Genomic DNA, 56,099 nt, shown 5'->3' on the forward strand with positions numbered 1-56,099 from the left:
ACGGCATCGGCATCAAGGAACTGTGGGAAATCGATCCGGCGAAGCACCAGCCCGGCCTGGTCATCCACACCACCGGTTGGCCGCTCGACAATAAAACCTATGGCGGCTCTTTCCTCTACCACATGGAAAACAACCAGGTAATGATCGGCTACGTGGTGGGCCTGAACTATGAAAACCCCTACCTGTCGCCGTACGAGGAATTCCAGCGCTACAAAACCCACCCGGAAATCCGCCAGTTCCTCGAGGGCGGCAAGCGCGTGTCGTACGGCGCCCGGGCGATTACCGCCGGCGGCCTGCAATCGCTGCCCAAGTTCGTGTTTGCCGGCGGCGCGCTGATCGGCTGCGATGCCGGCTTCCTCAACATGAGCCGCATCAAGGGCAGCCACGCCGCCATCAAGACCGGCATGCTGGCAGCCGAGGCAGCGGTGGCAGCGCTCGGCGCCGGCCGCCAGCACGACGAGCTGACCAGTTTCCCGGCTGCGTTCGAGCAATCGTGGCTGCACGAGGAATTGCACGTGGCGCGCAACGTCAAGCCATGGCTGAACAAGGGCCTGGTGATCGGCGCGCTGATGACGGGTATCGACCAGATCGTTTTCCGCGGCAAGGCCCCATGGACCTTGCACCACTCGCACGCCGACCACGAGTGCCTGAAACCGGCTGCGCAGTGCACCCCGATCGTGTATCCGAAGCCCGATGGCAAGCTCACGTTCGACCGCCTGTCGTCGGTGTTCATCTCCAATACCAACCATGCCGAAGACCAGCCGGTTCACCTGACGCTGAAGAACCCGAGCGTGCCGGTCGATGTCAACCTGGCCCAGTACGCGGGTCCGGAAGCGCGTTACTGCCCGGCCGGCGTGTACGAGTTCGTCAAGACGGACGCCGGCGCCGACCGCCTGCAGATCAACGCCCAGAACTGCGTGCACTGCAAGACCTGCGATATCAAGGACCCGACCCAGAACATCGTCTGGGTCACGCCCGAAGGCGGTGGCGGCCCGAACTATCCGAACATGTAAGCGCTGCGCATCGCCGTGATCAAAACGATCACGGCGATAATCTTTTGGTCAACACGCCAGTAACCGTAAGAAAAAAAGTTTAAAAAATTTCTGCAAAGCATTTAATGGATAGTGAGGGTTCGTCGCCTTGTACTTGGGAGAGCAGGAAGAAACCGATGCTCTAAACAGCCATCACTAAACCCAGGAGTAACAAAATGCTGAGCCTTCACACCAACAACGCTGCGCTGTCCGCCCAAAACGCCATCGCTAAAACCCAGAGCAACCTGTCGACCGCGATGACCCGCCTGAGCACCGGTCTTCGCATTAACGCAGCATCGGACGATGCAGCCGGCCTGCAAATCGCAACCCGTCTGAAGGCGCAAACCAGCGGCATGGCCATGGCCATGAAAAACACCCAGAACGCCACCTCGATGCTGCAAACCGCGTCGGGTTCGTTCACCGAAGTCACCAACATGCTGATCCGCATGAAAGACCTGGCCACCCAGGCTGCCGACTCGTCGTCGAGCACCGAAGACAAGACCGCCATGCAGTCGGAATACGATGCACTGGGCCTGGAACTCGGTAACGTGATGAACAACACCACCTTCGGCGGCACCAAGCTGCTGACCGGCGGCACCCTGGCATCGGCCATGACGTTCCAGATCGGCGCATCGCAGTCGGAAACCATGGCAGTGGACGTCAGCACCTCGCTGTCCACCCTGGCGACCTCGATCGGCGCTGCATCGGCCAACTTCACCGCCGCCGCCACCGGCACCGAACTGACCGGTTCGGCCAACGCCACCATCGGCCTGCTGACCACCGCAATCAACGATGTCGGCACAGTGAACTCGGCCCTGGGCGCGACCATCAACCGCCTGGACCACGTCAACAGCAACCTGTCGAACATTTCGACCAACACCGAATCGGCTACCGGCCGTATCATGGACACCGACTTCGCGACCGAATCGGCCAACATGACCTCGAACCAGATGCTGCTGCAAGCCGGTACCGCAATGCTGAAGCAAAGCAACAGCATGTCGTCGCTGGTTATGTCCCTGCTGCAATAATATTGCACTGATGCCGCGCCCGTCGGTGCGGCGCCCAGAGGAGCCAACCGACCTGTCGGTTGGCTTTTTTTTTCACGTTTTTGTTCATGGGCAGTCCAGATGGTCGATCGTATCGGCGCCGCCGCGCGCCCTGTCAGCATTCCCGAGCGGCCGCAGCAGCCAGGCCCGGTGCAGGTGTTGCGCGGTCCGCTCGACCCGGTCAGCCGCTACCCGGTCGGACCGCTGCCGTCCGCGCCGGCCGCCACCGGCGCGCTGGCCGATCCGCCGGACACCGTGCCCGCCAGCGCCGCGCTGCAGGCGCTGGCGGACGCGGCGCTTGAAGGGGCCGATGTCGGCGCCTCGTCCGCCATGCGGCCGAACCAGGTATTCCTGTCGCGCCAGCTGAACTGGCATCCCCCCGATGCCGCGCTGATGGCCGCGTCCTGGCAAGTCATGGTGCGAACCTATGGCCAGCAGCGCGCCGCCTGGCTCGAGCAGGCAAAAGGCCAGCATGTGCCGTCGAGCCTGTTCATGGCCGACCATAACCCGTCTGCCGTGCGCGAGGGCCGTCCCGGGCTGCCGCTGGTCACGGACGTGGAACCGTGGCGCTTTGCCGTGCTCGCCCGTGGCGCCGAACGGCTGGTGCTGAAAGTGGTGGCGCGCGAATCCGACGACGAGCCGCCGCGCCGGCGGCGCCCGAAAGTGGCCTTGCGGCTGGAGTTGATGCTGCCGGCGCTGGGCCGGGTGGTGATCCAGCTCGAACCGGGCAGCAGCAGCGGCGTGCTGATGGAAGTGGGCGCAGCCCACACCTCGGCCATGCAATTCATGCGCGAAGCGCTGCCGCAACTGGCGTCCCTGGTCAACCGCTACGGCCTGACCGTGATCCGCTGCCGCCTGCGCCGCACCATCCCGGCCGAAGGCCGCGAACTCGACCCCACCCCCGTCCACACTGCCCTGCTGACCGCGCCGCACTTCAAGGCCATGGCCGATATCGCCGTCCTGCTCTCCAGTGCGCCAGTATCGGCTGCGGGGGCAGATCCTTCATTCGGCCAGTTTTGAACTTGTTTGCGCTTGGCTGACGTTTCAACGCATCTCGCAGAACTGGGGTACCCGCCTTCGCGGGTACGACGGGTATGAAGACCTTAACTTGACATGGAAGGCCGGTTCAGCCGACGGTGCCGATGATGCTCACTTCGCGGTTTTCGGGGATTTCGTTGTAGGACAGCACGTGCAGGCCGGGCGCGAACAGGCGCGCGTAGCGGGCCAGCAGCGGCCGGATCTGCGGCAGCACCAGCAGCAGCGGCGGCGTGGCCTGCTGTTTCATCTGTTCGCGCGCGACCGGCATGTTCACTTGCAGCTGGGCCAGCAGATTGGGGTCGATCGGATAGTTGTCGAGCACCACTTTACCGCCCTGGCGCGCCTGGTTCAGCGAGCCGAGCAGCATGTTCTCGAGGTCGCCGCCGAGGTTAAAGGCCTGCATCTCGGTGCGCTGGCCGAACAGCGCGGTGACGATCTGGCGCCGCAGCGCGCAGCGCACTTCGGCGGCCAGCAGGATCGGATCCTTGGTGGTCTCCGCGCTGTCCACCAGCGTGGTGGCGATCGGCACGATGTCTTTCAGCGACACATTTTCCGCCAGCAGCACGCGGAACACGCGCAGCAGCTGCGTGTGGGTCAGCGACTTGTCGAGCGTGGCCGCCAGCTTGGGCGACAGCGCAGTCAGCCGTTCCATCATGTGCGGCACGTCTTCGTGGCGGAACAGCTCGGGCAGGTATTCGCGGATCAGCTTGGACAAGTGGGTGGCGATCGCGCTCGACGTCTCCACCACCTGGTAACCGAGGCCGAGCGCATTGGCCTTCTCGCTGGTTTCGATCCAGGTCACCGGCATGCCGTAGGCCGGCTCGATGCCGGGGATGCCGTCGATATTGCCGTACACATTCGGCGACGGGATCGCCATCAGGCGGTCGGCAAACACCTCGGCCTGCGCCACCACGCTGCCCGACAGCATCACCGAATACTGCGACGGCTTCATGCCGAGATCGTCGCGCACGGAGATCGGCGGCAGCAGCAGGCCCATCGCTTCGGACACGCTCTGGCGCACGCCGCGCACGCGCTTGACCAGCGGCTCGCCCTGCGACTTGTCGATCAGGCTGACCAGCTTGTAGCCGAGCGCCACCTGCAGCGGCTGCGTGGCCGGCAGGCTTTGCCAGTCGAGCTCGGGGACATCTTCGCGCAGCGCCTTTTCGATGGCGACGATGTGCGAGGTATCGGGCGCCTTGACCCGCTGCCCCAGCTTCCAGCCCACGTAGCCGAGCACCAGCGCGAACGGCGCGAACATCTGCCACGGCATGCCCGGCACCAGCGCCAGGATCAGCATCATGCCAGCCGCGCTGAACATCACCTGCGGCGAGGTCAGCACCTGGTTGCCCACCTGCTGCTCGAAGTCGCCCGTGTCCGAGATCCGGGTCACCAGGATGGCCGCGGCGGCCGACAGCAGCAGCGCCGGGATCTGCGCGACCAGGCCGTCACCGATGGTCAGCAGCGCGTATTGCCTGAAGGCGTCGCCGAACGACATGTCCTGCATGATCGAACCGATGGCCACGCCGCCCACCATGTTGATGATCAGGATCAGGATGCTGGCGACAGCGTCGCCGCGCACGAATTTCGAGGCGCCGTCCATGGCGCCGTAGAAGTCGGCCTCGGCCGCCACGTCCTTGCGCCGGACCTGGGCCTGCTCCTGGTTGATCAGGCCGGCGTTGAGGTCGGCGTCGATCGCCATCTGCTTGCCCGGCAAGGCGTCCAGCGTGAAGCGGGCCGACACTTCCGAAATCCGTTCCGCACCCTTGGTCACCACCATGAAGTTGATGATCATCAGGATCACGAACACCACGATACCGACCACGTAGTTGCCGCCGATGACGACGTGGCCGAACGCTTCGATCACCTGACCGGCCGCGTCGGTGCCCTGGTGGCCGTGCAGCAGGACCACCCGGGTCGAGGCCACGTTCAGCGTCAGGCGCAGCATGGTGGTGGCCAGGATCACGGTCGGGAACACCGAGAAATCGAGCGGCCGCCGGGCCGAGACCGACACCATGATGACGATCAGCGCCAGCACGATGTTGAACGTGAACATCACGTCCAGCAGGAATGGCGGCAACGGCAGGATGATCATCGCCAGGATCGCCAGCAGGAAGGCCGGGGTGGCGAACTTGTGACGGCGCGCCTCGGCGATCAGCGCTTTGAAGAAATTCATGACTGCTTAACCTCGCTCATGGATGTGGGGACTGCAACTTCGGTGGGTGGGGCCGGCCGGGCGTTGCGCCGCCCGCTGTGGAACGCGCGCAATTGCAGCACGTAATTCAGCACCTGCGAGACCGCCTGGTACAGCTGCACCGGGATCTGCTGGTTGACCTGGCTGGTGTTATAGATGGCGCGCGCCAGCGGCGCCAGCTCCATCACTTCGATCGCGTGCTCCTGCGCCAGCCGGCGGATGTACAGCGCCATCTCGTCAACGCCCTTGGCCACCACGAACGGCGCTTCGGCGCGGTCCTGGTCGTACTTGAGCGCCACCGCGTAATGCTCGGGATTGACGATGACGACGTCGGCGGTCGGCACCGTCTTGCGGGCGCTGCCGCGCGCCAGCGCGCGCTGCAGCTGGCGGATGCGGCCCTTGACCTCGGGCCGGCCTTCGCTGGTCTTGTGCTCTTCTTTCTGGTCCTGCTTGCTCATGCGCTGGTTCTTGGCGAAGAAATACGCCTGCGCCGGCACGTCGATCAGCGCGAACAGCACGAAGATCACCACCATCGACATCAGCCCTTCCATCATCAGCCCGGCGCCGGCGACGATGGCCTGGCCCATCGGCATGTGCTGCAGCTCCATGTAGGCGCCGACGGTCGAGCGCGCCATGTGGATCAGGGTGGCGATCAGCACGCCGGCCTTGGCGATCGAGATCAAGAGCTCGGTGCCGTGCTTGGCGCTGAACACGCGGCCCAGGTTGGCCATCGGATTCATGCGCGAAAACTTGGGCGCCCAGTTCTTGGTCGAGACCACCCAGCCGCCCGGGATCATGGCCCCCATCATGATGCACAACGGCACGATAAACAGGGGCAGCACCATCTTGATGAACAACCACATCGACGTGCTGAACACGGTGGACATGGTGTTGTCGATCGCGCCCGCGCTGTCGAACGGCGCAAAGCTGGTATGAAAGATCGCATCGATATCGGCCATGTAGCCGGGCAGCAGATAGACGAACAGCTTGAGGCTGACCAGGATGCCGATCGCCGTGGCGAGGTCGCGCGAGCGGACCACCTGCCCTTCGTCGCGCGACTTCTTGAGCTTCTGGGCGGAAGCCTTTTCGGTCTTGTCGCCGCTGCTGCCCTGGTCAGCCATGGGCGGCCGCCTGCATCTGCTGTCGTATCATTTCCAGCACCTGGTTGGTCATGCGCACATAATGCTCGGGGATGAATTTCACGAGTTCGCCCAGCATCAGCAAGCCAAAAATGGTAATCACGGCAAACCCCAGCGAAAACAGGTTCAGGCTGGGCGCCACCCGGTTCAGGAAGCCGAATCCCAGCTGCACCACGATGGTGGCAAACACCACCGGCAAGGCCAGCAGCATGGCCGCCGAAAAAATCCAGGCCACGTTGTAGGCCACGGCGTTGAGCAGCAGCGGCGAATAGCCGCCACCGAGCGGCCATGCCTGGAAACTCTGGCCGATAATGCCGACGATCACCAAATGTCCGTCGATGGCGAAGAACACGATGATGGCCAGCGTCGACAGCAGCGCCGACACCACGTCCGACGACTGGCCGTTGAGCGGATCGTTCATCACCGCCATCGACAGGCCCATCTGCGACGTCACCATGTAGCCGAGCACGCCCACCACCGACATCGCGAAGTGGAACGCCAGCCCCAGCACGAAACCGATCACCGCCTGTTCGATCGTGGCCACCACGCCGTGCAGCGAAAACGGGTCGATCGCGGTCAACCCGCTCGCATACGGCCCCTGCAGGCCGCCGGTCAGCGGCAGCATCACGATCGACAGCACCAGCGCGATCAGGATGCGCACCGTCACCGGCATCACCGCCTCGCCCAGCACCGGCGCGCCGATGAACATGGCAAGGATGCGGCAAAACGGCCACCAGATGGCGGTCAACATCGGCAGCAGGTTGGCCAGGACCGGTTCCATGCGCGGGCTGTCAACCGACCAGGGTGGCGGCGCGGGTAAAGATCGATACGCAGTAATCCATCAGGTAGCCCGACATCCAGCGCCCCATCAGGATCACGGCCAGCAGCGTCACCAGCAGCTTCGGCAGGAAACTCAGCGTCTGTTCGTTGATCTGGGTGGCAGCCTGGAACAGCGCCACCAGCAAGCCCACGATCAGGCCCGGCACTACCAGCATGACCACCAGCAGCATCACCATGTGCAGCGATTCGGCCACCAGGTCGACAGCGATTTCAGGCGTCAGCATGCTCGGCCTCCCCGTCAATACGCCTGGATGCTGGTGACCAGCGTGTTGACGGTCAGCGTCCAGCCATCGACCAGCACGAACAGCAGCAGCTTGAACGGCAGCGAAATGACCAGCGGCGACAGCATCATCATGCCCATCGCCATCAGCACCGACGCGACCACCAGGTCGATCACCAGGAACGGGATGAACAGCATACAGCCGATCTGGAACGCGGTCTTCAGTTCCGACAGCACGAACGCCGCCAGCTTGACGGTGAATGCGTGCTTGGTCGGGTCGGTCACGTTGTCTTCGCCGGCCAGGTGGGCGATCTGCTTGAGCGCGGCCTTGCTGGTTTGCGCCAGCATGAAGCGCGATACCGGCTGCTGGGCGATCTGCAAGGCGGTCTCGAGGCCGATCTTGTCCTGGTCGTACGGCACGAAGGCCTGGTTCCAGATCTGGTCGCCGATCGGGCGCATCACCAGCAGGGTCAGGATCAGGGCCACGCCGGTGATCACCCGGTTGGGCAAGCCCTGCTGCAGGCCCAGCGCCTGGCGCAGCAGCGACAGCACGATCACGAAGCGGGTAAAGCTGGTCATCATCATGACCATTACCGGGAGCAGGCCCAGCAAGGTCATGACGATCAGGATCTGCATCTTGACCGTCAATTCGGTCTTGGCGCCCGGCACCACGTTGCCCAGCAGGTCCACCGCGTGGGCAGCGCCCGGCAGCGCCGCCAGCGCGACCGCCACGGCGGCGCCGGCCAGCAGTGCGCCGGCCTTGAACTTGACTACCGTCATGGAGTCATCAGGTCCAGGTTCAGGCCGTCGAGGTCGAGCACCTTAAGGCCGTAGTTCTCGCCGGCCACCACCACCTCGGCGCGGCCGATGGCGGTGCCGTTGACCTTGATGACCAGCGGTTCGCCGGCCAGCACGTCGAGCTCGACCACGCTGTCCGGGCCGATCGCCATCAGTTCCTGCAGCGAGATGCGCGCCGAGCCCACCTCGAGCGTCAGCGTGACCGGGATCTTGCGCATCATGGCCGGCAGGTCGCGGCGCGGCGCCACGGCCACCGGCGTGTCGGTCAGCTCGCCGCCCACCTGCTCGATGATCATTTCGTCGGACAGGTCTTCCAGCAAGGCGTCGTTGGGGTTGGCTACGTTCGTGTTCATCGTTTATTCGACATCTTCAAAAGAGGTTAGGCAGAGCTTGCCCTTGTGTTCGGTCACGGCAGCCGTAAACAGGCGCGAGTCTTCGAGCAGCACATCGGCCCGGTGCAAACTGATCGGGATGATGTCGCCCACTTGCAGATCGTACAGGCTGCCCAGCATCACTTCCTTGCTGGCCAGGCGGCCGGTCAGTCCCAGCTGCAGCCGCTGGGCCAGCGGTCCCTCGGGCTTGCGCTGCTTGGCGCCGTCGCGGTCGCGCAGCAGGCCGCGCAGCACGGCGGCCATCAGCTGCTTGTCGAGCGCGAACCAGAAGCGCCCGCCCGTGCCTGCGGCTGCGGCCGCATCCGCGTTCGCGCCGGCCAGCGTGACCACGATCACCCAGGCGCCCCTGGCCGGCTGGGCGCCGGTGCTGGGCTTGAAACTGTAATCTTCGACGGCGGCGCCGGCAGCGTCATCGGCCGACGCCCTGGCGCCCGACGGCAGGTTGGCTTCTGGCAGATTGGCCTCGATGCGGCCGGCCAGCGTGCCCGCCAACTGTTGCCCCAATACCACAGCGAGTCGTTCCTCGGTGGCGGTCACGCGGACGCTGGCCTCGTCCACCGCCGGCGCGGCATCGCTCTTGGCGCCGCTTCCATATCGATAGTTGAGTACGCTTAGCAACACCTTGCGCTCGAGCGAAAACGCGATCTGCCCTGCCGGCGCGGCAAAGCTGAGCCAGCGGGACGTCGGCGTGGTGCCATCGATGCGGCTGAACTGCACGTCTGCGACCTGGAAGCCGCCCCAGTAGCGCCGGTGCGTATTGAGCCGCATCGACTGCATCAGGTCGTCGCGCAACTGGGCCGCAAAGTTCGGCAGCAAATGCACGGGACGCCCCAGCAGCGAGGGGTCCAGGACTTGGTGTTGCGCGGTGTGTTTCGTCATTGTCGTATCGGGCTGGGCCGGAAAATCACTGCACCATTTACTCAATGGAACAGCATAACTGAAAGTCGGATGGTTCCGGTAGCGACAGCATACCCGATAATTCACATTATTTCCATTGAACAATATTCGATTTGAATTGTGTCACCGGGAGTGTCGCGCGATGTTTACGCAAGGCAAATAAACCTTTACAGGAGTATTGCCAGCCGGTAAGCTGGCCCCGGTATTCGTCAGAGTTCGCTGCAACGCAACAAACCTTTCCATCATGCGCTTAGTAAATGATTTATAACGATATTTGCTCAGAGAAAACATGGCAGGCAAGTGCTGCACGCTGCGCTACGTCGCCCCGACCCGCGACGGTCAAACGTGAAATTTTTCCGATTTTTCCCACTTCGTCAGCCGGCGCCTGAGCGCCGCGAGACCGGTCCGGGTCGTCCCAGACCCGCCCCGGGCGCCGCGCAATTCTGACAACACTGTGACATGCAATCCGGATGTGTAGTACGAAAGAAACACCGAGGCGCCAGGCGCTCGCTGCGCTTGCCGCCCGCCGGCGATCTGGCTATGTTAGAGACATCAACACCGTAGTACTGACTATGGTAACTGGAGGTAGCAATGAGTAATGGTATCGGCATCGCAAGTCTGATCCAGGCCGACCTGGCCACCCTGACCAACGCCGCGCAGGCGCTGTCGAACACGGCGATCTCGGCCGCCAGCCAGTTCGATGCGTCGGCACCGCAGCACGGTTTTTCGTTCGCCCAGGCCATGCAGGACTCGGTCGGCAAGGTCAACGACGGCGATGTCGCGGCCAGCCAGAAAATGGCCGACGTCGAGTCCGGCAAAAGCGATGACCTGGTCGGCGCCATGCTGGCCAGCCAGGAAGCGAGCCTTTCCTTCTCCATGCTGATGCAAGTACGCAACAAAGTGATGGGCGGCCTCGACGAGCTCATCAAGTTGCCGCTGTAATCGTCCGCTGTCACCGTCCGCGAAAGTTCCCCCGTGATCAACACCTTCAAGACCGCCTTCGACCGCTGGCGCACCGGCCCGGCAGGCATGTCCGTGCCCCCCAACCTGCTCAAGAACCTGTATCCGCTGCTGCTGCTGGCCATCGGCGTGACGGCGCTGGTACTGATGCTGCTGTGGAAAGACCAGTCCGGTTACAAGCCGGTCTTCGGCGCCCGCGAAAAAGTCTCGGCTTCCGACATGATGAGCGTGCTGGAAGCCGAACGCATTCCGTACCGCGTCCACCCCGAGAGCGGCCAGGTGCTGGTGCCGTCCGACATGCTGGGCAAGGTGCGCATGCTGCTGGCCGCCAAGGGCGTGACCGCGCAGCTGCCGGCCGGCCTGGAACTGATGGACAAGAACGATCCGCTGGGCGTGTCGCAGTTCGTGCAGGACGTGCGCTTTCGCCGCGGCCTCGAGGGCGAGCTGGCGCAATCGATCATGACGCTGGACGCGATCGCCCATGCGCGCGTGCACCTGTCGATTGCCAAGTCGAGCTCGTTCGTGTCGTCCGACGGCGACAAGTCGTCGGCATCGGTGGTGGTGGCGCTCAAGCCGGGCCGCACGCTGTCGCCGGAAGCGATTGCCGCCGTCATCAACATGGTGTCGGGCAGCGTCGCCAGCCTGGCGCCGGGCCGCGTCAGCCTGGTGGACCAGGCCGGCAACCTGCTGTCGTCGCACGTCGATCTGTCGGAAGGCTTCGACGGCGGCGCCGGCGGCACGGAGGCGGCCAAGCGCTACCAGGACGAGGTCAAGCAGAACATCAAGGGCCTGCTGGGCCCGGTCATCGGCGATGACAACTTCCGCCTGTCGGTGGCTGCCACCGTCAACAATGACAAGGTCGAGGAAACGGTCGAGAAATACGGCGCCGATCCGAAAGTAACCAGCGAAGCGATGCGCGAAGAGCAGGATCGCAACCGCATGGTGATGGGCGTGCCGGGCACGCTGTCGAACCGTCCGCCGCCGGCCAACCCGAACCCGGCCGATGCCGCCAAGCCGGCCACCGATCCGGCCAACGGCAACGACGGCACGGCGCGCAAGAATGCCACCACGCGCCAGTACGCTTACGACCGCAGCATCATCCAGACCAAGCGCAGCCGTGGCAGCCTGGAAAAACTGAGCGTGGCCGTGGTGCTGGCGCAGGCGGCCGCACCGACGCCGGCCTCCGGCTGGACCGCTGCCGAGATCGCCAACATCGACAAGCTGCTGCGCAACGGCCTCGGCATCAACGCCGAACGCGGCGACCAGCTGGTGGTGTCCGCCATGACCTTCCCGCCCAAGGCGGCCGTGGTGCCGTGGTGGCAGGAGCGCGACAACGTGGTCGATATCAGCTCCTACCTGATCTACGGCGCCGGCTTCCTGCTCGGCTACCTGCTGATCCTGCGCCCGCTGATGCGCCTGGTCACGATGCGCTTCGCTCCCGACGCCAAGGACCTGGCGCAGCGCCAGCAGACGGCCAGCGAGCGGCGCGCGGCCGAAGCGGCCGCCGTGGCGGCCGCGCGCGAGGCGAAGGATGCTGCCGGCAACTCCGCTGCTGCATTGCCGGGTTCGCCAGCAGCCGCACCGGCACTGGGCGCCGACGGCTTGCCGGTGCTGCCGGGTGCGTCCGGCCCGGCCACCATGGTGCCGCTGCTGGAAAACTACGACCTGCCGCCTCCGGGCTCGGCAGTGGATGTGATGGTCGATCACCTCAAGGTGCTGGCCGAGAAGGAACCGGAACGCGTGGCGGAAGTCGTCAAACAATGGATGCAGAAAAATGGCCGAACTCAATAATTACCAGGATAACGACGACGGCGAATTCGGTGCCTCGGCCAAGCTGACGCCGGTCGAGCAGGCGGCCATCGTGCTGCTGAGCATAGGCGAAGAACCGGCCGCCGCCGTGCTGCGCTGCCTGTCGCGCGAAGAACTGATCGAAGTCACCCAGGTGATGTCGCGCATGAGCGGCATCAAGGTGGAATCGGTCAAGACCGCGATGCAGACCTTTTTCGACGACTACCGCCAGCAGTCGGGCGTGCATGGCGCCTCGCGCAGCTACCTCAAGCGCTCGCTCGACCTGGCGCTCGGCTCCGATCTCGCAAACACCGTCCTCAACAACATCTACGGCGACGAGCTGCGTCCGAAAATGGCGCGCCTGCAATGGGCCTCGCCCAAGTGGCTGGCCGAGTACATTTCCAACGAACACGTGCAGATGCAGGCCGTGTTCCTGGCCTTCCTGCCGCCGGCCCTGGCCGGCCAGATCATCGACGCGCTGCCGCAGGAGGGCCGCGACCTGGTGCTGCTGAACCTGGCGCGCCTCGACGAGATCGACCGCGACCTGCTGCAGGAACTGGACGAGCTGGTGGTTCGCTGCCTGAGCTCGTTCGATTCGCAGAGCACCAGCGTCGAAGGCATCCGCCAGACCGCCGAGATCCTCAACCGCCTGCCGGGCAACCGCGCGCAGATGGTCGAGCTGCTGCGCGCGCACGACCCGGACGTGGTGTCGAAGATCGAGCTGTCGATGTACGACTTCCTGATCCTGTCCAACCAGTCCGAGAACGCCCTCACCCGCATCATCGAGGAAGTGCCGCTCGAGCAGTGGGCGATTGCGCTCAAGGGCGCGGAAGTGTCGATCCGCGATGCCATCCTCAAGACCATGCCGAAACGCCAGGCGCAGGCGTTCGAAGACATGATGCGGCGCGCCGGCCCGATGCCGATGTCGCGCATCGAGCAGACGCGCCAGGAAATCATGAACACCGTCAAGGCGCTGGCTGACAGCGGCGAAGTGGAAATCCAGCTGTTTGCAGAACAGGTGGTGGAATGAAGCAGTTCCGTACCTACCGCTTCCCGCCGCTGGCCCAGTTCACCAGCATGGCGCAGCAGCGCGCCAACGCCGGCGGCCATGGCGGCACGGACGGCGCCGCCCAGTGGGCCGCCTCGGTCAGCGAAGGGTTCGAACAGGGCCAGCGCGACGGTTACGAGATCGGCCTGGCGCGCGGCCAGGAAGACGGCTACGAGGCCGGCCGCAACGCCGGCCAGCAGCAGGGCCGCGAAGAAGGCCGCCACGAAACCCTGGTGGCCTACGACCAGATGGCGCGCCCGGTGGACGCCATGCTGAAAAGCCTCAAAAAGCTGCGCGCCGACTACCGCGCCGCCCAGCGCAAGGAAGTGGTGGACCTGGTGGCCAAGGTGGCGCGCCAGGTGATCCGCGCCGAACTGGCGCTGCAGCCGGTGCAGCTGATGTCGCTGGTCGAGGAAACCCTGGCCTCGATGCCGCCCACGCGCGAAGAGATCGACGTGTTCCTCAATCCCGAAGAACTGAAACGCATCAGCGAGCTCGATCCCAAGCGCGCCAAGAAATGGAACCTGATTGCCGACGCCCGCCTGGAAGTGGGCGAATGCCGGATCAAGGCCGGCGACAACGAAGTCGATGCCGGCTGCCACCAGCGCCTGACCGCCGTGATGGAACAGGTCGACAGCCAGTTGCTGGCGGCCGACGGCGGCAATGACGACGAGGAGAGCGAACCGTGATCGCCGACGCCTTGCGCAATCTCGAGCTGGGCAGCGTTCCCATGGCCACCCCCACGGGTCGCCTGGTGGGCGCGTCCGGCTTGCTGCTCGAGGCGGTCGGCTGTCCCCTGCACACGGGCCAGCGGTGCCAGATCGAAACCGTCAGCGGCGACTGGCTCGACGCCCAGGTGGTCGGGTTCCGCGACAAGGTGTCGTACCTGATGCCGTTCAAGAAGGCGATCGGCCTGACCACCGGCGCGCGCGTGCTGCCGTCGCCGGACAAGGTCAACCTGCAGATCGGCGCCGGCTGGCTCGGCCGCATGGTCAATGGCCTCGGCGAGCCGCTCGACGGCCTGGGCAAGCTGAGCGGCGATTTTCCGCTCGAAGCGCAGCCGCCGCGCATCAATCCGCTGAAAAAGAAGCCGGTGTCCGAGCCGCTCGATGTCGGCGTGCGCGCGATCAATGCCATGCTGACGCTGGGCCGTGGCCAGCGGGTCGGCCTGATGGCCGGTTCCGGCGTCGGCAAATCGGTGCTGCTGGGCCTGATGACGCGGCAGACCGTGGCCGACGTGGTGGTGGTGGGCCTGATCGGCGAACGCTCGCGCGAGGTGCGCGAGTTTGTCGAACTGTCGCTGGGCAAGGACGGCCTGCAGAAGTCGGTGCTGGTGATCGCGCCGGCCGACGAGAGCCCGCTGATGCGCATCATGGCGACCGAGCTGTGCCATTCGATCGCCGCCCACTACCGCGACCAGGGCAAGAACGTGCTGCTGCTGGTCGATTCGCTGACCCGCTACGCGATGGCGCTGCGCGAGGTGGCGCTGGCGCTGGGCGAACCGCCGGCCACCAAGGGCTATCCGCCGTCGGTGTTCTCGGCCCTGCCCCAGCTGGTGGAGTCGGCCGGCAACGGCGAGAACCCGGTCGGCAGCATGAGCGCCATCTACACCGTGCTGGCCGAGGGCGACGACCAGCAGGACCCGGTGGTGGACACGGCGCGCGCGATCCTGGACGGCCACATCGTGCTGACGCGCGAACTGGCCGAGCGCGGCCATTACCCGGCGATCGACATCGGCCAGTCGATCAGCCGCTGCATGGCCCAGGTGATCACGCCGGCCCACATGCAGGCGGCGCGCGCGCTCAAGTCCAGCATGTCGCGCCACGAGCGCGTGCGCGACCTGATACCGCTGGGCGCCTACGTGCCGGGCGCCGACCCGGTCACCGACAAGGCCGTGATGCTGCACCCGCGCGTCGAACAGTTCCTGTGCCAGGGCACCAAGGAAGAAGCGCCGTACGCGCCGTGCATCGACCAGCTCGAACTGCTGATGAAGTGAAACCTGCTGAGAAGGGAACCATCTTATGAGCCAGCACAACCTCCGCAACCTGACCACCCTGGTGGCGCTGCGCAACACCGAGGTCGAGCGCCTGCAGACCGAGATGGCCGAAAAGGCCAGCGTGCGCGACCGCTATCAGAAAAACCTCGAACGCCTGACCGGGCTGTACGTGAACACCGGCGCCAGCGGCAACCTGCACCCTGCCCTGGCCGGCAATTGCGGCGACTACAAGCAGGCTGTCATGGCGATGGCGGACAACCACCGGGTGGACCTGCACCTGCACGAGGCCGACATGGCAGTGTCGCAACAGGCGCTCAACGCGGCCTGGGCGCGGCGCGAGGTGCTGGGCAAGGTGCTCGACAAGCAGCACCGGGCGGTACAAAAGCAGCAACATGCGAAAGAACGCAAGCAGCATGACGAACTGGCAACGCAATCGTGGTGGCGCGGACAAAAGTAAGCGGTCGATGACGCTGGCGTCCGGCGCCGGCAAATGTGACACGGGTGCGACGTCCGCGCAACACTCGAAAAATAGTTAAAAAACTTTTCATAGGGAAACGCCTTAGGTCGCCTTGTAACAGGGTACACTCACTTATAGTTTCCAGGAGCAACAAAATGGCCACCATCACCAGCCCGACTTACGACCCGCAAACCACCGCCACCAACCTGGCCAACGCGTCCATCAAGGCGCCGCAAGCGATGCTGGACGCGCAGCTGGCCAAGGACAAGGCGAACACGGCGGCGATGAACACGCTCGGCAACGCCCTGTCGGCATTCCAGAACGCGATCACCGCGCTGACCGGCACCAGCAAGACCATCAGCTCGCTCGGCGCCAGCTTCAGCAATACCGCCATCGCCACCGGCACGGCCGGACCGAAGGCGACTGCCAGCAGCTATTCCTTCTACGTCGAGCAGGTGGCCACGGCCGGCCAGGTGTCGTACGGCATCCGCAATGGCCTGTCGCCCAATAATGGCAAACTGAACATCACGCTCGGCGACAACTCGGTGATCCAGGTCGATCTGTCCACCGCCAACACCGACAACAACGGTGAACTGACGCCCAAGGAAATCGCCGCCGCCATCAATGGCTCGTCCAACAATGCCGGCAAGCTGACCGCGTCCACCATCACGGTCAACGGCGCCACCCGCCTGGTGCTGACCTCCACCGCCACCGGCAAGGAAGCCGGGGTGGACAGCATCGCCCTCTCGGGCGCCACCGACGCCGACCTCAGCGCCGACCTGTCGAACCAGACCGTGCTGACGGCAGCCAACAATGCCGTGGTCTGGTCCGGTCCGAAAACCACGGGTACGCGGATCGAGCAGGCCAGCAATACCTTCAACGTCATCGACGATGTCAGCTTCACCGTCAACCAGGCGCAGGGCGCCAGCGACGCACCGGTCACGCTCAAGGTGGGTGCCGACAGCGCCACCACCACGGCCAACGTGCAGTCCTTCGTTACCGCGTACAACACCCTGTTTAACGCCGTCAAGGCGCTGACCATCGCCGGCAATGCGGCCAACGGCGTCACGCCCGGCGTGCTGAGCAGCGACACCGCCGTCAAGGCCCTGCGCGACCAGCTGAGCACGGCACTGCGCGCGGCCACCGGCGGCCAGTCGCTGGTCGGCTACGGCATCACCGGCAACCGCGACGGCACGCTGTCGCTCGATACGAGCCGCCTGACCAAGGCGGTCGCCGCCAACCCGGGCGGGCTGGACAAGCTGTTCGGCAGCGCCTCGACGCTGGGCCTGAACGACAGCGGCGTGCTGGGCACGATGAACAAGGTGATCGACAACTGGACCGACCTGTCGAAAGGCGTGATCGCCGCCCGCAAGACCGCCAGCACCAAGCTGCAGGGTCAGCTGGCCGACCGCCAGGCAGCGCTGCAGAGCCAGTTCGACAGCGCCTACCGCCGCTACCTGACGCAATTCACGAGCCTGCAGCAGCTGCAGTCGTCGATGACCAACACCTCCAACCTGTTTACGGAGTTGTTCTCGAGTAGCAAGAACTAAACGGTAGCAGAATTAACCGGCATCGCAGGCACCATCAGCGCAACCATCCCGGGCGGCCAACACCGCCTTCCATCCAGTACGGTGAACACCATGTTGAACCACGAAGCTTACAGCAGTTACCACGCCACCAACCTCGACGCGCAGGTCGCCCGCGCCTCGCCGGTCGAACTGGTGCTGGTATTGACCGACGGCCTGCTCGAAGAGCTGGCGCGCGCACGCGGCCACATCGTCGGCAAGCGCTACGAGCTCAAGGCAATCAGCCTGAACAAGTGCACCGACATCATCAACGGCCTGTCGAGCTCGCTCGACTACGACCACGGCGGCGAGGTCGTCAAGAACCTCGGCCGCCTGTACGAATACTGCGCCAGCCGCCTGTATACGGCAGGCATCAACCTCGATCCGCTGGTGATCGATGAAGTCGTCGCCCTGCTGACTACCATCAAGAAAGGCTGGCTCGGCGTCCAGGCCAAGGCCCATGGTGGATAGACAACGCACGCTGCTGTCGCTGACACAGAAAATGCATGCCGCCGTCAGCGCGGAAGACTGGCCGATGCTGGCCTCGCTCGACACGCTGCTGGCATCGACCCTGCCGCAGATGGCCGCCCAAGGGCCGTGGGACGCCGCCGAAAAGGCCGCGCTCTCCGCCCTGTACCAGATACACCAGGAAGCCGCCCGCCGCTGCGGCCTTGCAACAGCCGAACTCGGCCGCAAGCTCAGCGCACTGCAGGCACATAAAGAAGGCTTGCTCGCTTACGCACTCGACAGCGAGCTGGCAGAAAGTGGATATACCGTATGAACATGATCATCAACAGCCCGGTCCGCACAGGCGGCAGCGGCGGCGCCGGCGGCATTGCAGCCGGTGCCGGCAGTATTAGTGCGGCCACCAGCACCGACCTGCCGGTCGGCAGTGCCGGCAGCCGCGCCGGCACGCCCAACGCCGCAGGCACGGCAGCCACGGCAACGACTGCGACCACAGCGACAGCGGCTGCCGCAGCGAACAGCGCCGCCCCCTCGTTTTCGCGCATGATGGGCGCGGCAGGCCGGGCCGACGCCACCGATGGCGAGCGCGCCGATACCGACGACGGCCACCAGGCCGATGCCACCGCTGCCGGCGCCACGCCGGCAGATCCGGCCACCGTGCTGCCGATCCTGACCGGCAGCCAGGCCATGGCCGCCCTGGCGCCGTTGTTCGCGCCTTCGACCGCCGCCGCTGCTGCGCCGGATGCAGCCAGCGCTGCCGATGGCGCTGACGACACGGCAGGCAGCACCACGTCCGGCGCTGCCGCGGTGGACACCGTTGCCGGCCGTAGCGCCGGCGCCGCCCTGTCCGCCTCGGCAACCACCTTCAATCTGCAGGCGGCCACGATTGCCGTCACGGCGCCAGCGGCCGGTACTGCTGCGCTGCAGGGCGCCGGCCAGCTGGCGCAGCGGGCCGCAGCGACGGCGAGCGGCCTGGCCACCGCCGTTGCTGCCGGCTCCGCCCCAGCTGCACCGGCCATGGCATTCAATCCGGCGCTGGCCGCCAACGCCGCCGCCCTGCCGCAACAACAGGCGCTCGCCGCCAGCGCTGCTGCCACAGCTGCCACCGCTGCCGGCGATGCGGGCGCCACCCCGCTGCCGGCGGCAGCGGACGCCACAGCGCGCGCCATCGCTGCCGGCGCCGACCGTGCCGCTGCAGCAGCGCCCGTCGTGACCGCAGCCACCGCCAACGGCGCCAGCGGTTCCGCGCCCGGCCGGGAAGACGGCCAGGGCAGCGGCAAGTTCGCTGCCACGCTGGCCGCTGCCGGTGCGCAGCCGACTGCGGCCACCGCGCTGGCCGCGCCAGGCAACGCCGGCACCGCCGGCGCCGGCACGCTCAGCCTGACCGGTGCGCCGGAACAGTGGCAGCAGCCGCTGCGCGAAGCGCTCGGCGATCGCCTGCAACTGAATTTGCAGCGCAATAACAACCAGGCCCTAATCCGCCTCGATCCGCCGAACATGGGCAGCATCGAGATTTCGATCCGCCAGAGCGCCGGGGCACTGCAAGTCAACCTGGCGGCCAGCAACAGCGAAGTGCTGCGCCAGCTCAACGCCATCGGCGACACCGTGCGCCAGGACCTGTCGGGCCGCCAGTTCAGCGACGTCGCGGTCACGGTCACCGGCGTGCGCCAGTCGGCCCAGCCCCAGGCGCAGTCGTTTGCCCAGGCGCAGGCCGACGGCGGTCGCCAGCAGCAACAGGAACAGGAGCGCCGCGAGCAGGAAAGCGCGCGCAGCCCGAACCGCGCGCTGTACCAGGACCACGCCGGCCCGACTTTCGCCATGAACGACCAGGAGTAATGTGTAGATGAACAAGAAAATAATCGTCGCGATCGCGCTGGTGGTAGTGGTCGGTGCGGCCGTGGCCGGCGGTGCATTCTGGTACCTGTCCAAGGGCGCCGAGCACGCGCAGGAAGCCGATGACAAGGCGGGCAAGAAGCCGGCCAAGAAGGAAGAGAAGAAGAAGGAAGGCCCGCCGAAGTACCTGACGGTGGACAAGGTCATCATCATGCTCAAGCGCCAGCCCGGCGACACCAGCACCCACTACATGTCGGCCGACCTGGTGATCACCACCGATGAAAAGTCGGCCGGCCAGGCCAAGGAGCATTTGCCGATGTTGCGCAGCGTTGCCGTGCGCACCCTGTCGAACCTGCCGATGGCCACTGCCCAGACCATGACCATCGACCAGTTCGCCGCCGAGCTGAACAAGGCCTTCGACGCAGCATACGAACACGATGGCATCGAGAAGCCGTTTTCCGAAGTCATGATCGGCAAACTCATCATTGAGTAAGCCGCGGCAAGCATGGTCAACAGTGGAGCGGGCATGGCCTATGTAGAGCAGTTCGGCAATGCGTATGCGGAGGGTTACGGCGATGGCGATGGCGCGGTCGCCGTGCACAGTCCGGCCGACGAGCAGAAATACCTGGTGGCGTATGCGCCGCTGGTCAAGCGCATCGTGCGCCAGCTCAACTCGCAGGTGGCGGGCGCGATCGACCGCGACGACATGGAGCAGATCGGGCTGATGGGCCTGCTCGAAGCGCTGCGCCGCTACGGCACGCCGGACGAGACTTTCGGCAGCTACGCCAGCCTGCGCATCCGCGGCGCCATCCTCGACGAACTGCGGCGCCAGGACTGGCGCCCGCGCGCGGTGCGCCAGCAAAGCCACAAGCTGCGCGATGGCGTGCGCGCGCTGACGCGCAAGCTGGGCCGCGAACCGAGCGACCAGGAAATCATGACCGGGCTCGGCTTGACGACCGACCAGCTGCAGGCCTACCAGCTCGACGAAAACGCCGAGCTGATCGCCAGTTTCGACGAAGTGCTGCAGGAGTCGGTCGGCCAGGACAGCACGCCGGGCCCGGAAGAGCAGCTGATGGTGCGGCGCAGCCTGGAACAGGCGCTGCGCAGTCTCGACGAGCGCGAGCAGCGGGTCGTGCAGATGTATTACGAATTCGAACTGAGCTACAAGGAAATCGCCGCCGTGCTGGACCTCACCGACGCCCGCGTTTGCCAGCTCAACAAGGCGGCCCTGAACAAAATGAAGGCCGTGCTGCAAGCCGCGTGACGGCTGTGTCACGGCGACGTATCAAGAAAATGACGCGGAAAGGCGACTCATCATGCAGCAACTAGTAGGCATACTCATCGTTTTAGCCAGCGTCTTCGGCGGCTTTGCCCTGATGGGCGGCACCTTCCACCAGATCTGGCACCCGCTGGAGCTGGTGGTGATCGGCGGCGCCGGCCTCGGCGCGCTGGTGCTCGGCAACCCGACCCACGTTCTCAAGGAACTGGGCACGCAGATCAAGAAGATCATGACGCGCAAGAAGTACGACTCGGAATTCCAGCGCCAGTTGCTGCTGCTGATGTACGAGCTGCTGCAGCTGGCCGCCGGCGGCCTGAAAGCGCTCGACGCCCACGTCGAAGCGCCCAAAGACAGCCCGCTGTTCCAGCGCTACCCGCGCGTGCTCGACGAGCCGAAACTGCTGGCCTTTATCGTCGATAACTTCCGCCTGATGGCCATGGGCAAGATCAACGCGCACGAACTCGAAGGCGTGCTGGACCAGGAACTGGAGGCGCTGCACACCGAGCTCGAACAGCCGGCCAAATCGCTGGGCAAGATCGGCGAGGCGATGCCCGGTTTCGGCATTCTGGCCGCCGTGCTCGGCATCGTGATCACCATGAGCACGGTCAGCCAGGGCGCGACCTCGGGCGAGATCGCCGAGCACGTGGGCGCCGCCATGGTCGGCACCTTCATCGGCATCTTCCTGTGCTACGGCCTGATCGACCCGCTGTGCAACATGATGAAGCAGCTGGTCAACCAGGAAGCGTCGAACAAGGAAACCGTCAAGGTGGTGCTGGTCACCCACGTGGCCGGCAAGCCGCCGCTGCTGGCGATCGACTCGGGCCGCCGCCTGGTGCCGCTGAATATCAAGCCGAGCTTTGCCCAGCTCGAGCGCTGGATCAACGATCTGGAAGGCCGCGACAGCGAGCCGGCCGATGACAGCCGCCGGGGAGGTCGTGGTGCTAAAGCCGCATGACAAGGGCCATGACCAGACCATCGTCAAGCGCGGTGGCGGCAAGCACAAGCACGACGATCACGGCGGCGCCTGGAAAGTCGCGTTCGCGGACTTCTGCCTGGCGCTGATGTGCCTGTTCCTGGTGCTGTGGCTGATCGCGGCCCGCAACACCGAGGCGCTGGAACAGGTGATGACCGAGTCCGACGGCGCCAAGACCGACCAGGGCAAGGGCGTGATGCCCGAGCAGGTCGGCGGCCCGCGCGGCAGCCTGATCGACCGCTTCCCGATGCCGCACACGGGCAGCACCGACACGCCCGGTGAAAAGCTGGCCCAGGGCGAACCGTCGGCAGCCGCCACCGACGCCAAGGTCAAGTACGACAGCCCGGACGACCTGCAGGCGCTGTCGAAAGCGCTGACCAAGATGAGCGCCGACTTCGGCCTGACCTCGAACCTGGAAGCGCTGGTGACGCCGTACGGCTTGCGCGTGATGCTGCACGATACCGACCGCCAGGGCATGTTCGTGCGCGGCAGCGCCGTGCCGACCGACAAGTTCCGCGCGCTGCTGCGCAAGATGGGTCCGCTGTTTGCGAAGATGGAAAACCAGATGCTGATCGTCGGCCACACCGATTCGCTGCAGTACGCGGACACCAGCTATGCAGCGTTCTCGAACTGGACGCTGTCGGCCAACCGCGCCATGTCGGCCCGCGCCCAGCTGCTGGCCGGCAGCATGAACCCGCAATCGGTGCTGCAGGTGGTGGGCATGGCCGACCGCGCGCCGCTCGACGTCAAGCGCGCCGACGCCGGCGTCAACCGCCGCATCGAACTGCTGATCCTGACCACCACCCAGGCCAAGACCATCGCTGCCATGTTCGGCATGCCGGACCACACGGTGCCGCTGACCGAGCAGATCCATACCGCCCTGCCCGATCCCGGCCTGCTGCAAAAACTGCGCGACACGCTCGGACGCAACAACTGACGCTAGAATAAAGCCATGCAAACCAAGCCAACCAGAGGCACCCGTATGAGAATCACAACCTCGTCCCCGGACGGCATGGCCGTCCAGCGTACTGCCGAGACGGCGCCGGTGGATGGCGCCGAAGCGCCGGCAGCGCCTTCGGCCAGCGCCACGGCAGCGCCGCTGCAGTCGGCCGTGATGCAGCCGGCGCTGCAGGCAATGCGCGACATGCCCGAGATCGACCAGGAAAAAGTGGACATGCTGCGCGATGCGCTGGCGAAAGGCGAACTGCCGTTCGATCCGGCCAAGCTGGCCGGGCTGATCCAGCGTTTCCACGGGGTAGAAAAGTGACACAGCAGCCCGCTTCGCGCCAGGACGCCATGCGCGCGCTGCTGGCCGGTGTCGCCGACGACAGGCAGGCGTACGCGGCGCTGACGGCCTTGCTGGAAGAACAGTTCGACGCCGCGCTGCGCCACCAGGGGCCGCGCCTGGCCGCGATCGCGGAGCACATCACGGCGCTGGTCGCGCAGGCCGACGCCCGCCGCCTGCAGCGCGTTGCACTAGCGCAACAGCTAAATGGCCCGCAAGCGACCATGTCGCAGGCATTTGCCTTGCTCAAACCATCGGCACGCGAGAAAATGGAGGCGGACTGGCGCGCGCTCGAAGCGCAGGTGATCGAATGCAAACGTTTATCGAAACGTAATGCCGATCTGCTGGTCGAACAGCATGGCATCATGCAGCGCGTGCTGCATGGCGAAGACCACATTTATGAGCCTATCTAATTCCACAACTTTTACGCCGGCGACTGCAGCAACCTCGGCAACCGCGGCCACCAGCGCCAATATCGGCGCCACCCGGCCCACGGCCGGCTTCGGCAGCGCGGTCTCGACCGGCGCATTCTCGCGCACGTTTCAGCAGGTACAAAACGAGGTGAGCGGCTACATCAGTCGCGGCGACGGCGGCTTTGGCAGTGCTGCCACCGGATCGGCGGCGCCCGCCTCGGCCCAGGCGCTGCAGCTGGCGGCGCTCAAGGCGCGCCAGGTCGGCGGCGCCATCGACGACGTCGGTCCCGACAGCGAAGCCCGGCAACAGTTTATCTCCTCCATCATGCCGTCAGCCAGCGTCGCGGCCGGCAAGCTCGGCGTTGCACCGGAGCTGGTGGCCGCCCACGCGGCGCTCGAATCCGGCTGGGGCCGGCTACCGCTGCGCAACGGTGGCGTGGACACCAACAACCTGTTCGGCATCAAGGCCGGCGGCGGCTGGCAGGGCGACGTCGCCAGCGCCACCACCACCGAATTCGAACACGGCGCCATGCTCAAGAAGACCGAGCGCTTCCGCAGCTACCCGGACGCCGACAGCGCCTTCCGCGACTATGCCGACCTGCTGTCGAGCAATCCGCGCTACCAGGGCGCGCTCAACACCGGCAGCGACGCCCGCGCGTTCGCCAACGGCCTGGCGCGCGGCGGCTACGCCACCGATCCCGGCTACGCCGACAAGCTGGCGCGCCTGGCGACCCAGCTGCAGCGCGCCCGCGCTGCAGAATAAGCGCTGCCGGCGGCGCCGCGATGAAGGTTTCCCTGGTTCGGTGCGTTTATTGTCTGGCTGGCGCCATGTCGGCCGGCTGTACTTCGCCCGGCCCCGTGACGCGGGTGCGGATGATGTTGCCGCTGGCATTGCGCACGCGCACCTGGCTGCCCTTGGCGCCGGCGTCCATCGCCTCGCCCGCCATGCTGACCGTGACCTGGTCGCGGGTGGCGACAATGGTGACCAGGTCGCCACGTTTGACCAGCACCGGCGCCGTCAGCGCGCCCGTGCGCAGCACCTCGCCCACGCGCACGGTGCGGCGGGCGCTCATGCCCACCACGTCCTGCGGGTTGGAGACGCTGTCGGCGACGGCCGAGATGTCGTGGCGCTCGAGCAACAGGTCTTCGTCGGCGATGATCTTGCCGGCGCCGATCTCGTTGGCGGCGATCACGATGCGGGCCGACACCTTGGCGCGCACCACGAACTCGTAGCGCCAGCCGCCGCCGCGCGCGCCATCCCCGGCGCAGATCGCGGTAAACCGCATGCGCGACGGCTGGCGGGTATCGGCCGCCTCCACCGTGACTTCACGGCTGCAAGCGGCGAGCGGACGGCTGCCGCGGACGACGTCAATGTCAAATTCGGGTTCGGCCAGGCCACGACTGTCGGCCCAGCGCAACACATATTCGCGGGCCGCATCGGCCACCAGCAGAGGGACTTTGTCTGCCGGGACCGGTGCCGCGTGCGCGAAAGTGTTAAAAAACATGCTTCCCGTTAGCAACATTCGGCTCAAACCAGTTACAATGGTTTTGTTGAACATGGGCAATACCTCTACTATGATGCAAGCGAAAGTCGCTCTGGCGGAAGACCGATATTCTACATGCCGAGCAAGATTGTCATAAGGAATACGGTGCCGGGCCCGGCAAAAAACTGGCGCACCGGTGCACCCATATTTCACATTTGACCACACAGCTTATCAAGGCCACAGCATTTCCCGTCGTTAGCAGTCGTTACCATCCGATACCGCAAGGAGCACATATGGGCATCAGTTTCAACCAAGTGACCGGCGTCCACGCCGATGCGCTGCAGCTGCGCGCCGAGCGCACGCGCATCCTGGCCGCCAACCTGGCCAACGAAAACACCCCGGGCTTCCAGGCGCGCGACATGGACTTCGGCGCGGCCCTGGCCGATCTGCAGGCCCAGGGCGCCGGCGAGCCGGGCAGCGAACTCGGCAGTGACGACGAGGCGGCCAACCTGTACCGGGTGCCATTCCACCCGACCCGCGACGGCAATACCGTCGAACTTGGCGTCGAACAGGCCGCCTTCTCGCAAAATGCCGCCGATTTCCAGACCAGCCTGACCTTCGTCAACATGAAGCTGCGTGGCCTGGCCAAGGCCATCGCCGGTCAGTAAGTTTCACTTTTACAGGAAACGACATGTCGTTCAAAGATATTTCCCAGATTGCCGGCTCGGCCATGGCAGCGCAAAGCGTGCGCTTGAATACCATCGCCTCCAACCTGGCCAACGCCGATGCCGTCGCCGGTACCGAAGGCGACACCTACCGCGCCCGCAAGCCGGTGTTCTCCACCGTAATGGGCCAGAATGGCGACGGCATGACCACCGGCGGCATGGTGCAGGTGCTCGACGTGGTGGAATCGGCCGAACCGCTGCGCAAGGTGTACGAGCCCGGTCACCCGATGGCCAACGGCGACGGCATGGTGTTCTACCCTAACGTCAACGAAGTGGCCGAGATGGCCGACATGATGTCGGCGTCGCGCGCCTTCGAAACCAATGTCGAAGTGCTCGGCCGCGTGCGCACGATGCAGCAATCCCTCCTTAAACTTGGTGAAAGTTAAGTCATGGCAGTCAGTCTCCTCAACAGCGGCGCGGCCACGTCCGGCACCGCAGCCAGCAACGGCGTCACTCCCAATTCGGCCAGCCAGGCGTCGGACATGTTCACCAAACTGCTGGTGGCGCAGATCCAGAACCAGGATCCGCTGTCGCCATCCGACCCGGCCCAGTTCGTTCAACAGCTGACCCAGCTGTCCCAGACCGAAGCGCTGCAGAAGCTCTCGAGCCTGACCAGCGCCAACTCCAGCGTGCTGCAGAGCATGCAGGTGCTGTCGCTGGGCGCGCAGGTCGGATCGGACGTGATGGCGCAGGCGCGCCAGGTGCGCATCGACGGCAGCGCCCCGATCCAGGGCCAGATCACGCTCGAAGCCAGCAGCGCCGCCACCGACCTGGTGCTGACCGGCGACGATGGCAGCACCTACACCATGAAGCTCGGCACGGTAGCGCCGGGCAATGTCCCGTTCACCATCGATCCCGGCAAGCTGGGTCTGCCAGCCGGTACTTACACCATGGCAGTCACCACCAGCAGCAAGGAAGTGCCGGCGATCGACATCCAGGGCCGCCTGAACAGCGTGCGCCTGTCGCCGACCGGCGGCGTGGTGCTCAATGTCGCCAACCTGGGCGAAGTCGATCCCGCTGCCATCACCGCGTTCAACGGCAAGTCTGCTACCGCCATTCAATAACTTCTTACCAAGGATCTCCATCATGAGTTTTGATATCGCATTGTCTGGCATCCAGGCCATCAACGAATCCCTGAACAGCACCAGCCAGAACATCGCCAACGCGGGCACCTACGGTTACAAGGCGCAGCGCGCCAACTTTTCGTCGCTGGTGGCCGGCAGCTCCCAGACCGGCGTGATGATCGGTTCGACCACCCAGAACATCAGCAAGCCGGGCAGCGTGCTCAACACGGGCCGCACGCTCGACGCCGCGATCAACGGCAGCGGTTTCTTCATCACCCGCGACGCCAGCTCGGGCCAGACCGAGTACACCCGGGTCGGCATTTTCGACGCCTCGAAAGACGGCTTCCTGATCGACGCCCAGGGCCGCCGCGTGCAGGGCTACCCGGTCAACACCGCCACCGGCACCCAGGGCGCACTCGGCGACGTGCCGATCCCGACCGGCGCGATCCCGTCGGTGGCCTCGACCAAGATGAATTACGTCGGCAATATGTCGGCCGACTGGGCCGTGCCGCAAGGCACGTTCAATACCCCGCCCATCACGCCGGCCGCGCCGCCCGACCCGTCGACGTTCAATATGTCGAAGGCCACCGTGGCCTACGACACGCTGGGCGGCAAGCACACGCTGACCCAGTACTTCGTGCGCGACACCAGCAACCCCAACCTGGTCAACGTGAACTACGTGCTCGACGGCGCGCTGGTTTCCGGCCAGACCACGCAGCTGGCCTTCAACACCAGCACCGGCGCGCTGGCCAGCGTCAACGGCGTGGCAGCCGACACCGTGTCCGACATCGCCCTCAACGTGACCACCAGCAGCGGTGGCAAGCTGGGCAGTGTGTCGATCGACTACGCCGGCACCACCGGCTACGCCGGCGAGGCCACCACCTCGACCAACAGCGCCAACGGCTACGCCTCGGGCACCTTCACCAGCGTGTCGCTGGGCAGCGACGGTTCGCTGATCGCCACCTACACCAACGGCCAGAAACAGACGGTCGGCCGCGTGGCGCTGGCCACCTTCGCCAACGAAGGCGCGCTGACCACGGTCTCGGGCACCAGCTGGGTCGAATCGGTCGATTCGGGCAGTGCGCTGGTCAATGCGCCGGGCGTCGGCATCGGCGGCACCATCAACAGCTCGTCGCTGGAACAGTCGAACGTGGACATCACGTCGGAACTGGTGGGCCTGATGACGTCGCAGCGCAACTACCAGGCCAACTCGAAGGTCATCCAGACCGAGAGCACCATGCTGCAGTCGCTGATGCAGGCGATCTGAGGTAGCGCATGGATGCACTGATCTTCACCGCCATGAGCGGCGCCGAGCGGGCCCTGCGGGGCCAGCAGGTGCGCGCCAACAACCTGGCCAACGTCGACACCGTGGGCTTCCGGGCCGACATGGAAATGACCACGGCGCAAAAGGTGCAGGGGTATGGCTACGACGACCGCCACATGTCGCAGCTGCAGGCCAACTCGGTATCGACCCGCCAGGGCACGCTCAAGGCCACCGGCCGCGATCTCGACGTCGCCATTTCCGGCGCCGGCTTCCTGACCGTCGAAGGACCGACCGGCGAAGCGTACACGCGCGCCGGCGCCATGGAACTGGACCAGACCGGCACGCTGCGCATCAACGGCAACGTGGTGCTGGGCGAAGGCGGTCCGATCACCGTGCCTGAATACAGCAAGATCGATATCGGCACCGACGGCACCATCTCGATCCGCAATCCGGGCACGACCACCATGCAGACCATCGACAAGCTGCGCCTGGTGAAGGCGGAGGGCTCGGAGCTGACCAAGAACGAAGCGGGCCTGCTGGTGGCGCGCGACGGCGTGCCGCTGGCCACCGATCCGACCGTGGTGCTGCGCTCGGGCCACCTGGAAGGCAGCAACGTCTCGGCCGTGGAGGAAATGGTTGCCACCATGACGCTGAACCGCACCTTCGAAGTGCAGATGAAATTATTCAAGGCCACCGACACCATGGCCGAAACCGGCAATCGCCTGATCAGCGGCTAGGCTGATCCGAACATCATTTAGGGAGTAACCATGAATCCAGCAATGTGGATCAGCAAGACCGGCGTGCAGGCGCAGGACCAGAAACTGCAGGCCATCGCCAACAACCTGGCCAACGCCAACACGGTCGGCTTCAAGCGCGACCGCGTGGTCTTCGAAGACCTGTTTTACACGGTCGGCCAGCAGCCGGGCGCGCAGGTGGCCGACAACAACACGCTGGCGCCGTCGGGCGTGCAGCTCGGTAACGGCGTGCACATGGTCGGCACCCAGAAGGTGTTTACCGACGGCAGCCTGCAGACCACCGGCCGCGAACTCGACGTCGCCGTGATGGGCAACGGCTTCCTGTCGGTGCGCCAGCCCAGCGGCGAAACGGCGTACACCCGCGCCGGCCAGCTGCAGATCGACGCCAACGGCGTGCTGGTCAACGCCCACGGCCTGCCCTTGATTCCGCAGATTACCGTGCCGGCCAATGCCACCGCGCTGACCATCGGCGAAGACGGCACCGTGTCGGCCAAGATCGCCGGCACCGCCACCCCGAGCCAGCTGGGCCAGCTGACCCTCACCAGCTTCATCAACCCGACCGGCCTGATGGCGCTCGGTGAAAACCTGTACGCCGAAACCGCCTCGAGCGGCACGCCGACCGAAGGCGCGCCCGGCACGGCCCAGTGGGGCAAGATCAAGCAGGGCACGCTGGAAGGCTCGAACGTGCAGGTGGTCGAGGAAATGGTGGACATGATCGCTGCCCAGCGCACCTACGAGATGAACACCAAGGTGCTGTCGGCCGCCGACAACATGCTGCAATACCTGGCCCAGGCTGCACGCTGATGAAAGCCGCCCTGCCCGTTTTGGTGATGGCCGCCCTCGCCGGCTGCGCCAGCCTGGAACCGCCGGCGGTGCGCCCGGGTCCGATGGACGAGCCGCCGCCGCTGGCGCGCTCGACCCAGCCGCGCGTGACCGGCGGCGGCGTCTACAGCCCGGACATGGGCATGTCGCTGACGTCCGACAGCCGCGCCTTCCGCGTCGGCGACGTGGTCACCGTGATGCTGCAGGAAACCACCCAGGCCAGCAAGCGCGCCGGCACCAGCTATTCGAAGAACTCGTCGAACAATGTCGCCGCGCCCAGCCTGCTGGGCAAGGTGTTCCCGAAAGCGAGCATCGGCGTGGGCGCCGACAACTCGTTCAAGGGCGACGCCACCAGCACCCAGCAGAACACCCTGTCCGGCGCGATCACCGTGGTGGTGCAGGAGGTGCTGCCGAACGGGCTGCTGCGCGTCTCCGGTGAAAAAGCGCTGACGCTGAACCAGGGCGAAGAATTCGTGCGCCTGCGCGGCTATCTGCGCGCCGCCGACATCGACGCCGACAACCAGGTCTCGTCGCTGCGCATCGCCAACGCCCGCATCGCCTATTCGGCGCAGGGCACGCTGGCCGACACCCAGTCGGCGGGCTGGCTCTCAAGGTTCTTCAACGGCCCCTACATGCCTTTCTGAGGACGTGTCAAACCGCCGATGGCGTCGTTCCAGCTCCTTGCCGTGCACGCGCACTGTCTTCGTCGCTGCGCCTCGCCATAGCGGTTTGAAACGCCCTTAACCAATCAGGTAAACATCATGAACAAGCTGTCCCGTCTCATCGCCCTGCCGCTGGCCCTGTGCCTGACCTTTGCCACCCTGCCCGCCCAGGCGGCGCAGGTATTGCGCAACCTGGTGGCGGTCGAAGGTATCCGCGACAACCCGCTGGTCGGCTACGGCCTGGTGGTGGGCCTGAACGGCAGCGGCGACTCGACCCAGGTCAAGTTTTCCAGCCAGTCGGTGATCAATATGCTCAAGCAGTTCGGCGTCAAGGTGCCGGACGGCACCGACGCCAAGTCGAAGAACGTCGCCACCGTGATGGTCTCGGCCGTGCTGCCGCCCGGCTACCGCAAGGGTCAGGCCATCGACGTGGTGGTCAGCTCGCTGGGCGACGCGAAAAGCCTGCGCGGCGGCGCCCTGCTGCTCACGCCCCTGCGCGCGGCCGACAACGAAGTGTATGCGCTGGCGCAGGGCAACGTGGTGGTCGGCGGCTTCTCGGCCCAGGGCAAGAGCGGCTCGTCGGTGACCGTCAACACCCCGACCTCGGGCCGGATCCCGAACGGCGCCAACATCGAGCGCGCCATCGCGACCGATTTCGCCAGCACCCCGACCGTGCGCCTGTCGCTGCGCCACCCGCACTTCCAGACCGCGATCAACATCGTCGATTCGATCAACAAGCGGTTCGGCGACATCGCCACCGCCAGCGACGCCACCTCGGTCGAGGTGCAGGCGCCAGCCAATCCGACCCAGCGCATCGCCTTCATGGCCAAGCTCGAAGCGCTGGCGATCGACGTCGGCCAGGACGCGCCGAAAGTGGTGTTCAACTCGCGCACCGGCACGGTGGTGATCGCCGAGGGCCTGCGCGTGCGCGCCGCTGCCGTCACCCACGGTTCGCTGAAAGTGGTGATCTCCGAAAACACCAAGGTCAGCCAGCCCAATGCGCTGGCCGGCGGCACCACGGTGGCCTCGCCGCAGTCGCAGGTCAGCGTGGACCAGGGCTCGGGCCAGATGTTCAACTGGCCGGCCGGCGCCAAGCTGCAGTCGATCATCGACGTCGTCAACAGCCTGGGCGCCTCGCCCGACGATATCATGGCGATCCTGCAGGCACTGGACCAGGCCGGCGCCATCGAAGGCGAACTGGTTGTGATCTGACCGCGCGAGATAACACTATGAGCCTGCCCCCAGCATTCGATCCCAAGCGCCTGATTCCTGGCACGCCCGGCAAGCTGCCGGACATCCCGGTCGCGCCCGTTGCCACGCCAGCGCCGGCCGGCGCCACGGCCGGTCCTGCCGATGCCGTCGATGCCAGCTACCGTACCAAGGCCACCCAGGCCGCGGTCAAGTTCGAGAGTTTCTTCATCGGCCACATGTTGCACCAGATGCGTTCGGGCGTACGCGTGCTGGCCGACGAGGACAGCGCCATGAACAACAAGGTCAACCAGGACATGCTGGACCTGGCCGACAACCTGGTGGCCGACCAGATGGCCGGGCGCCGCGCATTCGGCGTGGCCGACGCCATCCTGCGCCAGCTGCTGCCGCCATCGTCAACACCGGCTGCATCGCCAGCAGCCCCCGAAAACGCTTCGGCCGACCGCCAGGTTATTTCCGAAGTGCAAAAAAACGGTGCGGGCGCTTAATAGCGCGCGCCAAGCCGTCGCCTTATACTAGCATCGGACCGGTAGCGCTCGCCCCTTGCAAGCTGCGGTCCTTCGCGTTCACCAGGAAAGACCCTTGCAACCATGAGCATAACGAACAACGCCTTGTCGGGCGCGCTGGCAGCCCAGGCCGCCATCGCCACGATCAGCCAGAATATCTCCAATTCGCAAACCAAGGGCTATACGCGCCAGGGCGTGCTGTTGCAGTCGAATCTGGCCGATCTGAGCCGCACGTCGCCGGGCAATGGCGTGAGCGTGGGCGCGCTGCTGCGTTTTTCCGATTCCTACAAGTCGCAGCAGATGTGGCGCGCCAATTCGGAACTGGGCCAGCACACCCAGACCCAGCCCTACCTGACCCAGCTCGAAAAGGTCATGAACGACCCGACCTCGAGCATCAGCTACGGCTTCGATAATTTTTACAAGGCGCTCAACGCGTCTGCCGTCGATCCGACCTCGACCCCGCTGCGCCAGCAGGTGATCAGCTCGGGCGAGGCGCTGTCCAAGCAGATCAACAGCATCTACAACCTGACCGCCAACCAGACCCTGTCGATCCAGCAGCAGAGCGCCACCATCCTGCCGTCGCTCAACGAGTCGCTGGCCGGCATCGCGGCGCTGAACGCCAAGATCCGCCAGGTGGGCGCCAGCGGCAACAATACCTCGTCGCTGGTGGACCAGCGCGAGCAGCTGATCGACGGCGTCGCCGCCCAGGTCGGGGTCGAAGTCGTGTACAACGCCGACGGCAGCGCCGGCGTGTCGCTCAAGAGCGGCCAGCCGCTGGTAGCGTCCGACATTGCCGCCACGCTCAGCTACAGCGCCGTCGGCGGCGTGCAGACGCTGAACCTCAGTTTCACCGGCACCAAGTTCGTGCTCGACGACAGCAAGATCGGCGGCGAGCTGGGTGGCCTGGCCAGTTTCCGCACCAACACCCTGGCGCCGCTGCAAAAGTCGATCGCCGACATCGCCGGCCAGTTCAGCACCATGTTCAACGCCCAGCTGCGCAGCGGCGACAAGGCCAGCGGCGCGGCCGGCACCGACATGTTCGTGTTCGATCCGACCAGCGCCACCGGCTTGCTGAAAATCGCCGATGGCTTTACCACGGCCGACCTGGCGTTTGCCGCGCGCGGCGAGCCGGCCGGCGACAACACCAATCTGCAGGCGCTGGTGGCGACCCGTACCAAGCCGGTCACGGTCACCTCGCTCGGCTCGGTGCTGCTTGGCGATGCCGATACCCAGCTGGTGGGCAAGCTGGCCATCGACAGCCAGCAGAACCAGGCCCAGCTCAAGACCGCCACCACCATCCGCCAGCAGGCCGAGGATGACTGGAAATCGACCAGCGCCGTCAACACCGACGAAGAAGGCATCAGCCTGCTGGAATTCCAGAACATGTACCAGGCCAATATGAAGGTGATCTCCGTCGCGAACAATCTGTTCGACGCCACCTTGCAAATGTTTAACTAATTAGGGGAAGCGCATGCGTATCGCCAGCAGCCAGTATCAAGCCACCATGTTGCGCGGCCTCGGTGAAAACCAGGGCGCGATCAACAAGCTCAACGAGCAGATGGCAAGCGGCAACCGCATCCTGTTGCCGTCCGACGACCCGGTCGGCAATGTGCAGATCTCGCGCCTGACGCGCGAGCAGGCGCTGGTCACCCAGTACCGCGACAACATCGCCTCGGTGCAGATCCGCATGTCCACCAACGAATCCTACCTGTCGAGCATGACGCGCGACATCACCGACGCCAGCGACCTGCTGGTGTGGGCGGCCGACGGCAGCAATGCGCCGTCGGACCTGAACGCGATGGTGGTCAGCCTGACCTCGCTGCGCGACAGCCTGGTCAACACGGCCAACCAGCGCGACGCCGAAGGCCGCTATGTGTTTTCCGGTACCGAGGTGGACAAGGCGCCGATCGCGCTGGTGGGCGGCAGCTATGTGTACCAGGGCAACGAGAAAAACCAGTCGACCGTGGTGGGTAACGGCGTCACCCAGACCACCAATGTCAACCTGAAGGGCCTGGAAGACCTGCTCAACAACCTGAGCACGGCAATCACCGCCCTGTCCGATCCGTCGGTACAGCCCAACTCGGCTGCGCTGCGCACCATCGTCGGCAACGCCATGGACGCCACCAAGACCGGCTTGAACATGGTATCGGGCAAGATCGCGCAACTGGGCGGCGGCCAGAACATCCTGAAAACCCTCGACGACAACCACGCCAATGTCAGCCTGTCGAACAGCACCGCCATCCTCGACCTGAGCCAGCTCGATTACGCGGGCGCCGCCACCGAGCTGGCCGGTTACAATCTGGCCGTGGAAGCGTCGTACAAGGCCTATTCCAAGGTCAGCGGCATGTCCCTGTTCAGCCTGATTTAAGAGTCCATCATGCAAATCCCGTCACCATCGTCTCCTTCCGTCATTGTCAGCGGCAATGGTGGCAACGCCAGCGCGGTCGATGGCACCGCGCTCGGCCAGCAGGGCGAAAACGCCGTCACGGCCACGCCCGTTACCCCAGCCGCCACCACGGCCGCGCCGCTGCGGCGCGGCCTGAACAACTGGGACCAGCCGCTGCAGCGCGATATCTCGGGCGCCCAGCAGGCGCTGGACTTCCTGGAACAGAGCGCCGGCCAGCTGCGCAGCCTGAAGGCCGACCTCAGCGCGCGCCTGGCCAACCGCCAGCGCGCCGAAGGCAGCCTGGAGGCGAACGTGCGCCAGTTTGCCAACACCTGGCGCAGCCGCACGGCAGCCTCGGGCGGCACGCTCGACGCCCAGCTCAACTTCAGCAACGACAACACCCGCACCCGCTTCACTGTGCGCGGCATGAACGTGGCCAACCTGCGCCAGGGCGGGCGCGAAGTGCTGGCGCTGTCGCTGGGCGGCCAGAACCTGCGCTCGGTGGTGCTCGAACCGGGCCTGACGGACCGCCAGATCGCCCAGCGCTTCGACGATGCGCTGGCGCCGGCCGGCGTGCGCGTGGCGCTGGCCGACGACGGCCAGCTCGAATTTTCGGCCGCCGAAGCGCAATTTGCCGGCATCCGCGACAGCCTGGCCGTGCAGGGCAACGGCCAGCGCTTTCCGGCCGGCCAGCTGAACCACCTGCGCGCCGAGCCGGAAGCGCCGGCGATCGCGCCCGACACCTGGCAGACCGGCGACGTGGACAGCCTGCGCGCCACCTTGCAGCAGGTGCTGCAGGCGCTGGCGCAGGTGGAAAAATCGCTGGCCACGGTGCGCTCGGCGCTGGGCCAGGCCAATGCCCGCGTGCAGAGCACGGCGGTGGATACCTCGACCCAGGGCATGGGCCAGGTGGCCGACAATTTTGTCGACACGGCCAAGCAGCCGGGCTACCAGTCGCTGCTGTCGATCACGTCCGCCCTGTCCGGCATCAGCCGCGAGCGGGTGGTATCGCTGCTGCGCCTGCGCTGAGCGCCGGCAGCCCGCGCTGCGACAGGACGGTAAATTCTGCGGCGGGCATCGCACCCGCGTACACATAGCCCTGCGCAAAGTCGCAGCCGGCCAGTTCCAGCAAATGGCGCTGGGCCGGGGTTTCCACGCCTTCCGCCACGACTTTCAGACCGAGCCGGTGCGCCATCAGGATCAGTGCCTCGCACATGGCCAAATCGCCGCTGTCGCTGGCCAGGTGCTGGATGAAACTGTGGTCGAGCTTGAGCAGGTCGATGCCGACATGCTTGAGGTGGGCCAGCGACGAATAGCCGGTGCCGAAATTGTCGAGCGCCACCTGCACCCCCATCTCGCGCAAGGCGCGCAAGCGCTCCGTCACCTGCGTGGTCTTGTCCAGCAACACCCGCTCGGTAATTTCCAGCACCAGGCTGCGCGGCGCCAGGCCCAGCTCGGCGGCATAGCGCAGCCAGCCCTCGTACAGCGCCGCATCGCCGCGGAACTGCGCCGACGACTGGTTGATGCCGACCTGGAAGCCGGTACCGATCTGGTCCTGCCACGCGCGCGCCTGGCGCGCCGCCTGCCGGAACACCCAGTCCGCCAGCTCCATCATCAGCCCGCCCGACTCGGCACACGGCAGGAAGTCGCCGGGCGCCAGCAGGCCGCGCTGCGGATGGCGCCAGCGCAGCAGCGCTTCGGCGCGCTCGATGGCGCCGCTGCGCAGGTTGACGATGGGCTGGTAGTGCAGCTCCAGCTGGCCGTTGGCCAGGGCCGCGCGCAAGTCCAGCGTGACCTGCTGGCGCGCCTGCGCCGCCTGCTGCAGGTCGGGCGTGAAATAGCTGTAGCGGCAGCGGCGGTTTTGCTTGGCCGCGTACATGGCCTGGTCGGCGTTGCGCAGCAGCTCCTCGGGCGCGACCGCATCGGCCGGGAACACCGAGATGCCGATGCTGGCCGACACCGTCGGGCTGGCCGCATCGAGCGCGAACGGCGCCTGCAGGCGCCCGACGATGGCCTGGGCGATGCGCTCGACGCCGTTGATGCTGTCGAGCCCGGTGAGCAGCACGGTGAATTCGTCGCCGCCCAGCCGCGCCACGGTGTCGGTGGCGCGCACGCTGGCGGCGATGCGGCGCGCCGCCTCCACCAGCAGCACGTCGCCCTGGGCATGGCCGAGCGTGTCGTTGACCTGCTTGAAACCGTCGAGGTCGATGAACAGCAGCGCCAGCAGCGTGCCCTCGCGGCGCGCCTTTTTCACTTCCTGCCCGAGCCGGTCCTGGAACATGTGGCGGTTCGGCAGGCTGGTGAGCGCGTCGAAATTGGCCTGCTGCCAGATCAGCTCTGCCGAGGCGCGGCTGTCGGTGATGTCGGACACCAGCGCCAGCGCACCGAGGTAGGCGCCGTCGGCATCGAAGATCGGATTGGTGGTCAGCGTGACCCACAGCGCGCTGCGGTCGCGGCGCAGGAACTTGAATTCGTGGCGCTCGGCCGCCCCGCGCTGGCGGTTGGCGATATTGCCTTCCAGGATGGCGCGGCCTTCCTCGTCCATGAAGGCGACCAGCGGCTGGTCGAGCATGTCCTCGATGGCATAGCCGAGCATCTGCGCCATGCGCGGGTTGACGAAACTGGTGCGGGCGTTGGCGTCGATTTCCCAGATGCCTTCCTCGGCGCAGTGGACGATGCGGCGAAAGCGTTCTTCGCTGCGTTCGAGCATGGCCAGCTTGCCCTCGGCCGGTTCCAGCTGCAGGCGCAGCGCCTGGCCGCTGCGGTCGGCGCAGGCGCGCAGCGTGACCGGAACGCCGTGCTGGTGGCGCAAGCGGATCAGCTGCACGTCGCAGCGCTGCGGCGCACCGTCGTTGAAGGCGGCGCGCACGAAACGGTCGAAATCGTCGAGGAAACGCGGCGCCACGAACTGGCGCAGGCTCACGCGCCCGGGATTGGCGCGCGGCACGCCGAGCAGCTCGGCGCCGCTGACGTTCATCTGCAGGATCACCGCGTCCAGGCCCAGCATGAAGTAACCGAGCGGGGCCAGCAGGAACAGATCGTCGAAGAACGCCTGCTGGGTCCCGGCCTGGCTGGCCGACGTGTACCGGGGCGGTTCCGGAGTGACGGCCTGGTCGGCAGCAATGGCGGCCAGCACCGCGTCGTAAGTGACCGCCTCGGGCAGCACGGCAAAGCCGGCAGGCATCGCCGGGCGTCGCGCATCGGTTCTGATGTTCTCCATACCCTCCCTTTACCGGACTGCCTGGGCGACAGACAACGCCAGGCGTGGCAACCAGCCTAGCATTGTCGGTAAAAGATGTCGAGAAAACACGTACGTCCGGCGCGCCCGGCGCTGCAAACGTTGTCAGGCCGCCATGGCGGCCGTGCCTGCGTCTGCCGCGCGTGCCGCTACCAGGCGGCGCCCATGCGGCGACGGCCGAAGTTGTGGCCCACGACCAGGATGGAACTGGCGATCAGGCTGCTCAAGCCGATCATCAGCTGGATCAGCTTGTCGTCGGGCAGCACCCAGATCGTGCCGGGCGGCGGCTCGGCCACGTTGGCGGCAGCCATGATCAGCGGCGCCACCCACGCCGCTTCCGGCGTCACATCGAGGATCAGGGCGCCGTCCTGGGTCGTGTGCAGATAGATGTCGCCGCCGGCAGCCAGCGTGAAGCACACGCCGTATCCGGTTTCGTGCGGGGCGATGTGCTCCTGCAGACTCAGGTTGTGTTCGGCGATCCACAGTTCCACGTCGGCCGGTGTTTCCAGCCCGCTCCACGGCACCGGCCGGAAGCGCGGGCGCGCGTTATTGTCTTGCATATCCATCCTGCTCCTTGAGAGGCGCCAGTGTAACCGATGCGCAGGGCCGCCGTCAGCTTGCGCTGCCGGTACCGAAGCTGCGGATGTGCTCGACCAGCGCGCGCAGCTTGGCCGGCTGGTTGTGCCGGCTCGGAAAGTACAGGAACAGGCCGGGAAACGCGCGCGCGTAGCGCTCCAGCACGGGCACCAGTTCGCCCCGCGCGATATATAGCAGGAACGTCTCTTCCATGCCGATGGTGACGCCGCCGCCGGCCAGCGCCACCCGTATCATCAGCAGCATGTCGTTGCTGGTGATCGTCGGCGCGACCGACATGGCAAAGTCGTGCCCGTCGTCACGAAATTCCCAGCGGTACGGCGCCGTGTCCGGCGCCGGCCGCCAGCCGATGCAGCGGTGACCGAGCAGGTCGCGCGGATGCTGCGGCGTGCCCTGCCGGGCCAGATAGGCAGGCGCCGCCACCGTGATTTGCCGCTGAGCGCCGGTCAGCGGAACGGCCACCATGTCCTGCTCGATCACGTCGCCCAGCCGCACCCCGGCATCGAAGCCGCCCGCCACGATGTCGGACTCGTCGTCGGTGACCGTGATGTCGAGGGTAACGCCGGGATACGCTTCGGCAAAGGCGGCGATCAGCGGACCGGCCAGAAAGCGTTCGGCGATCGAGGTGGCGGCAATGCGCAGCAGGCCGCGCGGCGGCCCGTCCGTCACCGTCTCTTCCAACGCGGCCCCGACCTGCGCCAGCGGTCCGGCCAGCTGCGCGTGCAGGCGCCAGCCCGCTTCGGTCAGGCGCACATGGCGCGTGGTGCGCTGGACCAGGGCCACACCGAGACCGTCTTCGAGGCGGCGGATGCCTTGGCTGACCGCCGAGCGGGTGACGCCGAGCCGGTCGGCAGCGGCACGGAAGTTGTCGGTGTCGGCAACGGCCAGAAAAAAGCGCAGCAGGTTGAGGTCGGTGTCCATGGCAGTCAGGTGGCATTGGTTAGCCATGGTAACCGATCCGGTCACGATGCAGGGACTACCCTGGACGCTGCGGGCGCACTACAGTACTCGCCAGGGTCGCGCCAGCGGGCGCATCCGCCATCGCTTACATCACAGGAGATAACACCATGGATTCCAGCAACCACATCGCCGGCAAAGTCGTCCTGATCACCGGCGCCAGCAGCGGCATCGGCGAGGCCACGGCGCGCCTGCTGGCCGCAGCGGGCGCCATCGTCGTGCTCGGCGCGCGGCGCACCGAGCGGCTCGAGCGCCTGGCAGCGGACATCGGCGCTGCCGGCGGCACCGCGTATGCGCGCGCACTCGATGTCACCCGCCGCGCCGACATGGCGGCATTCGTCGACTACGCGATTGCGCAGGCAGGCCGCGTCGATGTCATCGTCAACAACGCCGGCGTCATGCCGCTCTCGCCGCTGGCCTCGCTCAAGGTGGACGAATGGGACCGCATGATCGACGTGAACATCCGGGGCGTGCTGCACGGGATTGCGGCGGTGTTGCCGGCCATGCAGGCGCAGGGCGTCGGACAGGTGATCAATATCGCCTCGATCGGCGCCCACGCGGTATCGCCGACCGCCGCCGTCTATTGCGCAACCAAGTACGCGGTGTGGGCGATTTCGGAAGGCTTGCGCCAGGAACACGCGAACCTGCGCGTGACCACGATCTGCCCGGGGGTGACGGAATCGGAACTGGCCGACTCGATCTCGGACGACCAGGGGCGCGAGGAGATGCGCGCGTTTCGCAAGGTGGCGATCAGCCCGGTCGCCATCGCGCGTGCGATCCACTTCGCCATTGCCCAGCCGGTGGACGTGGACACCAGCGAAATCATCGTGCGGCCCACGGCCAGCCCGCATTGATCACTGACCGGAACGGCCTAGCCTTTCCAGGTGCGATTGAGGCCGGTGTCGGCATGGATCCAGCCGCCGCGCGGGCCGCTGCGGTAGTAGAAGCCGACGCCGCCCTGGCGGAAGCTGCGCACCAGCCCGCCCAGCACTTCCTCGTTGAGGTTGACGATGCGGATGTCGGCAGCGCGGCCGCTCATGTGCAGCGACTGGCGCGCGGCAGGCACGCCTGCCTCGCGCAGTTTCTTGTTCGACGCCGGGGTACGGTAGCCGGACAGGATCTCGAGCGGCGTATCGATGCCGAAGCGGCGCACGAACGCCTGCGTGCCCCACAGGGTTTCGAACAGCTTGGGATCGATCTTGGCGGTTTCCTTGCCGTTGACGTCGCGCAGCAGGTGGCACAGGTCCTGGTAGGCCGAGTCGATCACCTCGCCGTCGCGCCAGTACAGCAGCTTGGCGCGCTCGTTGCTGGCGGGGCGATAGACTTCGATGGTGCGCGGACGCAGCCAGAATTCCAGGTCCAGCGCCTGCGCGTCGAAAATGTCGGGCGGCGGTTCGAGCTCGCTGCTCTTGCCCGACGGTGCCGATTGCTGCGAGGCGTGCGGCATGGCCGACGCGGTCTTCGACTCGGTGATCACTGCCGGCGCTGCCGGCTGTGCCGCCGGTTTCACCGGCCTGGCCGGTTTTGTCGAAGCAGTGGTGACCGGCTTGCTGCCGGTGGCGCAACCGACCAATGGCAGGGCCAGCACGCTGGCCGCCGTGATCCCGAAACCCTGCTGTAAAAACTCTCTGCGCGAAGCCATGGTACGTCCGTGAATGAAGATACGGCTACTATAGCGGATGCCAGGGCAAATAAAAAAGCGCGCACGGATCGATTTATGGCGCGCGGCAGCGAAAAACGGCCAATCTTAAGCGAGGATTAAGGCGATGCTAAGTTTCCTGCAAGCTTAGGCCGCCAGGGTCTGCGGCGCCGGCGCGGCCAGCCGCGCGGTCGGCTCGCCCAGCAGATAACCCTGCCCCAGCAGTTGCACGCCGGCTGCCGTGGCCAGCGCGCGCAGCGCCGGCAGCGTCGCATCGGTTTCGATACGCTTGAACACCACGTCCACGCCCGCCTCGCGCGTGCGGTGCAGCAGCGCCAGCACGGCGTCGCGTTCATCCGTGGCATGCAGTACCCGCGCATCGAGCTTGAACACGTCGGGGCGCAGACGGTCGAGCACGGCGAGGGCGTCGCTGGCGCGCTCGACATTGACGGCAAAGCGGAAACCGTTGCGGCGGTAATTGTCCGAAACGTAGTTGAGCAGCCAGCCCTGCTGGGGCGTGGCAAGCGGCAGTTGTAGCACCACGCGCGCCAGCGGCAGCGCGAGCGCGTCGAGGATGCGGCGAAACGCGTGGCCGTGGTTGCTGCTGACCGCGCTCAGCAGCCGGTCGTGCACGTTCAGGTAGAGCGCGGCGGCCGGGTTGGGCGCGCTGTCCACCTGGCGGAAGAAATTGATCGCGTGCAGCATGCGGCACAGGCGGTCGAGCTCGATCGACTCGTCGTCGCTGGCCGCGTGGTCGAGCAGCTTCCACAAGGACAGGCCGCGGTCCTGGGCCGACACGCTGCGCGCCAGCCCCTCGTAGGCCACCACGTCGCCGGTGGCCACGCTCAGGATCGGCTGAAACGCGCTGCTCATGGTGCAATTGAAAAACCGGCCTTGCGCCCTGCCCTCGTGATCGAGCCAGATGCTGGAGGCGGACCCGGTCGCGCCGGACAGGCGCGTCAGATAACTTTGCAGGATGGGGAAAGACATGGGATCCTCGACGGCTAAGCGATACCGACAGCGTAGGCGCGTCCCCGGCAAAGCTGAACGAATGCTTTCAGCTATGGATATGCCAAAACATTCCTTCCAGCACAACAGCAGCAGCGTTATCGTGGGCCATCGTCACTGCGTTGGTCCTCCCATGTGTCAACTCCTTGCCATGAACAGCAGCAAGCCGGCCGCGGTCGATTTTTCGTTTGCCGGCTTTGCCGAACGCGGCGGGCGCACCGGCGAGCACCGGGACGGCTGGGGTGTCGCCATCCACACGGCCGGCGCCTGCCAGCTGATGACCGATCACCTGGCCTCGGTCGATTCGCCGCTGGCGCTGGCGTTTCGCCGGCAGCCGGTCAAGGCGCGCAGCGTGGTGGCCCACATCCGCAAGGCCACCCAGGGCCGGGTGGCGCTGGAAAACAGCCACCCGTTCACGCGCCGCCTGTGGGGGCAGACCTGGTCGTTTGCCCATAATGGCAACCTGGTCGGTTTCGACCCGCCTGCCGCCCACGCCCACCCCGACTATACGCCGCGCGGCGACACCGACAGCGAACGGGCATTTTGCCATCTGCTGTCGGTGCTGGCGCAGCGCTTCGACCAGGCGCCGCCGCGCCAAGAATTGTACGCGGCGCTGGCAACGCTGGCGGCCGACATCGCCCGCCACGGCACCTTCAATTTCATTTTATCCAATGGCGACCTGCTGTTCGCCCACTGCAGCACCGACCTGCACTACGTGGTGCGCGAGTACCCGTTTTCCGTGGCCCGGCTGATCGACTGCGATCTCAGCATCGATTTTTCCAAGCACAACCACCTCGACGACCGCATCGCCGTCATCGCGACCGCGCCGCTGACGTCGAACGAAACGTGGATCCGGTTGCAGGCGGGAGAGCTGGCCTTGTTTGTCGGCGGCGAACAGGTCGGCGCGGCGCCGGTGCGCTGCCGCAGCCGCGAACTGGCGATCTGCTGACGCCGATTCGACCGGGCTGGCGCGGGGCGGCCGCTGCGCCGTGCGTGAATGTGGGGTGACGTGATGATCGGCGTCCGAACGCGCCAGAGCAGGCGCTACAGGAAAGCGCGCGGGCGGAATGCTCGCCCGGTAACGTGAGCAGGACGCTGCAACGCCGGTTTCCCGGTACTCAACCGCCGTTGCAGTTGCAGAAGCGCTTGCGCTTGCCGGTCTCGGTACCCGCGTCTGCGGCGCCGTCCAGCTGTTTCCAGAAAAATACCGTTTCCACCCCATACGGCGAGCGGACCTTGCCGGTATCGGTGTACTGGTGGCGGGCAAAAAAGCCCTGGCCCGTGGCCGTGCTGTGCAGCTGCAATGCCTTCATGCCCCAGCACAGCACCTGCTCCTCGACCCGCGCCAGCATGGCGCTGCCCAGGCCGCGCCGCTGGGCTTCCGGCAGCACGTAACACAGCGCCAGCTTGCCGGCGCCGGTCAGCAGCGCCACGCCGGCCAACGCGCCGTCGAGCTCGGCTACGACCGAAAAATGGGTGGGCGAGACGAACCAGCTTTCGACCATCTGCGGCGTTTTATTGCCCAGCCAGGCGTCGAGGATGGCGCTGTCGTTGCGATGATCGGTCACGCAGCATTCCGCAATCGCGCGGCGCAGCACATTGCACGCCGCTGCTGCATCTGCCGCCACCGCCACGCGAACCCGGGGGCCATGTATTTCAAGACTCATGTATGCTCACAAAACAATCAATAGCAAAAGAAGCAAGCGGCGCTTCCCTGTGCCTGAGCGCGACTATACACCATGCGGCGCAATGCGGTTGGACCGGCCCCTGGCCTCTAAGCATATAACGAAATAGTCGTTTCCTTTGCGCACAAAACTTCAGAACATCACCGTCTGTTTCATTCTCATCGACCCCTACCACAGGAAAGCCACCATGACGCTTCAGAACACCACCCGCCGCTTGCTTGTTTCTTCGTTGCTGGCCACCTCGGCGGTCCTGCTCGGCGTGCCGCTGCACGCCCAGGCCGCCACGCCGGTGCTGCTGAACGCGTCGTATGACGTGGCGCGCGAGCTGTTCAAGGAAATCAACCCGGCGTTCGTGGCCGACTACAAGAAGACCACCGGCGAGACCGTCGATGTCAACCAGTCGCACGGCGGCTCGTCCAAGCAGGCGCGCTCGGTGGCCGACGGCATGGAAGCGGCCGTGGTGACCATGAACCAGGCCAACGACATCGACCTGCTGGTCGATCGCGGCGTGGTGGCCCCCGGCTGGAACAAGAAATTCCCGAACAATGCCGCGCCGTTCTACTCGACCATGGTGTTCCTGGTACGCAAAGGCAACCCGCAAGCGATCAAGGACTGGAACGACCTGGCCAAGCCCGGCGTGAAGGTGATCGTGCCCAATCCCAAAACCTCCGGCAACGGCCGCTACACCTATCTGGCGGCCTGGGGCTCGGTGATCAAGAAGAACGGCACCGAAGCCCAGGCGCGCGACCTGGTCACCCGCATCTTCAAGAACGTGCCCGTGCTCGACGGCGGCGGCCGCGGCGCCACCACCACGTTTACCCAGCGCGGCATCGGCGACGTGCTGGTGACATTCGAAAACGAAGTGAGCCTGGTGCGCGCCGAATTCGGCAGCAACTTCGATGTCGTCTATCCGTCGTCCTCGATCCTGGCCGAATCGCCGGTGGCCGTGGTGGACAAGGTGGTGGACAAGAAAGGCCTCCGCAAGGAAGCGACCGCCTACCTGAACTTCCTGTATTCGCCGCAAGGCCAGGACATCATCGCCAAGCATTACTTCCGACCCCGCTCGGAAGCGGCGTTCAAGAAATACAACGCCAACTTCCGTCAGATCAGTTTGTTTAACATCGACGACGTCTTCGGCGGCTGGAAAGCGGCGCAGAAGAAGCATTTCGATGATGGTGGCGAGTTCGACAAGATCTACCAGAACAAATAACGATAGTCGGAACCATTCGTTCCAGAAATGGCGCGCCGGGCTTACGCTGGTCTTGCAGGCACTGACCAGCTAACGCAAACAAGGGAGTCACGATGGCCATTTCTGAAATTAATGTACGTAACCAGTTCCGCGGCAAGATCAAGGAAATCATCTTCGGTCCCGTGGTGTCCGAAGTCGATGTGGAAACCCAGCACGGCATCGTGACCTCGGTGATCACGTCGCGTTCGATCCACGACCTCGACCTCAAGGTGGGCAGCGAAGTAATCGCCCTGGTCAAATCGACGGAAGTGTCGATCGCCAAAATCGGCAGCTGATTTCCAGCCGATTTTCAGCTGATCCCCGCCAGCCCCGCGCACCCCGCGCGGGGCTTTTGTCTTTTTGGTCACAGATAAAAATAATGGAATCCGCGAGTTACACACAATAGACGAGAAACCACTTTAATGTTATCTTGCACCTTCAGTGTTGCCGCATAGCTAGTGGAGGCTCCTCCGTCTGGACATGCGCTGCGTCGCCCCACGACGCCCTGTTTGACCCTACATCCCCAACCGAAACCACCGAACATGCTCAAGAAAATTGTTGCTGTCTTGCTGAGTACGTTTACTGCCGCCGCCCTGGCAGTGCCGCTCGGTTCACAGTCGGTGCTGGTCGTCGAAGACGATACCGGCAAAGTCATTCTGGAAAAGAATGCCGACGTTCAAGTACCCATTGCCTCCCTGACCAAGCTGATGACCGCCATGGTGGTGCTCGACGCCAAGCAGGACATGAAGGAAGCGATCGAAATCGACCGCGCCGACGTGGACATGCTCAAGCACAGCGCCTCGCGGGTGCCGGTCGGCGCCAGCATCGCGCGCGCCAACGTGCTGCAACTGGCGCTGATGTCGTCCGACAACCGCGCTGCCGCATCGCTGGCCCGCACCTACCCCGGCGGCATGGAAAACTTCCGCCGCGCCGTCAATGCCAAGATCCACGCATTGGGCCTGACCCATACCGTGATCGAGGAGCCGACCGGCCTGTCGCCGCACAACCGCTCCACCGCGACCGACCTGGTCAAGATGGCGCACGCGGCGTCGCTGTACCCGGAAATCACCCGTATCACCACCGACAAAAGGGACTTGATCAATATCAAGGGTCGTGATGTCGAGTACCACAACACCAACCGCCTGGTCGGCGCCAAGGGCTGGGACGTCGGCCTGTCCAAGACCGGCTACACCGAGGAAGCGGGCCGCTGCCTGATCATGCGCTTCCGCAGCGGCGGCAAGAACAACACGCTGGTGCTGCTCAACGCCAAGGCCAATTCGGCGCGCCTGAACGACGCCGTCAATATCCGCCGCCTGATTGTGGGACCGGAAGCACGGTCGCTGGAACAACCGCGCCTGCTGAAAGCGTCGGCCAGGGTGCGCGCCGAACGGCCGAAGATGGTCAAGGCTGCCGCCAAGGTCAAGCACGAGCGCAAGGCCAAGATCGTCAAGACCTCGGTCAAGACCAAGAAACATGCGGTCAAAGCGAGCCGCCGCGAGAGCCGCGAAATGTAAGCTGGCAGTTCAGCACCATCACCAACCGGGCCGCGATGCCCGGTTTTTTTTCGCCTGCGCCTAGCAGCGGGGATCGCCGCGCAGCCAGAGGACGGCATGATCGCGCCAGTTTCTGGCGTCAGCGTTCGAGCAGATCGCGCAAGCCGCTGGCCCGCTGCGTGCGCTGCGCGATGGCGTCGAGCAGCACCTGGCCGTTCGGCGTGAGCAGGGTGAAAAACGCGCGCGCGCGGGTAATGCCGGTGTAGACCAGCTCGCGCGCCAGCACGCTCCTGCCGTCTTTCGGCAATACCAGCACCGTGTGGCGGAACTCCGACCCTTGCGATTTATGCACGGTCATGGCAAACGCCGTCTCCACATTGCGCAGGCGCGTGGCCAGTACGCTGCGCACCGCGTCGCCCTCCGAAAAATAGACGCGCAAGGCGCCGGGGCGCGCCGGATCGGCCAGGGTCAGCCCGATATCGCCGTTGAACACGCCGGTGCCGTAGTCGTTGCGGGTGACCATCACCGGCCTGCCCACGTACCACTCGCTGCCGCGACGCAGCAGGCCGGCTGCCTGCAAGCGCTTTTCGATCGCGTCGTTCAGGCCGCTCACGCCCCATTCGCCGTCGCGCACCGCGCACAGGATGCGGAACGTTTCGAACGCCTTGAGCACGGTCTGCACCCACGCCAGGTGATCGTCCATGCCGGGGCCGTCCTGCACCAGGCGCAGGTAGGCGCGGTAGCCGCCGGGAGCACCGGCGCGCCCGTCGAGCGCCAGTTGCAGCAGGTCGGCCGGCTGGGCCGGATCGATCCAGGCCACCTGGCCCGCGTGGTCCGGCCGGGAAGCGGTAGCCGGGGCCGGGCCGGGTCTTCCTGCCTGAGCGACATTGTCCGGTTGGGAGAAGGTCGCCGGATCCGGGCCGGGTCGCCCTGTCCCGTTCGCATTGTCCGGCAGGGAGACAGTCGCCGGGTTCGGACCGGGTCGCCCTGCCCTGCCCGCATTGTCTGCCCCACCGCCGGTGCGCAGGATGCGTACTGCGCCGGCCGCGTCGCCGTGGTTGACCGCCAGCGCCAGCTGCCCGATCGGGCCGCCGAAGCGCCGGCTCTCGCGCAGCATCACGGTCTGCTGGGCGATCGGCCCGGCCCGGCCGGCGTAGTGTTCCGGCAGCTGCTGGCCGGTGCTAGCCTGCACATAGGCCAGCGTTTCCGCGTCGTAGCCGCCGGCCTGGGCGTTGTGGCACAGGTCGCCCAGCACGGCGCCCGCCTCGACCGACGCCAGCTGATCCTTGTCGCCGAGCAGGATCAGGGTGGCGGTCGATGGCAGCGCGGCCAGCAAGGCGGCCATCATTTCCAGGTGAATCATCGACGCTTCATCGACGATCAGCACATCGACATCGAGCTGGTTGCCGGCGTGGTGGCGGAACGCGCGCGTATCGGGTCGCGCACCGAGCAGGCTGTGCAGCGTGCGGGCGGCGCCCAGTTCGCGCTGCGGCATCGCTGCGCGCACCCGCTCGTCCAGGCCGGCCAGCGCCACGTCGATCGACTGCTTCAGGCGCGCGGCAGCCTTGCCGGTGGGGGCGGCCAGCGCCACGCGCAGGCCCGACTGGCGGCCGCCGCTGGTGGCAAACAGCAGCGCCAGCAGGCGCGCCACCGCGTAGGTCTTGCCGGTGCCCGGGCCGCCGGTAATGATGCCGAGCTTGCCGCGCATGGCCACCGCGCAGGCGGTCTTCTGCCAGTCCACGCCGTCCGCATGGACGCCCGGCGCAAACAGCAGGTCCAGCCAGTGGCGCACGGCGGCGGTCTGCTGCTCGGCGTCGCTGGCCAGCAGGCCGCCCAGCGCCCGCGCGCGCACCGCGTAGGCAACCTGGGTTTCGTCGCGCCAGTAGCGGCGCAGGTACAGGCGCTCGCCGTCGAGCACCAGCGGCTGCTGGAAATCGAGGTCGCCCACCGGCCACACCTGCTCGCACTCGGCCAGCAGCTTGCGCCAGGCGCCGGCATTGCGCGGCCAGCGCTCGACCGCGGTGACAGCGCCGCGCAGCGCGCTCCACTCGCTGCTGTCCAGGCCCAGCAGCGGCGCCGGGTCGCCGGCCAGCTCGGACAACATCAGGCAGCTGTGACCGCGCCCTTCCAGCTCCGACAGCAGCACGCACGCGATCAGCAGCTGCGGCGAGGCGCTGCCGATGGAGGCGATAAAGCGGGCAAAGGCGGCACTCAGGCGCCGCAGCCGGCCCGCTTCGGTCAGCGCATCGACTGCCGCCAGCAGCCGCGCTGCCGGCGCCAGGGGCACCGGCGATGAAGATGGATCAGGCGTCATGGTGGTCCTGTGGTTCGAACAAGGCGTCCAGTTGCTGCAGCAGGTCCGGGTCGGGCGCGATCCAGTAGCAGCCGCGCGTGGCCGGGTTGGCGATCCCGCGCAGGAACAGGAAAACCGCGCCGCCCAGGTGGGCTGCCGGGTCGTACCGGTCGCCGAGCCGGCTTTGCAGCAGCCGGTGCAGCGCCAGCATGTAGATTGCGCCCTGAATGTCGTAGCGGTGCTCGGCCATTGCCGCCATCAGCGCCGGCATCTGGTAGGCCGCGTCGCCGGCGCCCAGCGCATTCGACTTGTAGTCGAGCACCCAGTAGCGGCCCCGGTGTTCGAACACCAGGTCGGCAAAGCCCTTGAGCATGCCGTGCAGCTGGCGCTCGGGCAGCGCCGGGCGCGCCATGCCGTCCAGCAGCCGCGCCACGCACAGGCGGTCGAGCGCGCTGGTGGACAGGCGCTCGCTGGGGAACCAGAATTCCATCTCGGCCAGCGGCGTGTCGATGCCGGCCAGCGCCGTTTCCAGGTACGGCAGTGGGGTGCCGGCGATGGTGCGCACCCAGGCCAGCGTATCGTCGAGGCGGTTGCCCCAGCCGGCGCGCTCCACGCGGCGCGCCAGGCGGGCGTCGAAATTGTCGTCGCCGATGCTGGCAAAGCCTTCCTGGCCCAGCCACTCGAGCTGCTCGTGCAGAAAGTTGCCGGGCACGGAGCCGCGCGGGAAGCGGTGCCAGGGCGCGTCGTCGCCGCTGGCTGCAGCTGCAGCGGCGCTGCTGCCGGCAATGTCGATGGCGGTAGCGTCGCTGCCGAACAGGACGCCGGTGGCGCCATCCTCGAGCAGCTTTTCCTGGGCGGCGTTGCGCGGCACCGGCCCCATGGCCCCCGCCGCCACCAGCGGCGCCGGCTCGCCGCCGATGGTGGCGGTGGGGCCGGTACGCCGCGCCAGCGAACTGAAACTGCCCACCGACCAGTCGCGTTCGAAACGGCCCGTGTACTGGGGTGCGGCCACCAGTGGCGGACGCAGGTCCAGCCGGCGCAGCTGCGTCGGCGGCAGTCCTTCCCCGGCGAGGGCGGCAACGCAGATCGCCGGGCAGCCGTGGCAGGTGTGCTGCCAGCGCTCGAACATGGCCTCGGTGGGCAGCGGTGCGCCGCCGGTCAGCAGGTAGCCGAGTGCGGAGTCGTGCAGGCTGTTCACGCCGCCCTTGCGCGTCCCGAGCGCCGCCACGCCCAGCCACAGGAAATGGCGCGCGCGCGTGAGCGCCACGTAGAGCAGGCGCAGATCTTCCTGCAAGCGCGCGTTTTCCACCTGCGCCAGCGCAGCGTCGGTGAGCGCCATGTCGATGCGGCGCACGCCGTCGGCGTCGCTGAATTCGAAAAAGCTGCGGTTGCGGCGGTCCACCTTGCGCGCGGTGACCGCGAACGGCAGGTACACCAGCGGGTATTCGAGGCCCTTGGACTTGTGGACCGTGACCACCTTGACCAGTTCGGCGTCGCTTTCCAGGCGCAGCACGCGTTCGTCGCCGGCGCCCTCGCCGTTGGCGCCGGCCTCGATCTGCTCGGCCAGCCAGCGGATCAGCGCCTGCTCGCCGTCGAGCTGGCGGCTGGCCGACTGCAGCAGCTCGGCCAGGTGCAGCAGGTTGGTCAGGCGCCGTTCGCCGCCCGCCTGCAGCAGCAGCGCGGCCGGCAACTGCAGTTCATGGATGAAGCGGCGCAGCATGGCCAGCACGCCCTGGCGCTGCCAGACGATGTGCAGTGCCTTGAGCTGTTCGACCCGCGCTTCCCACGCCAGTTCGTCCGCCGACAGCGCAGCCAGTTCCGCCAGGGGCAGGCCGGCGGTGCGGGTGGCAAACGCGGCGCGCGCCAGGGCGCCGTCGAGCGGATTGGCCACGGCCGACAGCCAGCGCAGCACATCGCCCGCCTCCTCGCTGCTGGTGACGGCGTCCTTGTCGGACAGGTAGACGCTGGCCACCTTGCGCCGCTGCAGCGCGCGGCGGATGGCGGCCGCCTCCTTGCGGTCGCGCACCAGCACGGCAATGTCGGCCGGCTGCAGGCGCGCCAGCACGCCATCGGCCCGCAGGAACCCGGCGCCGGGATCGTTGAGCCGGGCGACGATATCCTCGGCGCAGTGGTCGGCGAAGAACGCGCGGTATTGATCGCTTTTCAGCTCGCGGTCGGTGCAGGCGATCACCAGCGCCGGCGCTTCCCCGCTGCCGCCCACCAGCCGCTCGGCGCGGCCTTGCGCGGCCACCGCGTCGAACGGCAGCGGATTGATGCCGGTGCCCGGATCGCGGAAACGGAAGGCGCCGCGACCGAAGCCGGTGCCGCCGGCCACGCGCTCGGCGTTCAGGAACAGATGGTTGACCGCCGCCACCACCGGCGCGGTCGAACGGTAGTTGGTGCCGAGCTGGTAATGGCGGCCGCTGGTGGCGGCGCGCGCCGCCAGGTAGCTGTGGATGTCGGCGCCACGGAAGCCGTAGATCGACTGTTTCGGATCGCCGATCAGGAACAGGCCCGTGCTGCGGTCGTTGTCGGCCACGCGGTATAGCAGGTTGAATATCTGGTACTGGTTGGGCGCCGTGTCCTGGAATTCGTCCACCAGCGCCACCGGGTATTGTTCGACGATGCGCTGGCGCAGCGCCGCCCCGTTCTCGCCCTGCAGCGCGGCGTTGAGGCGGTTGAGCATGTCGGCAAAACCGAACTGGCGGTTGCGCTGCTTGAGCTCCGCCATGCGCAGCGCCACAGAACCGGCTGCATGCCGGTACAAGGCATGGGCCAGCGGTTCGAGCTCGTCGAGCGCCGTCCTGAGCGCAGCGACGGCGTCGAAGTCGTCGGGCACCGCCGCGTGGCTGTCCTTGGCGAACGCGTCCACGATCCCGTCCGGCGTGAGCCGGTGCCAGGCCGTGGCGCTGAGTTCGGGCCGGACCGCGGCCGGGTCGCCGGCCCACGCGCGCAGGGCCTCGAACCAGGCGGCCACCGAGGCGGCGCGCATCTTGACGCCGTTGAAGAATTTCGGCGTGGCGGCGGTCAGCTGCGCGATCCACTGTTCCATGCGGTCGGCGCGCGCCATCCAGCCGGCTTTCAGATCGGCCAGTGCGGCTTGCTGCGTGCGCTGGACGCCGGCGATCAGCTGCCCCAGCGGCAGTGCCAGCTCCTGCCCGTCGCCAACCAGGTCGGCGCGCCGCACCAGGTCGCGGATCGCGCGCTTGAGCACCTCGACATCGGCAAAGCAGGCAAGCAGCGCTTCGAGTTGCGGCGCAGCCAGCGGGTAGACCTGCTGGCGCCAGTAGTCGTTGGCGGCGTCTTCGAACAGCGCCTGCTCGTCGCTGACCAGTTCCTCGTCGAACAGGCTGCCGCTGTCGAACGCGTGCTCGCGCAGCATGCGCTGGCACCAGGCGTCGATGGTGAAGATCGCTGCTTCGTCCATCGTTTCCGCCGCCAGCATCAGCCGGTGCGCGGCCCGCTGGCGTTCGGCGCGGTCGGTGTACGACGCCAGGATGGCATCGAGGTAGGCGTCCGGCGCCGCGGGAGCGATGGCTGCCGCAGCCTCGGCGTCGGCAGCGTCTGCGTCTGCGTCTGCGTCTGCGTCGCCGTCTGCCGGATCGGCGTTGCGGTCGACGCTGCGGAAATACGCGGCAGCGGCCACCAGCCGTTCGCGCACGCGGTTCGACAGTTCGCGCGTGGCGGCGCGGGTAAATGTCATCACCAGGATGTCGGCCGGCAGCAGCGGACGCAGATAGCCGTGGTCGCCGCCGTGGCCGAGCACCAGCCGCACGTACAGGGCAGCGATGGTCCAGGTCTTGCCGGTGCCGGCGCTCGCTTCGATCAGGCGCGAGCCGTGCAGCGGAAAGGTCAGCGGATCGAGCCGGCTGGCGCCGTGCCCGGCATGGCCGAACTGGTCGGGATGGTCGCTCATGCCGCGTCGCCCCCGTCGATCGGCGTCATGGCGATGCCCTGTTCGAGCCAGCGCGCCAGTGGCCCGTACAGCGCGTGCGACACCTGTTCATGGTCGGGCTGCGCGCACAGGTCGCTGTACTCGGGCCACAGGCGCGCCAGGCACAGGTCCTGGTTCTCGCCCTGCAGCTCGAAGCCGCCGTCGTACGTGGTGCGGGCATCGCCGTCTGCCACCAGCGCCAGCGCCGTCTTGCACGCCGTGGGCAGCGGCCGGTCCATGCCCGCGCGCCACCAGTCAGCGAGCCCGCGCAGCACCTGCAACGCGTCGTCGGCGTCCAGCGGCGCCATGGTGACCACCATGTCGCGCGCAACCAGGTAGCCGGTGACCGGCAGTCCGGCGGCGGCGGCGGCCAGCTGGCGCACCCACGGCGCGATCAGCTTGTCGCCGCGCGGGCGGCCCTGCTTGTCGGCCACGCGCGAGGACAGCTGCATCAGCCATACGGTGCCGGTCTCGGCCCCGTCGCTGCGCAGCTGGTCGAGCCAGTCGTCGAGCTGCACCGCGCCGAGGTCCAGGCTCAGCGCCACCTTGGGCGCGGGCCTGCTGTAGCGGTGGCGCAGCGTCAGCCAGGCATGGCGCACCGGCGCCAGCGACGCCACCAGGTTGCGCTGGTACTGGCGGCCGATCAGACCGATGGGCAGTACGCCCTCGCGCGCCAGTTGTCCGGCGCGTTCGGTGAGCCTGTCGTGGATGTCTTCCAGCTGCCCGCCCTCGGCATCGTCATCGAGCATGGTGTCTTCGAGCAGGTAGCGTTCGAGCGCGTTGAGCGAAAACGGTTCCTCGTCGTCGCCCAGCTGCGCGGCCTCGCCGAACACCACGGCCAGCCGCTCGCGGAAGAAATAGCGCACCGGCTGCCGCACGAAGCTGGCCAGCGCGCCGAGCTTGAGGCGGTAGTTGTCGTCGAGGATGAACGGCGGCAGCGTAGCGCCGGCTGACGGGGCAGGCGCGCCGGCCGGATCGACTGGATCGACCGGGGCGCCAGTGGCGGCATGATCGGCGACGGTGGCATCCGGGCCATCATGGTCCGCGTGGGCGGCGCGCCATTCGCGCGCGTAGGTCAGCAGGCCGTCCTGTTCGAAGTAGCGGCGGCTGAACGGCTGCAGCGCGTGCTCGGTGGTGCGCTGGCCCAGGTCGAGGTTCCAGCCCGCCGCCAGGTAATCGCACAGCTGCGACACCAGCACCGACGGCGGCTGCTCGCTGTTGTCGCGCACATTGCGGCCCACCCAGCTGATGTACAGTTTTTCGCGCGCGGCCAGCACCGCCTCCAGCATCAGGTAGCGGTCGTCGTCGCGCCGCGAACGGTCGCCGGGCCGCGCCATGCCGGGCAAGGCCAGCAGGTCGAAATCGGCCTTCGGCGCACGGCGCGGAAAATCGCCGTCGTTCATGCCGAGCAGGCACACCACGCGGAACGGCACGGCGCGCATCGGCATCAGGGTGCAGAACGTCACGCCACCGGAGACGAACTGGTGGTTCAGCGTCGGCTCGTCCATCAGGCCGAGCCAGGCCTCGCGCAGCACGGCCAGCGGCACGGCTTCCGCAAACTGCGCGCCCTCGCAGGTTTCCAGCCAGTTGTTGAGCGCATCGTCGAGCTGCGCCAGCGTCAGGCGGTCGCCCTCCTCGCCCGGCTTGAAGAAGGCCGCCATCAGCGCGCGCGCCTGGATGCCCCAGTCGGCCGGGGTGCGCGCCTGCGCCAGCGCCGCGCGCCAATACAGCAGCGCCTCGATCAGCTGCGCCAGCGAGCCGGCCAGCGCAGCATCGAGTCCGCCCACCTCGCCGTACGGTTCGATGCCGGCGAAACTGGCGCCACCGCCGCCGCTGGCGTAACCGAGCAGCATGCGTCGCACGCCGAAGATCCAGGCGTTCTGTTCGCCGGCCGAGCCGAGTCCGAGGCCGCTGCGGTGCTCGATATCGAGCCCCCAGCGCACGCCCGATCCTTCGATCCACTGGCCCAGCGTGGGCAGATCGTCTTGGACCAGGCCGAAGCGAGCGGCCAGCGCCGGCACATCGAGCAGGTCGCGGATCTCGCTCTGGCGGCAGCGCTGCTGCGGCAGCCGCAGCAGCCATTCCAGCGCCACCAGCAGCGGATTGACGCTGCGGTTGTTGACGTCGCCGATCTCGAACGGGATGTAGCGCGGGTCGCTGCGGCGGTGCTGGGCAAACACCGCGTGGATGGCGGCGGTGAAGGTATCGATGTCGGGCACCATCACCACCACGTCGCGCGGGCGCAGCGGCGCGTCCCCGGCCGCCGTCGTGGCGAACAGCTGCAGCAGCTGGTCGTGCAGCACTTCGACTTCGCGCTGGACGCTGTGGGTGACGTGGAATTCGATCGACCGGTCGGTTGCATGCGGCGGCGTGTGCGGGTGGTCCGACAGCGGCAGCAAATCGCGCACGGCCGCCTGCACCTGCGCCAGCAGGGTCGTGCCGGTGCCGTCATCGAACAGGTCCACGCGCAGCGGCGTCACCGCGCCCCCGTCACTTTCCCCGTTTTCGCCGCCGTCGCCGGCAGCCAGGGCGGCAGCCGCTTCGTCGAATTCGTCGAGCATGCGGATGAAGTCGCGTCCTTGCCGGCCCCAGCTTGCCAGCAGCGGGTGGCTGTGGGCATGCAGCTCTTCGAGCGGGATCGCGCCGAGATCGCGGCCGTTGCGCAGCTGCTGGCGGCGGTAGGCGGCGCGCAGCAGGTCGCGGCCTTCGATGATGTCGCCCCAGTAGTAGCGGCACGGGTTGGGCACCGCCAGCACCACCTGCGTATGGCGCGCCAGCGTGGCCAGCGCCTCCAGAGTCTGGTACGGCAGCGCGGACACGCCGAAAATCACAATGCGGCGCGGCAGACGCCCGAGCGGCAGCTCGCCGGCAACGCTGGCGCGCACGAATTCGGTGTGCACGCTGGCGCGGCCCAGCGCGCGCTCGTGCGGGTCCACATCGGCGATCACCTCGCGCCACAACTGGCCCTGCCAGCGCTGCGCGGGCGGCAGCGGTATCACCTCGCCGCGCGCGCAGCGCACCGTGTCGCGGCCGCCGGCCCAGTCATCGAGCCAGTCGGCGCGGTACACCTGGTACTGGTCGAACAGATCGGCCAGCCGTTCGGCCAGCTGCAGGCGGCGCTCGGCTTCGCCGTCGGCCAGGAAATGACGCAGCGGCGCGAACACGGGATCGTCCAGCAAGGTAGGCAGCAGGCGCATCAGGCGCCAGGTCAGCGGCCCCTTGTCGAACGCGGAGCGCCGCGGCACCCGTTCGCGCCCCAGCATGCCGCGATAGGTCTCCCACAAAAACCGCGCCGGCAGCGCCACGCGGGTGGCGGCGCACACGCGCATTTCGGTCGCCAGCGCGATCTTGAGCCACTCGGCCACGCCGTTCGATTGCACCAGGAAGGTCTCCGGCTCCAGCGGACCGAGCGGATGACTCTGCAGCCACTGGAACACGGCCGCGCGCAGCTGCTCCATCTGGTTGCCGTGCAAGATCAGCAGGCCGGGGGTGATCATCG

The 56,099-nt window shown here is 66.5% G+C and carries 54 protein-coding genes (2 of these 54 cut by a window edge); 37 read left to right on the plus strand and 17 right to left on the minus strand.

Going from position 1 to position 56,099, the window contains the following annotated elements; translation table 11 throughout:
• From ASF61_RS12210 to ASF61_RS12220, 3 genes are all read left to right on the plus strand, one after another.
• On the plus strand, window positions 1–1,013 hold the 3' portion of the coding sequence (locus ASF61_RS12210) for an electron transfer flavoprotein-ubiquinone oxidoreductase (protein WP_056156592.1). 604 nt of this gene lie to the left of the window's left edge; the window shows 1,013 of its 1,617 coding nt (coding positions 605–1,617); its start codon lies beyond the left edge, outside the window; its stop codon occupies window positions 1,011–1,013.
• A gap of 194 nt (window positions 1,014–1,207) precedes the next feature.
• Window positions 1,208–2,059 (plus strand): flagellin, encoded by an 852-nt coding sequence (locus tag ASF61_RS12215; protein ID WP_056156080.1) that lies wholly within the window; start codon window positions 1,208–1,210, stop codon window positions 2,057–2,059.
• A gap of 99 nt (window positions 2,060–2,158) precedes the next feature.
• Window positions 2,159–3,097 carry a hypothetical protein gene (locus ASF61_RS12220; protein WP_056156083.1) on the plus strand — a complete coding sequence of 313 codons (939 nt, stop codon included), beginning with the start codon at window positions 2,159–2,161 and terminating at the stop codon, window positions 3,095–3,097.
• 106 nt (window positions 3,098–3,203) lie between these two features.
• On the opposite strand, the gene ASF61_RS12225 is transcribed toward ASF61_RS12220, so the two are convergent.
• From ASF61_RS12225 to ASF61_RS12255, 7 genes are read right to left on the minus strand one after another with little or no spacing between them, the layout of a single operon-like run.
• The gene (locus ASF61_RS12225) at window positions 3,204–5,288 is read right to left on the minus strand and encodes a flagellar biosynthesis protein FlhA (protein WP_056156087.1); all 2,085 of its coding nucleotides are present in this window, start codon (window positions 5,286–5,288) and stop codon (window positions 3,204–3,206) included.
• On the minus strand, window positions 5,285–6,427 hold the full coding sequence (locus ASF61_RS12230) for a flagellar biosynthesis protein FlhB (RefSeq protein ID WP_056156089.1): 1,143 nt from the start codon (window positions 6,425–6,427) through the stop codon (window positions 5,285–5,287). Before ASF61_RS12230 ends, ASF61_RS12225 begins: the two co-directional genes overlap by 4 nt.
• On the minus strand, window positions 6,420–7,226 hold the full coding sequence (locus tag ASF61_RS12235; protein ID WP_056156092.1) for a flagellar biosynthetic protein FliR: 807 nt from the start codon (window positions 7,224–7,226) through the stop codon (window positions 6,420–6,422). Before ASF61_RS12235 ends, ASF61_RS12230 begins: the two co-directional genes overlap by 8 nt.
• A 10-nt stretch (window positions 7,227–7,236) precedes the next feature.
• On the minus strand, window positions 7,237–7,509 hold the full coding sequence (gene fliQ / locus ASF61_RS12240) for a flagellar biosynthesis protein FliQ (RefSeq protein WP_056147858.1): 273 nt from the start codon (window positions 7,507–7,509) through the stop codon (window positions 7,237–7,239).
• Window positions 7,510–7,523: 14 nt separating this feature from the next.
• A complete protein-coding gene (gene fliP / locus ASF61_RS12245) occupies window positions 7,524–8,285 on the minus strand; it encodes a flagellar type III secretion system pore protein FliP (RefSeq protein WP_056156095.1) in 762 nt (253 codons plus the stop codon).
• Complete coding sequence (locus ASF61_RS12250; protein WP_056156100.1) at window positions 8,282–8,656, minus strand: FliM/FliN family flagellar motor switch protein; 375 nt, start codon at window positions 8,654–8,656, stop codon at window positions 8,282–8,284. Before ASF61_RS12250 ends, fliP begins: the two co-directional genes overlap by 4 nt.
• Window positions 8,657–8,659: 3 nt before the next feature.
• Window positions 8,660–9,574, minus strand: coding sequence for a FliM/FliN family flagellar motor switch protein (locus ASF61_RS12255; RefSeq protein ID WP_229205822.1), 915 nt, complete (start codon window positions 9,572–9,574; stop codon window positions 8,660–8,662).
• Between the two features lie 609 nt (window positions 9,575–10,183).
• Here ASF61_RS12255 and ASF61_RS12260 point away from each other — a divergent pair.
• From ASF61_RS12260 to ASF61_RS12340, 17 genes are all read left to right on the plus strand, one after another.
• Entirely contained in the window at window positions 10,184–10,534 is a 351-nt protein-coding gene (locus ASF61_RS12260) for a flagellar hook-basal body complex protein FliE (protein WP_056156104.1), read from the plus strand.
• 33 nt (window positions 10,535–10,567) lie between these two features.
• Window positions 10,568–12,343 (plus strand): flagellar basal-body MS-ring/collar protein FliF, encoded by a 1,776-nt coding sequence (gene fliF / locus ASF61_RS12265; protein ID WP_200919855.1) that lies wholly within the window; start codon window positions 10,568–10,570, stop codon window positions 12,341–12,343.
• Window positions 12,327–13,370: a flagellar motor switch protein FliG gene (locus ASF61_RS12270; RefSeq protein ID WP_056156107.1), complete on the plus strand. Its 1,044-nt coding sequence runs from the start codon at window positions 12,327–12,329 to the stop codon at window positions 13,368–13,370. The genes fliF and ASF61_RS12270 overlap by 17 nt, the downstream gene beginning before the upstream one ends.
• Window positions 13,367–14,077 carry a flagellar assembly protein FliH gene (gene fliH / locus ASF61_RS12275; RefSeq protein WP_056156111.1) on the plus strand — a complete coding sequence of 237 codons (711 nt, stop codon included), beginning with the start codon at window positions 13,367–13,369 and terminating at the stop codon, window positions 14,075–14,077. The genes ASF61_RS12270 and fliH overlap by 4 nt, the downstream gene beginning before the upstream one ends.
• Complete coding sequence (gene fliI / locus ASF61_RS12280; protein WP_056156115.1) at window positions 14,074–15,384, plus strand: flagellar protein export ATPase FliI; 1,311 nt, start codon at window positions 14,074–14,076, stop codon at window positions 15,382–15,384. The genes fliH and fliI overlap by 4 nt, the downstream gene beginning before the upstream one ends.
• Before the next feature lie 25 nt (window positions 15,385–15,409).
• Window positions 15,410–15,841, plus strand: a complete 432-nt coding sequence (gene fliJ, locus ASF61_RS12285) for a flagellar export protein FliJ (protein WP_056156119.1) — start codon at window positions 15,410–15,412, stop codon at window positions 15,839–15,841.
• Between the two features lie 155 nt (window positions 15,842–15,996).
• Entirely contained in the window at window positions 15,997–17,391 is a 1,395-nt protein-coding gene (gene fliD, locus ASF61_RS12290; protein WP_056156122.1) for a flagellar filament capping protein FliD, read from the plus strand.
• Between the two features lie 90 nt (window positions 17,392–17,481).
• Complete coding sequence (gene fliS / locus ASF61_RS12295) at window positions 17,482–17,877, plus strand: flagellar export chaperone FliS (RefSeq protein WP_056156125.1); 396 nt, start codon at window positions 17,482–17,484, stop codon at window positions 17,875–17,877.
• Window positions 17,867–18,187 (plus strand): hypothetical protein, encoded by a 321-nt coding sequence (locus tag ASF61_RS12300; RefSeq protein WP_056156127.1) that lies wholly within the window; start codon window positions 17,867–17,869, stop codon window positions 18,185–18,187. Before fliS ends, ASF61_RS12300 begins: the two co-directional genes overlap by 11 nt.
• Window positions 18,184–19,707 (plus strand): flagellar hook-length control protein FliK, encoded by a 1,524-nt coding sequence (locus ASF61_RS12305; protein ID WP_056156129.1) that lies wholly within the window; start codon window positions 18,184–18,186, stop codon window positions 19,705–19,707. The genes ASF61_RS12300 and ASF61_RS12305 overlap by 4 nt, the downstream gene beginning before the upstream one ends.
• Before the next feature lie 7 nt (window positions 19,708–19,714).
• Window positions 19,715–20,197, plus strand: coding sequence for a flagellar basal body-associated FliL family protein (locus ASF61_RS12310; protein WP_056156131.1), 483 nt, complete (start codon window positions 19,715–19,717; stop codon window positions 20,195–20,197).
• Between the two features lie 33 nt (window positions 20,198–20,230).
• Window positions 20,231–20,968: a FliA/WhiG family RNA polymerase sigma factor gene (locus tag ASF61_RS12315; RefSeq protein WP_056156134.1), complete on the plus strand. Its 738-nt coding sequence runs from the start codon at window positions 20,231–20,233 to the stop codon at window positions 20,966–20,968.
• Window positions 20,969–21,020: 52 nt separating this feature from the next.
• Complete coding sequence (motA, locus tag ASF61_RS12320; protein ID WP_056156137.1) at window positions 21,021–21,938, plus strand: flagellar motor stator protein MotA; 918 nt, start codon at window positions 21,021–21,023, stop codon at window positions 21,936–21,938.
• Window positions 21,922–22,893 (plus strand): flagellar motor protein MotB, encoded by a 972-nt coding sequence (locus ASF61_RS12325; RefSeq protein WP_229205823.1) that lies wholly within the window; start codon window positions 21,922–21,924, stop codon window positions 22,891–22,893. The genes motA and ASF61_RS12325 overlap by 17 nt, the downstream gene beginning before the upstream one ends.
• 45 nt (window positions 22,894–22,938) lie before the next feature.
• Window positions 22,939–23,223 (plus strand): flagellar biosynthesis anti-sigma factor FlgM, encoded by a 285-nt coding sequence (flgM, locus tag ASF61_RS12330; protein WP_056156144.1) that lies wholly within the window; start codon window positions 22,939–22,941, stop codon window positions 23,221–23,223.
• Window positions 23,220–23,654 (plus strand): flagellar export chaperone FlgN, encoded by a 435-nt coding sequence (gene flgN / locus ASF61_RS12335; protein ID WP_229205824.1) that lies wholly within the window; start codon window positions 23,220–23,222, stop codon window positions 23,652–23,654. The genes flgM and flgN overlap by 4 nt, the downstream gene beginning before the upstream one ends.
• A complete protein-coding gene (locus ASF61_RS12340) occupies window positions 23,641–24,417 on the plus strand; it encodes a glycoside hydrolase family 73 protein (protein WP_156369579.1) in 777 nt (258 codons plus the stop codon). The genes flgN and ASF61_RS12340 overlap by 14 nt, the downstream gene beginning before the upstream one ends.
• A 46-nt stretch (window positions 24,418–24,463) precedes the next feature.
• On the opposite strand, the gene flgA is transcribed toward ASF61_RS12340, so the two are convergent.
• Window positions 24,464–25,159, minus strand: coding sequence for a flagellar basal body P-ring formation chaperone FlgA (gene flgA, locus ASF61_RS12345; RefSeq protein WP_056156153.1), 696 nt, complete (start codon window positions 25,157–25,159; stop codon window positions 24,464–24,466).
• 272 nt (window positions 25,160–25,431) lie between these two features.
• Between flgA and flgB the strand changes: the two genes are divergently transcribed.
• The 12 genes from flgB (at window position 25,432) to ASF61_RS12405 (ending at window position 35,560) form a co-directional block, all read left to right on the plus strand.
• Entirely contained in the window at window positions 25,432–25,806 is a 375-nt protein-coding gene (gene flgB / locus ASF61_RS12350) for a flagellar basal body rod protein FlgB (RefSeq protein WP_056156154.1), read from the plus strand.
• A gap of 23 nt (window positions 25,807–25,829) precedes the next feature.
• A complete protein-coding gene (gene flgC, locus ASF61_RS12355; RefSeq protein ID WP_056156155.1) occupies window positions 25,830–26,249 on the plus strand; it encodes a flagellar basal body rod protein FlgC in 420 nt (139 codons plus the stop codon).
• Between the two features lie 3 nt (window positions 26,250–26,252).
• Window positions 26,253–26,927, plus strand: a complete 675-nt coding sequence (locus ASF61_RS12360) for a flagellar hook capping FlgD N-terminal domain-containing protein (RefSeq protein ID WP_056156156.1) — start codon at window positions 26,253–26,255, stop codon at window positions 26,925–26,927.
• A 22-nt stretch (window positions 26,928–26,949) separates the two neighbouring features.
• Window positions 26,950–28,194 (plus strand): flagellar hook protein FlgE, encoded by a 1,245-nt coding sequence (locus ASF61_RS12365; protein WP_056156157.1) that lies wholly within the window; start codon window positions 26,950–26,952, stop codon window positions 28,192–28,194.
• An 8-nt stretch (window positions 28,195–28,202) separates the two neighbouring features.
• Window positions 28,203–28,928 (plus strand): flagellar basal body rod protein FlgF, encoded by a 726-nt coding sequence (locus tag ASF61_RS12370; protein WP_056156160.1) that lies wholly within the window; start codon window positions 28,203–28,205, stop codon window positions 28,926–28,928.
• Between the two features lie 30 nt (window positions 28,929–28,958).
• The gene (flgG, locus tag ASF61_RS12375; RefSeq protein WP_200919856.1) at window positions 28,959–29,750 is read left to right on the plus strand and encodes a flagellar basal-body rod protein FlgG; all 792 of its coding nucleotides are present in this window, start codon (window positions 28,959–28,961) and stop codon (window positions 29,748–29,750) included.
• Window positions 29,750–30,412 (plus strand): flagellar basal body L-ring protein FlgH, encoded by a 663-nt coding sequence (flgH, locus tag ASF61_RS12380; protein ID WP_056156167.1) that lies wholly within the window; start codon window positions 29,750–29,752, stop codon window positions 30,410–30,412. The genes flgG and flgH overlap by 1 nt, the downstream gene beginning before the upstream one ends.
• 117 nt (window positions 30,413–30,529) lie before the next feature.
• Complete coding sequence (locus ASF61_RS12385; protein WP_056156170.1) at window positions 30,530–31,642, plus strand: flagellar basal body P-ring protein FlgI; 1,113 nt, start codon at window positions 30,530–30,532, stop codon at window positions 31,640–31,642.
• Window positions 31,643–31,659: 17 nt separating this feature from the next.
• A complete protein-coding gene (locus ASF61_RS12390; RefSeq protein WP_082491568.1) occupies window positions 31,660–32,127 on the plus strand; it encodes a rod-binding protein in 468 nt (155 codons plus the stop codon).
• A gap of 102 nt (window positions 32,128–32,229) precedes the next feature.
• Complete coding sequence (flgK, locus tag ASF61_RS12395) at window positions 32,230–33,603, plus strand: flagellar hook-associated protein FlgK (RefSeq protein ID WP_056156172.1); 1,374 nt, start codon at window positions 32,230–32,232, stop codon at window positions 33,601–33,603.
• A 13-nt stretch (window positions 33,604–33,616) separates the two neighbouring features.
• Window positions 33,617–34,513: a flagellar hook-associated protein FlgL gene (gene flgL / locus ASF61_RS12400; RefSeq protein ID WP_056156178.1), complete on the plus strand. Its 897-nt coding sequence runs from the start codon at window positions 33,617–33,619 to the stop codon at window positions 34,511–34,513.
• 9 nt (window positions 34,514–34,522) lie between these two features.
• A complete protein-coding gene (locus ASF61_RS12405; RefSeq protein ID WP_056156182.1) occupies window positions 34,523–35,560 on the plus strand; it encodes a hypothetical protein in 1,038 nt (345 codons plus the stop codon).
• Here the strand turns inward: ASF61_RS12405 and ASF61_RS12410 are convergent.
• The 3 genes from ASF61_RS12410 to ASF61_RS12420 all read right to left on the minus strand — a co-directional run bounded on the left by ASF61_RS12410 (window position 35,520) and on the right by ASF61_RS12420 (window position 39,311).
• Complete coding sequence (locus tag ASF61_RS12410) at window positions 35,520–37,751, minus strand: bifunctional diguanylate cyclase/phosphodiesterase (RefSeq protein WP_056156185.1); 2,232 nt, start codon at window positions 37,749–37,751, stop codon at window positions 35,520–35,522. The two genes, ASF61_RS12405 and ASF61_RS12410, sit on opposite strands and share 41 nt — an antisense overlap.
• Window positions 37,752–37,918: 167 nt before the next feature.
• A complete protein-coding gene (locus ASF61_RS12415) occupies window positions 37,919–38,329 on the minus strand; it encodes a hypothetical protein (protein ID WP_156369580.1) in 411 nt (136 codons plus the stop codon).
• Window positions 38,330–38,381: 52 nt separating this feature from the next.
• Window positions 38,382–39,311, minus strand: coding sequence for a LysR family transcriptional regulator (locus ASF61_RS12420; protein ID WP_229205825.1), 930 nt, complete (start codon window positions 39,309–39,311; stop codon window positions 38,382–38,384).
• A gap of 119 nt (window positions 39,312–39,430) precedes the next feature.
• Here ASF61_RS12420 and ASF61_RS12425 point away from each other — a divergent pair, with 119 nt between their 5' ends.
• Complete coding sequence (locus ASF61_RS12425) at window positions 39,431–40,174, plus strand: SDR family oxidoreductase (protein ID WP_056156197.1); 744 nt, start codon at window positions 39,431–39,433, stop codon at window positions 40,172–40,174.
• Window positions 40,175–40,191: 17 nt separating this feature from the next.
• Here the strand turns inward: ASF61_RS12425 and ASF61_RS12430 are convergent, their stop codons facing one another.
• Together ASF61_RS12430 and ASF61_RS12440 are read right to left on the minus strand one after the other, a co-directional pair.
• Complete coding sequence (locus ASF61_RS12430) at window positions 40,192–40,962, minus strand: DUF882 domain-containing protein (protein ID WP_229205826.1); 771 nt, start codon at window positions 40,960–40,962, stop codon at window positions 40,192–40,194.
• 144 nt (window positions 40,963–41,106) lie between these two features.
• Window positions 41,107–41,949, minus strand: a complete 843-nt coding sequence (locus ASF61_RS12440; RefSeq protein ID WP_056156207.1) for an EAL domain-containing protein — start codon at window positions 41,947–41,949, stop codon at window positions 41,107–41,109.
• A gap of 151 nt (window positions 41,950–42,100) precedes the next feature.
• Here ASF61_RS12440 and ASF61_RS12445 point away from each other — a divergent pair, with 151 nt between their 5' ends.
• Complete coding sequence (locus ASF61_RS12445; protein ID WP_082491570.1) at window positions 42,101–42,916, plus strand: class II glutamine amidotransferase; 816 nt, start codon at window positions 42,101–42,103, stop codon at window positions 42,914–42,916.
• A 169-nt stretch (window positions 42,917–43,085) separates the two neighbouring features.
• Here ASF61_RS12445 and ASF61_RS12450 read toward each other — a convergent pair whose 3' ends face one another.
• Entirely contained in the window at window positions 43,086–43,634 is a 549-nt protein-coding gene (locus tag ASF61_RS12450; RefSeq protein ID WP_056156212.1) for a GNAT family N-acetyltransferase, read from the minus strand.
• A 205-nt stretch (window positions 43,635–43,839) separates the two neighbouring features.
• Here ASF61_RS12450 and ASF61_RS12455 point away from each other — a divergent pair, with 205 nt between their 5' ends.
• The 3 genes from ASF61_RS12455 (at window position 43,840) to ASF61_RS12465 (ending at window position 46,394) form a co-directional block, all read left to right on the plus strand.
• Complete coding sequence (locus ASF61_RS12455) at window positions 43,840–44,862, plus strand: sulfate ABC transporter substrate-binding protein (protein ID WP_056156215.1); 1,023 nt, start codon at window positions 43,840–43,842, stop codon at window positions 44,860–44,862.
• 92 nt (window positions 44,863–44,954) lie between these two features.
• The gene (locus ASF61_RS12460) at window positions 44,955–45,176 is read left to right on the plus strand and encodes a molybdopterin-binding protein (RefSeq protein ID WP_056156218.1); all 222 of its coding nucleotides are present in this window, start codon (window positions 44,955–44,957) and stop codon (window positions 45,174–45,176) included.
• Between the two features lie 246 nt (window positions 45,177–45,422).
• Window positions 45,423–46,394 carry a serine hydrolase gene (locus tag ASF61_RS12465; RefSeq protein WP_056156220.1) on the plus strand — a complete coding sequence of 324 codons (972 nt, stop codon included), beginning with the start codon at window positions 45,423–45,425 and terminating at the stop codon, window positions 46,392–46,394.
• 118 nt (window positions 46,395–46,512) lie between these two features.
• Here the strand turns inward: ASF61_RS12465 and ASF61_RS24060 are convergent, their stop codons facing one another.
• The 3 genes in view from ASF61_RS24060 to recC are tightly spaced (each overlapping or abutting the next) and all read right to left on the minus strand, a layout consistent with a single transcriptional unit that may run on beyond the window.
• On the minus strand, window positions 46,513–48,687 hold the full coding sequence (locus ASF61_RS24060; RefSeq protein WP_056156223.1) for an AAA family ATPase: 2,175 nt from the start codon (window positions 48,685–48,687) through the stop codon (window positions 46,513–46,515).
• Complete coding sequence (recB, locus tag ASF61_RS12475; RefSeq protein WP_056156229.1) at window positions 48,677–52,582, minus strand: exodeoxyribonuclease V subunit beta; 3,906 nt, start codon at window positions 52,580–52,582, stop codon at window positions 48,677–48,679. The genes ASF61_RS24060 and recB overlap by 11 nt, the downstream gene beginning before the upstream one ends.
• Window positions 52,579–56,099: the 3' portion of an exodeoxyribonuclease V subunit gamma gene (gene recC / locus ASF61_RS12480; RefSeq protein WP_056156231.1), read on the minus strand. It continues 22 nt past the right edge of the window; 3,521 of the gene's 3,543 nt are visible here — the last part of the coding sequence; its start codon lies off the right edge, out of view — the gene reads right to left on this strand; the stop codon is at window positions 52,579–52,581. The genes recB and recC overlap by 4 nt, the downstream gene beginning before the upstream one ends.

The sequence above is a fragment of the Duganella sp. Leaf126 genome (assembly GCF_001423125.1).
GTDB lineage: Bacteria > Pseudomonadota > Gammaproteobacteria > Burkholderiales > Burkholderiaceae_D > Rugamonas.

What these genes read in the sequence shown, in the direction of transcription:
- ASF61_RS12215 (WP_056156080.1), top strand. Translation starts at nt 1,208, where the DNA reads ATGCTGAGCCTTCACACCAACAACGCTGCGCTGTCCGCCCAAAACGCC.
- ASF61_RS12220 (WP_056156083.1), top strand. Translation starts at nt 2,159, where the DNA reads ATGGTCGATCGTATCGGCGCCGCCGCGCGCCCTGTCAGCATTCCCGAG.
- ASF61_RS12225 (WP_056156087.1), bottom strand. Translation starts at nt 5,288, where the DNA reads ATGAATTTCTTCAAAGCGCTGATCGCCGAGGCGCGCCGTCACAAGTTC.
- ASF61_RS12230 (WP_056156089.1), bottom strand. Translation starts at nt 6,427, where the DNA reads ATGGCTGACCAGGGCAGCAGCGGCGACAAGACCGAAAAGGCTTCCGCC.
- ASF61_RS12235 (WP_056156092.1), bottom strand. Translation starts at nt 7,226, where the DNA reads ATGGAACCGGTCCTGGCCAACCTGCTGCCGATGTTGACCGCCATCTGG.
- fliQ (WP_056147858.1), bottom strand. Translation starts at nt 7,509, where the DNA reads ATGCTGACGCCTGAAATCGCTGTCGACCTGGTGGCCGAATCGCTGCAC.
- fliP (WP_056156095.1), bottom strand. Translation starts at nt 8,285, where the DNA reads ATGACGGTAGTCAAGTTCAAGGCCGGCGCACTGCTGGCCGGCGCCGCC.
- ASF61_RS12250 (WP_056156100.1), bottom strand. Translation starts at nt 8,656, where the DNA reads ATGAACACGAACGTAGCCAACCCCAACGACGCCTTGCTGGAAGACCTG.
- ASF61_RS12255 (WP_229205822.1), bottom strand. Translation starts at nt 9,574, where the DNA reads ATGACGAAACACACCGCGCAACACCAAGTCCTGGACCCCTCGCTGCTG.
- ASF61_RS12260 (WP_056156104.1), top strand. Translation starts at nt 10,184, where the DNA reads ATGAGTAATGGTATCGGCATCGCAAGTCTGATCCAGGCCGACCTGGCC.
- ASF61_RS12270 (WP_056156107.1), top strand. Translation starts at nt 12,327, where the DNA reads ATGGCCGAACTCAATAATTACCAGGATAACGACGACGGCGAATTCGGT.
- fliH (WP_056156111.1), top strand. Translation starts at nt 13,367, where the DNA reads ATGAAGCAGTTCCGTACCTACCGCTTCCCGCCGCTGGCCCAGTTCACC.
- fliJ (WP_056156119.1), top strand. Translation starts at nt 15,410, where the DNA reads ATGAGCCAGCACAACCTCCGCAACCTGACCACCCTGGTGGCGCTGCGC.
- fliD (WP_056156122.1), top strand. Translation starts at nt 15,997, where the DNA reads ATGGCCACCATCACCAGCCCGACTTACGACCCGCAAACCACCGCCACC.
- fliS (WP_056156125.1), top strand. Translation starts at nt 17,482, where the DNA reads ATGTTGAACCACGAAGCTTACAGCAGTTACCACGCCACCAACCTCGAC.
- ASF61_RS12300 (WP_056156127.1), top strand. Translation starts at nt 17,867, where the DNA reads ATGGTGGATAGACAACGCACGCTGCTGTCGCTGACACAGAAAATGCAT.
- ASF61_RS12305 (WP_056156129.1), top strand. Translation starts at nt 18,184, where the DNA reads ATGAACATGATCATCAACAGCCCGGTCCGCACAGGCGGCAGCGGCGGC.
- ASF61_RS12310 (WP_056156131.1), top strand. Translation starts at nt 19,715, where the DNA reads ATGAACAAGAAAATAATCGTCGCGATCGCGCTGGTGGTAGTGGTCGGT.
- ASF61_RS12315 (WP_056156134.1), top strand. Translation starts at nt 20,231, where the DNA reads ATGGCCTATGTAGAGCAGTTCGGCAATGCGTATGCGGAGGGTTACGGC.
- motA (WP_056156137.1), top strand. Translation starts at nt 21,021, where the DNA reads ATGCAGCAACTAGTAGGCATACTCATCGTTTTAGCCAGCGTCTTCGGC.
- flgM (WP_056156144.1), top strand. Translation starts at nt 22,939, where the DNA reads ATGAGAATCACAACCTCGTCCCCGGACGGCATGGCCGTCCAGCGTACT.
- ASF61_RS12340 (WP_156369579.1), top strand. Translation starts at nt 23,641, where the DNA reads ATGAGCCTATCTAATTCCACAACTTTTACGCCGGCGACTGCAGCAACC.
- flgA (WP_056156153.1), bottom strand. Translation starts at nt 25,159, where the DNA reads ATGTTTTTTAACACTTTCGCGCACGCGGCACCGGTCCCGGCAGACAAA.
- flgB (WP_056156154.1), top strand. Translation starts at nt 25,432, where the DNA reads ATGGGCATCAGTTTCAACCAAGTGACCGGCGTCCACGCCGATGCGCTG.
- flgC (WP_056156155.1), top strand. Translation starts at nt 25,830, where the DNA reads ATGTCGTTCAAAGATATTTCCCAGATTGCCGGCTCGGCCATGGCAGCG.
- ASF61_RS12360 (WP_056156156.1), top strand. Translation starts at nt 26,253, where the DNA reads ATGGCAGTCAGTCTCCTCAACAGCGGCGCGGCCACGTCCGGCACCGCA.
- ASF61_RS12365 (WP_056156157.1), top strand. Translation starts at nt 26,950, where the DNA reads ATGAGTTTTGATATCGCATTGTCTGGCATCCAGGCCATCAACGAATCC.
- ASF61_RS12370 (WP_056156160.1), top strand. Translation starts at nt 28,203, where the DNA reads ATGGATGCACTGATCTTCACCGCCATGAGCGGCGCCGAGCGGGCCCTG.
- flgG (WP_200919856.1), top strand. Translation starts at nt 28,959, where the DNA reads ATGAATCCAGCAATGTGGATCAGCAAGACCGGCGTGCAGGCGCAGGAC.
- flgH (WP_056156167.1), top strand. Translation starts at nt 29,750, where the DNA reads ATGAAAGCCGCCCTGCCCGTTTTGGTGATGGCCGCCCTCGCCGGCTGC.
- ASF61_RS12385 (WP_056156170.1), top strand. Translation starts at nt 30,530, where the DNA reads ATGAACAAGCTGTCCCGTCTCATCGCCCTGCCGCTGGCCCTGTGCCTG.
- ASF61_RS12390 (WP_082491568.1), top strand. Translation starts at nt 31,660, where the DNA reads ATGAGCCTGCCCCCAGCATTCGATCCCAAGCGCCTGATTCCTGGCACG.
- flgK (WP_056156172.1), top strand. Translation starts at nt 32,230, where the DNA reads ATGAGCATAACGAACAACGCCTTGTCGGGCGCGCTGGCAGCCCAGGCC.
- flgL (WP_056156178.1), top strand. Translation starts at nt 33,617, where the DNA reads ATGCGTATCGCCAGCAGCCAGTATCAAGCCACCATGTTGCGCGGCCTC.
- ASF61_RS12405 (WP_056156182.1), top strand. Translation starts at nt 34,523, where the DNA reads ATGCAAATCCCGTCACCATCGTCTCCTTCCGTCATTGTCAGCGGCAAT.
- ASF61_RS12410 (WP_056156185.1), bottom strand. Translation starts at nt 37,751, where the DNA reads ATGGAGAACATCAGAACCGATGCGCGACGCCCGGCGATGCCTGCCGGC.
- ASF61_RS12415 (WP_156369580.1), bottom strand. Translation starts at nt 38,329, where the DNA reads ATGCAAGACAATAACGCGCGCCCGCGCTTCCGGCCGGTGCCGTGGAGC.
- ASF61_RS12420 (WP_229205825.1), bottom strand. Translation starts at nt 39,311, where the DNA reads ATGGCTAACCAATGCCACCTGACTGCCATGGACACCGACCTCAACCTG.
- ASF61_RS12425 (WP_056156197.1), top strand. Translation starts at nt 39,431, where the DNA reads ATGGATTCCAGCAACCACATCGCCGGCAAAGTCGTCCTGATCACCGGC.
- ASF61_RS12430 (WP_229205826.1), bottom strand. Translation starts at nt 40,962, where the DNA reads ATGGCTTCGCGCAGAGAGTTTTTACAGCAGGGTTTCGGGATCACGGCG.
- ASF61_RS12440 (WP_056156207.1), bottom strand. Translation starts at nt 41,949, where the DNA reads ATGTCTTTCCCCATCCTGCAAAGTTATCTGACGCGCCTGTCCGGCGCG.
- ASF61_RS12445 (WP_082491570.1), top strand. Translation starts at nt 42,101, where the DNA reads ATGTGTCAACTCCTTGCCATGAACAGCAGCAAGCCGGCCGCGGTCGAT.
- ASF61_RS12450 (WP_056156212.1), bottom strand. Translation starts at nt 43,634, where the DNA reads ATGAGTCTTGAAATACATGGCCCCCGGGTTCGCGTGGCGGTGGCGGCA.
- ASF61_RS12455 (WP_056156215.1), top strand. Translation starts at nt 43,840, where the DNA reads ATGACGCTTCAGAACACCACCCGCCGCTTGCTTGTTTCTTCGTTGCTG.
- ASF61_RS12460 (WP_056156218.1), top strand. Translation starts at nt 44,955, where the DNA reads ATGGCCATTTCTGAAATTAATGTACGTAACCAGTTCCGCGGCAAGATC.
- ASF61_RS12465 (WP_056156220.1), top strand. Translation starts at nt 45,423, where the DNA reads ATGCTCAAGAAAATTGTTGCTGTCTTGCTGAGTACGTTTACTGCCGCC.
- ASF61_RS24060 (WP_056156223.1), bottom strand. Translation starts at nt 48,687, where the DNA reads ATGACGCCTGATCCATCTTCATCGCCGGTGCCCCTGGCGCCGGCAGCG.
- recB (WP_056156229.1), bottom strand. Translation starts at nt 52,582, where the DNA reads ATGAGCGACCATCCCGACCAGTTCGGCCATGCCGGGCACGGCGCCAGC.